Annotated in this window: 51 protein-coding genes (2 of these 51 running past the window's edge); 39 read left to right on the forward strand and 12 right to left on the reverse strand. The window is 60.8% G+C overall.

The features are described from left to right. From IHQ43_RS07800 to IHQ43_RS07825, 6 genes are all read right to left on the reverse strand, one after another. Positions 1 to 203, reverse strand: the 5' end (the start) of a protein-coding gene (locus IHQ43_RS07800) for a sensor histidine kinase (protein WP_192563956.1). It extends 1,138 nt beyond the left edge of the window; 203 of the gene's 1,341 nt are visible here — the first part of the coding sequence; its start codon is at positions 201 to 203; its stop codon lies beyond the left edge, outside the window. Positions 204 to 393: 190 nt separating this feature from the next. Beyond that, positions 394 to 843, reverse strand: coding sequence for a Spy/CpxP family protein refolding chaperone (locus tag IHQ43_RS07805; RefSeq protein WP_007958371.1), 450 nt, complete (start codon positions 841 to 843; stop codon positions 394 to 396). 136 nt (positions 844 to 979) lie between these two features. Further along, positions 980 to 1,657, reverse strand: coding sequence for a response regulator transcription factor (locus tag IHQ43_RS07810; protein WP_192563957.1), 678 nt, complete (start codon positions 1,655 to 1,657; stop codon positions 980 to 982). 7 nt (positions 1,658 to 1,664) lie between these two features. After that, a complete protein-coding gene (locus tag IHQ43_RS07815; protein WP_192563958.1) occupies positions 1,665 to 2,075 on the reverse strand; it encodes an SH3 domain-containing protein in 411 nt (136 codons plus the stop codon). 120 nt (positions 2,076 to 2,195) lie between these two features. Then, complete coding sequence (locus IHQ43_RS07820) at positions 2,196 to 2,495, reverse strand: YciI family protein (protein WP_011333002.1); 300 nt, start codon at positions 2,493 to 2,495, stop codon at positions 2,196 to 2,198. A 1-nt stretch (position 2,496) separates the two neighbouring features. After that, the gene (locus IHQ43_RS07825; RefSeq protein WP_192563959.1) at positions 2,497 to 3,093 is read right to left on the reverse strand and encodes a septation protein A; all 597 of its coding nucleotides are present in this window, start codon (positions 3,091 to 3,093) and stop codon (positions 2,497 to 2,499) included. Between the two features lie 87 nt (positions 3,094 to 3,180). Between IHQ43_RS07825 and IHQ43_RS07830 the strand changes: the two genes are divergently transcribed. The 9 genes from IHQ43_RS07830 (at position 3,181) to arfB (ending at position 11,609) form a co-directional block, all read left to right on the forward strand. After that, a complete protein-coding gene (locus IHQ43_RS07830; RefSeq protein WP_085747145.1) occupies positions 3,181 to 4,044 on the forward strand; it encodes a PHP domain-containing protein in 864 nt (287 codons plus the stop codon). Positions 4,045 to 4,057: 13 nt separating this feature from the next. After that, positions 4,058 to 4,687, forward strand: coding sequence for an L-threonylcarbamoyladenylate synthase (locus tag IHQ43_RS07835; RefSeq protein WP_096822250.1), 630 nt, complete (start codon positions 4,058 to 4,060; stop codon positions 4,685 to 4,687). Between the two features lie 120 nt (positions 4,688 to 4,807). Further along, positions 4,808 to 5,506: a segregation and condensation protein A gene (locus IHQ43_RS07840; RefSeq protein WP_170844946.1), complete on the forward strand. Its 699-nt coding sequence runs from the start codon at positions 4,808 to 4,810 to the stop codon at positions 5,504 to 5,506. A gap of 11 nt (positions 5,507 to 5,517) precedes the next feature. Next, the gene (scpB, locus tag IHQ43_RS07845; RefSeq protein ID WP_192563960.1) at positions 5,518 to 6,537 is read left to right on the forward strand and encodes an SMC-Scp complex subunit ScpB; all 1,020 of its coding nucleotides are present in this window, start codon (positions 5,518 to 5,520) and stop codon (positions 6,535 to 6,537) included. A gap of 2 nt (positions 6,538 to 6,539) precedes the next feature. After that, complete coding sequence (locus IHQ43_RS07850; protein WP_192563961.1) at positions 6,540 to 6,731, forward strand: DUF1289 domain-containing protein; 192 nt, start codon at positions 6,540 to 6,542, stop codon at positions 6,729 to 6,731. A gap of 154 nt (positions 6,732 to 6,885) precedes the next feature. Then, a complete protein-coding gene (rluB, locus tag IHQ43_RS07855; RefSeq protein WP_192563962.1) occupies positions 6,886 to 8,103 on the forward strand; it encodes a 23S rRNA pseudouridine(2605) synthase RluB in 1,218 nt (405 codons plus the stop codon). 851 nt (positions 8,104 to 8,954) lie between these two features. Then, entirely contained in the window at positions 8,955 to 10,370 is a 1,416-nt protein-coding gene (locus tag IHQ43_RS07860; RefSeq protein WP_192563963.1) for an amino acid permease, read from the forward strand. A 108-nt stretch (positions 10,371 to 10,478) separates the two neighbouring features. After that, positions 10,479 to 11,174 carry a pentapeptide repeat-containing protein gene (locus IHQ43_RS07865; protein WP_192563964.1) on the forward strand — a complete coding sequence of 232 codons (696 nt, stop codon included), beginning with the start codon at positions 10,479 to 10,481 and terminating at the stop codon, positions 11,172 to 11,174. A gap of 21 nt (positions 11,175 to 11,195) precedes the next feature. Next, positions 11,196 to 11,609 carry an alternative ribosome rescue aminoacyl-tRNA hydrolase ArfB gene (arfB, locus tag IHQ43_RS07870; protein ID WP_011333010.1) on the forward strand — a complete coding sequence of 138 codons (414 nt, stop codon included), beginning with the start codon at positions 11,196 to 11,198 and terminating at the stop codon, positions 11,607 to 11,609. On the opposite strand, the gene IHQ43_RS07875 is transcribed toward arfB, so the two are convergent. The 6 genes from IHQ43_RS07875 to phhA form a co-directional block, all read right to left on the reverse strand. After that, the gene (locus IHQ43_RS07875; RefSeq protein WP_172829517.1) at positions 11,606 to 12,793 is read right to left on the reverse strand and encodes an MFS transporter; all 1,188 of its coding nucleotides are present in this window, start codon (positions 12,791 to 12,793) and stop codon (positions 11,606 to 11,608) included. The genes arfB and IHQ43_RS07875 overlap by 4 nt on opposite strands. Positions 12,794 to 12,888: 95 nt before the next feature. Then, positions 12,889 to 13,068 carry a hypothetical protein gene (locus IHQ43_RS07880; RefSeq protein ID WP_007958348.1) on the reverse strand — a complete coding sequence of 60 codons (180 nt, stop codon included), beginning with the start codon at positions 13,066 to 13,068 and terminating at the stop codon, positions 12,889 to 12,891. Positions 13,069 to 13,141: 73 nt separating this feature from the next. Then, on the reverse strand, positions 13,142 to 13,273 hold the full coding sequence (locus IHQ43_RS29685; protein ID WP_007958347.1) for a hypothetical protein: 132 nt from the start codon (positions 13,271 to 13,273) through the stop codon (positions 13,142 to 13,144). 302 nt (positions 13,274 to 13,575) lie between these two features. Then, positions 13,576 to 14,769, reverse strand: coding sequence for an amino acid aminotransferase (locus IHQ43_RS07885; protein WP_192563965.1), 1,194 nt, complete (start codon positions 14,767 to 14,769; stop codon positions 13,576 to 13,578). Further along, entirely contained in the window at positions 14,769 to 15,125 is a 357-nt protein-coding gene (locus IHQ43_RS07890) for a 4a-hydroxytetrahydrobiopterin dehydratase (protein ID WP_003222798.1), read from the reverse strand. The genes IHQ43_RS07885 and IHQ43_RS07890 overlap by 1 nt, the downstream gene beginning before the upstream one ends. 117 nt (positions 15,126 to 15,242) lie before the next feature. After that, positions 15,243 to 16,034, reverse strand: a complete 792-nt coding sequence (phhA, locus tag IHQ43_RS07895; protein WP_039765515.1) for a phenylalanine 4-monooxygenase — start codon at positions 16,032 to 16,034, stop codon at positions 15,243 to 15,245. Positions 16,035 to 16,424: 390 nt separating this feature from the next. On the opposite strand from phhA, the gene IHQ43_RS07900 reads away from it, so the two are divergent. The 30 genes from IHQ43_RS07900 to fliD all read left to right on the forward strand — a co-directional run. Next, complete coding sequence (locus IHQ43_RS07900) at positions 16,425 to 17,984, forward strand: sigma-54-dependent transcriptional regulator (RefSeq protein ID WP_192563966.1); 1,560 nt, start codon at positions 16,425 to 16,427, stop codon at positions 17,982 to 17,984. Positions 17,985 to 18,295: 311 nt separating this feature from the next. Continuing rightward, complete coding sequence (locus IHQ43_RS07905; protein WP_011333016.1) at positions 18,296 to 19,036, forward strand: flagellar basal body rod protein FlgF; 741 nt, start codon at positions 18,296 to 18,298, stop codon at positions 19,034 to 19,036. A gap of 45 nt (positions 19,037 to 19,081) precedes the next feature. Further along, positions 19,082 to 19,867, forward strand: coding sequence for a flagellar basal-body rod protein FlgG (flgG, locus tag IHQ43_RS07910; RefSeq protein ID WP_192563967.1), 786 nt, complete (start codon positions 19,082 to 19,084; stop codon positions 19,865 to 19,867). 53 nt (positions 19,868 to 19,920) lie between these two features. Then, positions 19,921 to 20,616, forward strand: a complete 696-nt coding sequence (flgH, locus tag IHQ43_RS07915) for a flagellar basal body L-ring protein FlgH (RefSeq protein WP_192563968.1) — start codon at positions 19,921 to 19,923, stop codon at positions 20,614 to 20,616. 27 nt (positions 20,617 to 20,643) lie between these two features. Next, the gene (locus IHQ43_RS07920; RefSeq protein WP_045121865.1) at positions 20,644 to 21,732 is read left to right on the forward strand and encodes a flagellar basal body P-ring protein FlgI; all 1,089 of its coding nucleotides are present in this window, start codon (positions 20,644 to 20,646) and stop codon (positions 21,730 to 21,732) included. Positions 21,733 to 21,743: 11 nt separating this feature from the next. Beyond that, the gene (flgJ, locus tag IHQ43_RS07925) at positions 21,744 to 23,036 is read left to right on the forward strand and encodes a flagellar assembly peptidoglycan hydrolase FlgJ (RefSeq protein ID WP_192563969.1); all 1,293 of its coding nucleotides are present in this window, start codon (positions 21,744 to 21,746) and stop codon (positions 23,034 to 23,036) included. Between the two features lie 21 nt (positions 23,037 to 23,057). After that, entirely contained in the window at positions 23,058 to 25,103 is a 2,046-nt protein-coding gene (flgK, locus tag IHQ43_RS07930) for a flagellar hook-associated protein FlgK (protein WP_192563970.1), read from the forward strand. Between the two features lie 13 nt (positions 25,104 to 25,116). Further along, complete coding sequence (locus IHQ43_RS07935) at positions 25,117 to 26,685, forward strand: flagellar hook-associated protein 3 (RefSeq protein ID WP_192563971.1); 1,569 nt, start codon at positions 25,117 to 25,119, stop codon at positions 26,683 to 26,685. A 110-nt stretch (positions 26,686 to 26,795) separates the two neighbouring features. Further along, on the forward strand, positions 26,796 to 30,398 hold the full coding sequence (locus IHQ43_RS07940; protein WP_192563972.1) for a glycosyltransferase: 3,603 nt from the start codon (positions 26,796 to 26,798) through the stop codon (positions 30,396 to 30,398). Positions 30,399 to 30,629: 231 nt separating this feature from the next. Then, entirely contained in the window at positions 30,630 to 34,301 is a 3,672-nt protein-coding gene (locus IHQ43_RS07945) for a beta strand repeat-containing protein (RefSeq protein ID WP_192563973.1), read from the forward strand. A 360-nt stretch (positions 34,302 to 34,661) separates the two neighbouring features. Then, entirely contained in the window at positions 34,662 to 37,685 is a 3,024-nt protein-coding gene (locus tag IHQ43_RS29690; protein WP_192563974.1) for a beta strand repeat-containing protein, read from the forward strand. A gap of 277 nt (positions 37,686 to 37,962) precedes the next feature. Next, positions 37,963 to 38,736: a glucose-1-phosphate cytidylyltransferase gene (gene rfbF / locus IHQ43_RS07955; RefSeq protein ID WP_179692279.1), complete on the forward strand. Its 774-nt coding sequence runs from the start codon at positions 37,963 to 37,965 to the stop codon at positions 38,734 to 38,736. Next, positions 38,718 to 39,800 (forward strand): CDP-glucose 4,6-dehydratase, encoded by a 1,083-nt coding sequence (rfbG, locus tag IHQ43_RS07960; RefSeq protein ID WP_192563975.1) that lies wholly within the window; start codon positions 38,718 to 38,720, stop codon positions 39,798 to 39,800. The genes rfbF and rfbG overlap by 19 nt, the downstream gene beginning before the upstream one ends. Next, entirely contained in the window at positions 39,797 to 40,357 is a 561-nt protein-coding gene (gene rfbC / locus IHQ43_RS07965) for a dTDP-4-dehydrorhamnose 3,5-epimerase (RefSeq protein WP_192563976.1), read from the forward strand. The genes rfbG and rfbC overlap by 4 nt, the downstream gene beginning before the upstream one ends. Further along, complete coding sequence (locus IHQ43_RS07970) at positions 40,354 to 41,580, forward strand: class I SAM-dependent methyltransferase (protein ID WP_192563977.1); 1,227 nt, start codon at positions 40,354 to 40,356, stop codon at positions 41,578 to 41,580. The genes rfbC and IHQ43_RS07970 overlap by 4 nt, the downstream gene beginning before the upstream one ends. Further along, a complete protein-coding gene (locus IHQ43_RS07975) occupies positions 41,577 to 42,434 on the forward strand; it encodes an NAD-dependent epimerase/dehydratase family protein (protein ID WP_192563978.1) in 858 nt (285 codons plus the stop codon). The genes IHQ43_RS07970 and IHQ43_RS07975 overlap by 4 nt, the downstream gene beginning before the upstream one ends. Before the next feature lie 64 nt (positions 42,435 to 42,498). Beyond that, entirely contained in the window at positions 42,499 to 43,233 is a 735-nt protein-coding gene (locus tag IHQ43_RS07980) for a cephalosporin hydroxylase family protein (protein ID WP_192563979.1), read from the forward strand. A gap of 55 nt (positions 43,234 to 43,288) precedes the next feature. Next, positions 43,289 to 46,204 (forward strand): TIGR00180 family glycosyltransferase, encoded by a 2,916-nt coding sequence (locus IHQ43_RS07985; RefSeq protein ID WP_192563980.1) that lies wholly within the window; start codon positions 43,289 to 43,291, stop codon positions 46,202 to 46,204. A gap of 30 nt (positions 46,205 to 46,234) precedes the next feature. Then, on the forward strand, positions 46,235 to 47,236 hold the full coding sequence (gene pseB / locus IHQ43_RS07990) for a UDP-N-acetylglucosamine 4,6-dehydratase (inverting) (protein WP_129973390.1): 1,002 nt from the start codon (positions 46,235 to 46,237) through the stop codon (positions 47,234 to 47,236). After that, positions 47,233 to 48,390 (forward strand): UDP-4-amino-4,6-dideoxy-N-acetyl-beta-L-altrosamine transaminase, encoded by a 1,158-nt coding sequence (pseC, locus tag IHQ43_RS07995; RefSeq protein ID WP_192563981.1) that lies wholly within the window; start codon positions 47,233 to 47,235, stop codon positions 48,388 to 48,390. Before pseB ends, pseC begins: the two co-directional genes overlap by 4 nt. Before the next feature lie 31 nt (positions 48,391 to 48,421). Continuing rightward, positions 48,422 to 49,042, forward strand: coding sequence for a pseudaminic acid biosynthesis-associated methylase (locus tag IHQ43_RS08000; RefSeq protein ID WP_192563982.1), 621 nt, complete (start codon positions 48,422 to 48,424; stop codon positions 49,040 to 49,042). Beyond that, on the forward strand, positions 49,039 to 49,734 hold the full coding sequence (gene pseF / locus IHQ43_RS08005) for a pseudaminic acid cytidylyltransferase (RefSeq protein ID WP_192563983.1): 696 nt from the start codon (positions 49,039 to 49,041) through the stop codon (positions 49,732 to 49,734). Before IHQ43_RS08000 ends, pseF begins: the two co-directional genes overlap by 4 nt. Next, entirely contained in the window at positions 49,731 to 51,233 is a 1,503-nt protein-coding gene (gene pseG / locus IHQ43_RS08010; RefSeq protein WP_192563984.1) for a UDP-2,4-diacetamido-2,4,6-trideoxy-beta-L-altropyranose hydrolase, read from the forward strand. The genes pseF and pseG overlap by 4 nt, the downstream gene beginning before the upstream one ends. Next, positions 51,230 to 52,282: a pseudaminic acid synthase gene (gene pseI, locus IHQ43_RS08015; protein WP_192563985.1), complete on the forward strand. Its 1,053-nt coding sequence runs from the start codon at positions 51,230 to 51,232 to the stop codon at positions 52,280 to 52,282. The genes pseG and pseI overlap by 4 nt, the downstream gene beginning before the upstream one ends. A 226-nt stretch (positions 52,283 to 52,508) precedes the next feature. Further along, entirely contained in the window at positions 52,509 to 53,435 is a 927-nt protein-coding gene (locus IHQ43_RS08020; RefSeq protein ID WP_085611535.1) for a ketoacyl-ACP synthase III, read from the forward strand. Between the two features lie 86 nt (positions 53,436 to 53,521). Then, complete coding sequence (locus IHQ43_RS08025) at positions 53,522 to 54,814, forward strand: motility associated factor glycosyltransferase family protein (RefSeq protein ID WP_192563986.1); 1,293 nt, start codon at positions 53,522 to 53,524, stop codon at positions 54,812 to 54,814. After that, positions 54,811 to 55,077, forward strand: coding sequence for a hypothetical protein (locus IHQ43_RS08030; RefSeq protein WP_192563987.1), 267 nt, complete (start codon positions 54,811 to 54,813; stop codon positions 55,075 to 55,077). Before IHQ43_RS08025 ends, IHQ43_RS08030 begins: the two co-directional genes overlap by 4 nt. Positions 55,078 to 55,320: 243 nt before the next feature. Beyond that, positions 55,321 to 56,172 carry a flagellin domain-containing protein gene (locus tag IHQ43_RS08035; RefSeq protein WP_192563988.1) on the forward strand — a complete coding sequence of 284 codons (852 nt, stop codon included), beginning with the start codon at positions 55,321 to 55,323 and terminating at the stop codon, positions 56,170 to 56,172. Positions 56,173 to 56,245: 73 nt separating this feature from the next. Then, positions 56,246 to 56,602: a flagellar protein FlaG gene (locus tag IHQ43_RS08040; protein ID WP_192563989.1), complete on the forward strand. Its 357-nt coding sequence runs from the start codon at positions 56,246 to 56,248 to the stop codon at positions 56,600 to 56,602. Between the two features lie 82 nt (positions 56,603 to 56,684). Next, positions 56,685 to 57,671: the 5' portion of a flagellar filament capping protein FliD gene (gene fliD, locus IHQ43_RS08045; protein ID WP_192563990.1), read on the forward strand. The gene runs 474 nt beyond the window's last position; 987 of the gene's 1,461 nt are visible here — the first part of the coding sequence; the start codon lies at positions 56,685 to 56,687; its stop codon lies beyond the right edge, outside the window.

A 57,671-nucleotide genomic window follows, 5' to 3' on the forward strand; every position in this document is an offset into this window, starting at 1 on the left:
TGTTCGAGGATGTCCTGGGCGGCGTCTTCGCCCTGGGCTTCGTAGGTCTGCGTCCATTCGGCGGCCAGAGTGTTGAGGCCCGGGTGGCGGCTGAGGATCCACGCGTCCTGGTTGAGCATGTGCCCCAGCAGAATGGAAAGCCCTGCAACCAGAGCGATGGCCAGCCAGAAGCTGGCGAGGATACGCCAGAACAATGAACGCACAATGATTCCTCAGAACAAACGCAAAACCCTGTGGGAGCGAGCTTGCTCGCGATAGCGTAGTGTCAGACAGCTAAGTCTTGTCTGATACACCGCTATCGCGAGCAAGTCGAATCGTCGCACCGTCGCTCCCACATTTGATCGGGTGAAAGCAGGCCCGACGGGGTAAGCCGTCGGGCCTGGGGTCAGAACATTATTGCGCCTTTTGCGGCTGTTGCGCTTTCCAGGCTTTGAACTCGGCCCATTCGGCGCGACGCTCGGCCTGTTTCTTCTGGATCTCGTCGAATTTCTTCTGTTGATCCGGTTTCAAAACGGCGCGGACATCGGATTCGGCTTTCTTGTGGTTGGCCGCCATCTCGTCCTTCATGGCTTTCTGGTCGGCTGGCGAGAGTTTCTCCAGGTATTTTTCGACCGTCTGCTTACGCTCGTGCATCTGCTCGCCCATGATCTTGCGGATCTGCTCGCGCTGTTCGCGGGACAGGTCCAGCTGGCTGTACGGGCCTTTGCCGTGCATGCCGTGCATCTGACCGCCATGGCGCGGGCCGTCCAGCGGGCCACCCATCGGGCCGCCATCCTGTGGCATGGCCATGGCGACGGTCGGCAGGGCAGCGGCAAACATCAGAGCGATAAGAGTCTTGCGCATGGTGAATCTCCTTTGTCTCGTTCCCGGTACGTTCCGGATGAGTACAGATTACGGAGATCAAGGTCAGCGGCGGTCAGCGCTGTGTAAAGCTTGGGTAAACACGTTTTCGCGCCGACCTGACAAAACTGACAGACGATCAGAGGCTGTAGTAGTAGCCACGACTGCGCAGGGCGACGATGCGCGGGCGGCCGTCGGGGTGCGGGCCGATCTTTTTGCGCAGGTTGCTGACGTGCATGTCGAGGCTGCGGTCGTACAGGGTCAGCTTGCGGCCGAGGGCGATCTGCGCCAGTTCCTGTTTGTCCAGCGGCTCGCCCGGTTGCTTGAGCAAGGCTTCGAGCAGGCGGCTTTCGGAGACGGTGAGGGTGAATTCCTTTTCGTCGATGCTGACCACGCCGCGCACCGGGCTGAAGCTCAGGTCGCCCAGTTCGAGCTGGGTCGACACGGCGGCCGGGTGACTGCGGCGCAGCACGGCGCGCAGGCGGGCGGTCAGTTCGCGCGGATCGCAGGGTTTGGCCAGGTAGTCGTCGGCGCCCAGTTCCAGGCCGAGGATCCGGTCCAGCGGTTCGCCCCGGGCCGAGAGCATCAGTACCGGCAGGTCGGCGTGATCGCTGCGCAGTTGCTTGAGCAGTTCCAGACCGCTGCCGTCGGGCAGCATCACGTCCAGCACCACGGCCGCCGGCGCGGTTTCGGCCAGCGCCTTGCGGGCGCTCTGACCATCGTGGCAGGCCCGGACCTGAAAGCCTTCCTGGCTCAGCCAGCTACTCAGGAGCTCACACAGCTCCACGTCATCATCAATCAGTAACAGCTCGCTCATGACTCACTCAATTTAGCCATTGCCGACGTTTTCGGCTTGCTCCACTGGCAAAGATACCGCAGAGCAGCGCCAATAGCGCTACCCCGGCCCCGGTGACGAACCATTGCTGCTGTTCGGTCAGCAGGCGCGGCAGCGGGCTGGCCTGGGCTTCCTTGAGTTGCAGCTTTAGACGCTGGTTCTCCTGGCGCAACCGGGCAAGCTGGGCGCTTTCGCGGGTGTTGTCGGCATTTTGCAGTTGTTTGTTCAGTTCTTCCCGTTGCTGCTCGCTGGCCTTCAGGCGCTGCTGTAACTCGGTGATCTGACTGCCGGCGCTCAACGACAGCGGCGTGGAGTTGCCGCCTTCGGTGCTTTCTTCACCATGGGCGGGCGCCATGATCGACAACGTGACCAACATCAGACACAACGGACCCTTGCGCATCGCGACTCCTGTTTCCAAATGGATATTGGGCAGGTTGTCGGCCGGCAAACGAGAATAATGAGCGATTGAGAACGCGATGAACCGACAAGGTTCATCGCGTGGCGGTATTGGCGGGGAAGGTTACGGCAGGACTTGCTTGAACGGCTTGACGATTACGTTGGCGTAGACACCGGCGGCGATGTACGGGTCGGCATCGGCCCAGGCTTGCGCCGCGCTCAGGGAATCGAATTCGGCAACGATCAGGCTGCCGCTGAAACCTGCTGCGCCCGGATCATTGCTGTCGACCGCCGGGTGCGGGCCGGCCAGCACGATACGGCCTTCGCCCTTGAGCACTTGCAGGCGTTCAAGGTGTGCCGGGCGCGCAGCGAGGCGGGCTTCCAGGGAGTTGGCGACGTCGGTGGCAATGATGGCGTAGAGCATGTCAGTCCTCGGTTTTTGGCGTTGTGGTATCGGCGTCGTGCAGGTGACGGGACAGGTAGATGCCCTGAGCGACCAGGAACAGCACGGTCAAGCCCAGGCTGCCGAACACCTTGAAGTCCACCCAGTAGTCCTGGAAGGTGAACGCGACGAACAGGTTGGCGGCGCCGCAGAACAGGAAAAAGGCGATCCAGGCGATGTTCAGGCGCGTCCAGACAGCGTCCGGCAGGGTCAGCGCGTGGCCCATGATGCGTTTGATCAGCAGGCGGTCACCGATGAAATGGCTGCCGATGAAGGCCAGTGCGAACAGCCAGTTGACCACCGGGGCTTTCCATTTCAGGAAGGTTTCGCTGTGAAAGGCCAGGGTCAGGCTGCCGAACACGAGGCAGGCGACCAGCGTCAGCCACTGGCTCTTCTCCAGCTTGCGCTGCTTGATGAAGATCGCGCCGTACACCACCAGGGAGCTGATGATCAGCATGGCAGTGGCACTGTAAATGCCGCCTACCGTCAGTTCATGGCCGGCAACGTCGACGGTGCGTGGATCGAGTTTGTAGACGATGAAGAACAGCAGAAGCGGGATGAAATCGATGAATTGTTTCACAGTGAGAGCCAGAAGCTGGATGTGGCGGCATAATAACAAACATATGGGCGCGCGATAGCGCCAGCTGATTTGAGGTTACACATCCCCGTGAATGTTGATTTGCACTGCCACAGCACGGCCTCCGATGGCGCCCTGGCGCCTGCGGCACTGGTTGCGCGTGCGTTCGAGAACGGCGTGCGAGTCCTGGCCCTGACCGATCACGACACCCTCGAAGGCCTCGCCGAAGCGCGCACGGCCGCCGAGGCGCTGGGCATGCAACTGGTCAACGGCGTCGAGTTGTCCTGCACTTGGGGCGGGGCGACCATTCACGTTCTCGGCTACGGTTTCGACGTCAACGCCGCACCGTTGGTCGAGGCAATTGCGCAGTTGCACGACGGCCGCTGGCTGAGGTCAGAAGAAATAAGCCGCAAGCTCGCGCTCAAGGGCATGCCGAATGCGCTCGACGGCGCGCGGCAGATCCAACAGGAACTGGGCGACAGCGGCAACGCGCCGGCCCGCCCGCATTTTGCCGACTGGATGGTGCGTGAAGGTTTTGTAAAGGATCGCGCCGAGGCGTTTCGCAAATGGCTCGGCGCCGGCAAGCTGGGGGACGTCAAGCAACACTGGCCGACCCTCGAAGACACCGTCGGCACGCTGCGCGCCGCCGGCGCCTGGGTCAGCCTGGCGCATCCGTGGCACTACGATTTCACCCGCAGCAAGCGCCGAAAGCTGATTGCCGACTATATTCAAGCGGGCGGGCACGCGATTGAAGTGGTCAACGGTCACCAGCCTGCGGAACAGGTGGGCAGCCTGGCAATCCTTGCCCGTGAGTTCGGTCTGCTGGTCAGCGCCGGCAGTGATTTCCATGGCCCTGGTGGCTGGTCCGAGATCGGCCAGTACCGGCCGGTGCCGGAGGACCTTCCACCCCTGTGGTGTCGGTTCAAACATGACACAGTTATTGCCGCCGTCTGAACAGGTAGAGAATGTGAGTCAATTTTTCCAGATTCATCCGGAAAACCCGCAAGCGCGCCTGATCAAACAGGCCGTCGAGATCATCCGCAAGGGCGGGGTGGTGGTCTATCCCACGGACTCTTCCTACGCAATCGGTTGCCAGATCGGCGACAAGAACGGCATCGAGCGCGTTCGACGCCTGCGTCAGCTCGACGAGAAGCACAATTTCGCGCTGATCTGCAGCGACCTGTCGCAACTGGGCAATTACGCCAAGATCGACACCGGGACCTTTCGAATCCTGAAGGCCCACTTGCCGGGGCCGTACACCTTCATTCTCAACGCCACCCGCGAAGTGCCGCGCCTGCTGCTGCATCCGAAGAAACGCACCATCGGTCTGCGGGTGCCGAGCCATCCGATCGCGTTGGCGCTGCTGGCCGAACTGGGCGAGCCGCTGATGAGCGTGACCCTGATCATGCCGGGCGATGAAGACCCGCTGAGCGATCCGTACGAAATGCGCCAGTTGCTCGAGCATCAGGTCGATCTGATCATCGACGGCGGTTTTGGCGGCATCAAGGCCTCCACCGTGATCGACCTCACGGGCGATGATCCGGAAGTGGTCCGCGTCGGTTGCGGCGATCCGGCTCCATTCATGGTCGAGGCCTGAATGTCCGCAGTGGAAACCGTTGATCCCCAGGCCGGTGCCCAGCAGGAACTGCCGTTTGCCATGGTCTATGGCCAGGCAGTCACGGAAATGCCGCTGGACCTGTACATCCCGCCCGATGCGCTGGAAGTCTTCCTCGAAGCCTTCGAAGGCCCGCTCGACCTGCTGCTGTACCTGATCCGCAAACAGAACATCAATATCCTCGACATCCCGGTGGCGGAAATCACCCGCCAGTACATGGGTTATGTCGAGCTGATGCAGTCGGTGCGCCTGGAACTGGCCGCCGAGTACCTGGTGATGGCCGCGATGCTGGCCGAGATCAAGTCGCGGATGCTGCTGCCCCGGGCCGAAACCGTCGAGGACGAAGAAGACGACCCGCGCGCCGAACTGATCCGCCGCCTGCAGGAATACGAACGCTTCAAGGCCGCCGCCGAAGGCATCGACGGCCTTAGCCGGGTCGGTCGCGACGTGATCGTGCCCAAGCTCGACGCCCCGGAAGCCCGTGCGCGCAAGCTGTTGCCGGACGTGGCACTGGAAGAAATCCTGATGTCCATGGCCGAAGTGCTGCGCCGGGGCGACATGTTCGAAAGCCATCAGGTCAGCCGCGAGGCGCTGTCCACCCGCGAGCGCATGAGCGATGTGCTGGAGCGGCTCAAGGGCGGCGGGTTTGTGCCGTTCGTCGAGCTGTTCACCGCCGAGGAGGGCAAGCTCGGGGTGGTGGTGACCTTCATGGCGATCCTTGAACTGGTCAAGGAATCCCTGATCGAGCTGGTGCAGAATGAGCCGTTCGCCGCGATCCACGTGCGAGCCCGAGCCGAATAACGAGTCCCGATATGAACCTGACTGAACCCCGCGAGCTGGCGTCCCTGCTTGAAGCCTTTCTGTTGGCCTCGGGAAAGCCGCAATCCCTTGAGCGCCTGTATGAACTGTTCGAGGAAGGCGAACGCCCGGAACCGCCGGTCTTCAAAAAAGCCCTGACCCTGCTCGGCAAATCCTGCGAGGGCCGGGCGTTCGAGCTCAAGGAAGTCGCCTCCGGCTATCGCCTGCAAATCCGCGAGAAGTTCGCGCCTTGGGTCGGCCGTTTGTGGGAAGAACGTCCGCAGCGTTACTCCCGGGCACTGCTGGAAACCATGGCGCTGATCGCCTATCGCCAGCCGATCACCCGGGGCGAAATCGAGGACGTGCGGGGCGTGGCGGTCAACACCAACATCGTCAAGACGTTGATCGAGCGCGAGTGGATCCGCATCGTCGGTTACCGCGATGTGCCGGGCAAACCGGCGATGTTCGCCACCACAAAGGCGTTTCTCGACCACTTCAACCTGAAGAACCTCGACGACCTGCCGCCGCTGGCCGAGCTGCGCGAGATCGAGGCGGACCCGGTGCTCGACTTCGACGACGCCCCCGTGCCGCCGGGCTTGCAGGAGCTGGCCGACGCCAGCGCCGAGCCGGAAGAGCCGAAAGAGGAAACCAGTTTTCACACGCTGCTGCTGGAGCTGGACAGCATGGAGGAGGGGATCAAGACCGACTTCGACGACTTGCTGCGTGACGGGGTGGGCGGTGAATCGATGCCGAGCGGGGTTGAGTACGATCCGGTCGAGCCGTCGGTTGAGGGTGAGTCCGAATCTGAATTCGAGCCTGAATTTGAGTCCGAGTCAGAATTCGAGCCTGAGCCAGAGCAGGAAGACGATGTGCTCGGCGTGGCCGAGGCCCGGGAAAAGCTGCTGGCCGCCGTCGCCCGGCTCGAACAGCCCGCACCGGAACCCGCCGCCGAGGAAGAACTGAGCGAAGAAGAGGCCGAAGCCCGCGCACTGGCCGAAGCCATCGAAGCCGAACGCCGCGAGTTCGAGGATTGAGCATGACCTCGACCAAGGACCCGTGCATCAGCGTCTGTAAGTTCAGCGACGACATCTGTCTGGGCTGCGGCCGTAGCAAGCGCGAGATCCGGGCCTGGAAGAAACTCGACAAGGACGACAAGCGCACCGTACTGGCCGAAGCCGCGCTGCGTCTGATCAAGCTCGGGGCCACCGGTCGGCGGAAAAAGAAATAACCTTGCCCTGATCGACTAGTCTCTGATGCGCGCGGGGCCACATCCGCGTATGATTCGCGACCCTTCGGCGATCCCTTCGCCCGAAAACCCAGATTTCAACGTTTCAGCGGCTCAATTCAGCGCCGCTGAACAGACCACACCGGGAGGTGCCCAGATGAGTGACATCAATCAGAAAGACGACCAGGAAATCGGCCCAGCAGGCGAAAAGCTGCAGAAAGTCCTCGCCCGTATCGGCGTCGGCTCGCGCCGTGACGTTGAATCCTGGATCGCTGCCGGCCGGATCAAGGTCAATGGCAAAGACGCCACCCTGGGTCTGCGTGTCGACATGCACGACGCAATCACCATTGATGGCAAGGTCATCAAGCGCGAAGAAGCCGCCGAGTCGGTGCGCCGCGTGATCATGTACAACAAGCCCGATGGCGAAATCTGCACCCGTGACGACCCGGAAGGCCGTCCGACCGTGTTCGACAAGCTGCCGCGTCCGAAAGAAGGTCGCTGGATCAACATCGGTCGTCTCGACATCAACACCACCGGTCTGCTGATGTTCACCACCGATGGTGAACTGGCCAACCGTCTGATGCACCCGTCCTACGAAATGGACCGTGAATACGCGGTTCGTGTACGTGGCGAAGTCGACGACGAGATGATCGAGCGTCTGAAGGCCGGCGTTGTGCTGGAAGACGGCCCGGCGCGTTTCACCGACATTCAACAGGCACCGGGCGGCGAAGGCTTCAACCACTGGTATCACTGCGTGGTGATGGAAGGCCGTAACCGTGAAGTACGTCGCCTGTGGGAATCCCAGGGCCTGGTGGTCAGCCGCCTGAAGCGCGTGCGTTTCGGTCCGGTGTTCCTCAACTCCGATCTGCCGATGGGCCGCTGGCGCGAAATGAGCCAGTACGAAGTCGACGTGCTGAGTGCCGAAGTCGGTCTGACCCCGGTGGCCATGCCGCAACTGAACGCCAAGAGCAAAGACAAGCTCGACCGCATGCAGCGCAAGTCGTCGCGTCCGATGGCCCGTACCGAGCGCGTGCGCACCCTGCGTCCGGCCAACGGTGCACCGATTGGCGCCGGTCCGCGTCCGGTCCGCGAGCCGCAGATCGAAGGCGAGCGTCCGGGTCGCAAGCCGGCAGCGCGTCCGGATGGCGAGCGCGGTCCACGCACTCCGCGTCCGGCCAATGGCCGTACCGAGCGTGGCGAAGGTCGCGGTACGCCGGTGGCGGATCGTCCAGTCGACACCAAGCGTCCGGCCAAGCCGTCGCCGAAGCGTCCGGGCATCAAGCTGGCTGACGATGACAAGCCGTCGGGCAAGCGCCGTGGCGCACCGTCCGGTTCCGGCCAGCGTCCGGGTTTCGGTCGCAAGAAGCCGGAATAAGGCCGTTGTAAGCTTCGAGCGGCGAGCTTCAAGCTGAAAACAGAAACGCCAACCTCAGGGTTGGCGTTTTTTTTTTTGGAGTTTTTATTTCTTTTTTTCGGGTGTGTTTTTCTTGTTTTAAAACAAAAAACTTGGCGCCTTTCAAATAGTTAGCCAGCTAAACGTCAATCGCCGGACGCGGCTTCGATGGGTCTGGAGTGGAAACTTTACGTTACGCGCTGTCAGTGAATATTTACGAAAAAGCCGTAGCCGTCCCATGAATCGGGTGCCTTTGTCGGGCTGTAAGGAAAATCTGCCGGAGCCAGCCCCGCCGGGCCTTGCGCAGCGCTCTGGCGCGCTTGTTTCAGCGTCGTTTGGAGGGTGATATGCGCTGCATGCCTGTCGTGCAGGTGCATAACAAGAAGGAGGCGCAATGAACGCCGATATCCAATTTCACTTCTCCACGTGGGGCGGATTTTCCATCGTCCACGCCGATGGCCTGCAAAGGCCTGACTCAATTTTTGCAGCCGCCCGGGCCTCCCGGGGTGGACACATGCAATCCCGGCAACCGACACGCTGATCCGGCGAGGTCTGGCAGCAGGGGGTTAGCGGTGTACAATGCGCCGCGTTTTAACTGTGACCCTCTGCGTAATCGCGCAAACCTCAAGGTTTATCCGCCTTGTTCACTCCGCCGCGTCACAAGCGTGTCGGGTTCGATTTCGTCACAGATAAAAACAAACAGGTGACGCATGACCGTTGTAAAAAAGCTGAATTCCTGGTGCCTGCGCTGGGGTTTGATCAAGGTTGGCTGAAATCGCAACCTTGCAGCAACGTCTACTGAACATCATCAAACCTTGCGTGAGACCTTTTTCATGAGTGGACAAAACTCGCAATCAGGCGAGCTGAAACGCGGCCTGAAAAATCGCCATATTCAACTGATCGCCCTCGGTGGCGCGATCGGTACCGGATTGTTCCTCGGCTCGGCCGGGGTGCTGAAATCCGCCGGCCCGTCGATGATCCTCGGCTATGCCATCTGCGGCTTCATCGCCTTCATGATCATGCGCCAGCTCGGCGAAATGATCGTCGAAGAGCCGGTGGCCGGTTCCTTCAGCCACTTCGCGCACAAATACTGGGGCGGCTTCGCCGGTTTCCTGTCGGGCTGGAACTGCTGGATTCTGTACATCCTGGTGGGCATGTCGGAGCTGACTGCCGTCGGCAAATACATCCACTACTGGGCGCCGGAGATCCCGAGCTGGGTCACTGCCGCCGCGTTCTTCGTGCTGATCAATGCGATCAACCTGGCCAACGTCAAAGTCTTCGGTGAAGCCGAATTCTGGTTCGCGATCATCAAGGTCGTGGCGATTGTCGGCATGATCGCCCTGGGCAGCTATCTGCTGGTCAGCGGCCATGGCGGCCCGCAGGCTTCGGTCAGCAACCTGTGGTCCCACGGCGGCTTCTTCCCCAACGGCGTCAGCGGTCTGGTGATGGCCATGGCGATCATCATGTTCTCCTTCGGTGGTCTGGAAATGCTCGGTTTTACCGCAGCCGAAGCCGACAAGCCGAAAACCGTGATCCCGAAAGCCATCAACCAGGTGATCTACCGGATCCTGATTTTCTACATCGGCGCACTGGTGATCCTGCTGTCGCTGACCCCGTGGGACAGCCTGCTGGAAACCCTCAACGCTTCCGGTGATTCCTACAGCGGCAGCCCGTTCGTGCAGGTGTTCTCGATGCTCGGCAGCAACACCGCCGCGCACATCCTCAACTTCGTGGTCCTGACCGCGGCATTGTCGGTGTACAACAGCGGCACCTACTGCAACAGCCGCATGCTGCTGGGCATGGCCGAGCAGGGCGATGCGCCGAAAGCGCTGGCGAAGATCGACAAGCGCGGCGTGCCGGTGCGTTCGATCCTGGCGTCGGCGGCGGTAACTCTGGTTGCGGTGTTGCTCAACTACCTGATCCCGCAACACGCGCTGGAACTGCTGATGTCGCTGGTGGTTGCAACGCTGGTGATCAACTGGGCGATGATCAGCTTCTCGCACTTCAAGTTCCGCCAGCACATGAACAAGACCAACCAGAAGCCGCTGTTCAAGGCGCTGTGGTACCCGTACGGCAACTACATCTGCCTGGCGTTCGTCCTGTTCATCCTCGGCGTGATGTTGCTGATCCCGGGCATTCAGATCTCGGTGTACGCGATTCCGGTGTGGGTGGTGTTCATGTGGGCCTGCTACGTGATCAAGAACAAGCGCAGCGATCAACGCGCGGTGCTTGGGGCCGCGGCCAAGTAGGCAACGGATGACAACAAAAAAGCCGGCTTCTGCCGGCTTTTTTGTGCCCGGTCCTACGCGAAGTGACGATAGACTGCCGGCGCCAATTGAATCGCGAAGGAGTCGGACATGGATCAGGTGCAAACGCACTACGAGGTCGAGGGAGACGCGCTGACGCGTGACGATGTGCTGGCGCTGATCGAGTCTCAGCGCCTGCCGCTGCGGTTTGTCGGGGTGGATTTCACCGATGTCGATCTGTCGCGCCTGACACTGGATCGCGCCGAGTTCCAGCGTTGTACCTTGCTGCGCACGCAATTTCTCGGTGCCCGCCTTGAGGCGACTCAATGGAAGGGCTGTCGAGGTGCCCACGCGGTGTTCGAAGCGGCCCAGTTGCTGGAGGCTTCATTCAGCAGCTGCGATTTGAATAACACCCGCTGGCAGCGGGCGAAACTGGCACAGGTCGCTTTCACGGGCTGCAAGTTGACCGGTGCCAACTTCAGTCACACGTCCAGTCTGGGCCTGTCGTTCAGTGAGACCCGGCTCAATAGCGCGTTTCTGGCCGGCATGTCGTTCGCCCGCACGACGTTGAACGGTCTGGATTTCTCCGATGCGGACTTGAGTGATGCCGACTTTCGCAAGGCCGAGTTCGTCGAGTGCAGCCTGGCTCACGCACGCATCAACGGCGCGAGGTTCACGGATGCCGATTTGCGTGGCGCCGACCTGAGCGGTTTTCGGCTCAACGATGCCAAACTGTTCAAAGGTGCGGTGATTTCCCGGGCCCAGGCGTCGATGCTGTTGTCCGAACTGGGGTTGTCTGTCGCTTAGCGACTTGAAGGTAGAGTTTCCATGCTGGTGATTTCCAACAATGTGCATCTGCCGGATGCCGAGATCGAACTGACGTACATCCGCGCCCAGGGTGCCGGTGGGCAGAACGTCAACAAGGTCTCCAGTGCCGTGCACCTGCGCTTCGACATTCCGGCCTCGTCCTTGCCCGAGTTCTACAAGGAGCGGCTCCTGGCGCTGCGCGACAGTCGCATCACCGGCGACGGTGTGCTGATCATCAAGGCCCAGCAATACCGTACGCAGGAACAGAATCGCGCCGATGCGCTGGAGCGTCTGACCGAGTTGATCCTCAGCGCCACCAAAGTCGAGAAGAAACGCCGGCCGACGAAGCCGACGCTGGGTTCAAAGAAACGTCGGCTCGAGTCGAAGACCAAACGCGGCAGCATCAAGGCCGGGCGCGGCAAGGTGGATTTCTAGTCTTCGCGGTACTTCGCCGTGTGGCGGTAGAGATAGACGCTCAATGCCAGACCGCTCAATGCGGCGAGGGCGGCGAACAGGAAGATCGAGGCAAAACCGAAGCCCGCTGCAATGGCTCCGGCCAGAGGCCCGGTGATGCCCAGTGACAAGTCGATGAACAGCGAATAGGCCCCGACTGCCGCTCCACGGCTGGAGGCTGGCACCAGGTTTACGGCTTCCACGCCCAGCGCCGGGAATACCAGCGAGAAACCGAAACCGCTCAATGCCGCGCCGGCCAATGCCCAGTGCGCGTCTGGCGCGAGCCACAACAACAGCAGACCCAGTGTTTCCACCGACAGACAGGCAATCGCCACGCGAAAGCCGCCGAGGCGGTTGATCAGGTTGCCGAACAGCAGTCGCGCACCGATGAAGCTGGCGCCGAACAGGCTCAGGCACAGCACCGCGTTATCCCAGTGCTGCGTGGCGTAATACAGGGTAATGAAGGTGGCGATGGTGCCGAAACCGATCGAGCCCAGCGCCAGTCCGCAGCCGTGGGGGAAGACGCGACCGAGAACATGCATGAACGGCAGACGCTCGCCGGCCACGATCGGCGCGGCGGTTTTCGGCCAGGCCAGCAGCAGCCCCAGCGTGGCCAGCAGCAGAATGCTCACACCCATGCTCCACAGACCGAAACGGCTGACCAGCCACACCCCCAGCGGCGCGCCGACCGCCAGTGCGCCGTAACTGGCGATACCGTTCCACGAGATGACCTTGGCGGTGTTGGCGGCGCCGACACGGCCGATGCCCCAGCCGATCGAGCCTGAGCCGACCAGGCTTTCCGCGCTGCCCAGTACCAGACGGCCGACGAACAGACTGATCAGGCTCAGCAGCGGCAGGTTGGGTGTCCACGCCGAAATCAGCATGAACACACCGCTCAAACCGCACCCGGCCAGGCCAATCATCACCGCACGTTTGCTGCCCTGGTTGTCGATAATCTTGCCGGCATACGGACGGCTGAGCAGGGTGGCAAGGTATTGCACGCTGATCACCAGCCCGGCGATGACCGCGCCGAAGCCCAGGTCGCTGTGCACGTAGCCGGGCAGCACCGCCAGCGGAATGCCGATGTTCAGGTAGCCGATGAAGGTGAACAGGACGATGGAAACGACTTGCAGCGTGACCGCCAGGGGGCGCTGGGGTTCTGGCATAGAGGACGACATGGGTAACAATCCACGGGAAGAGCAGAATAGATAGGCTGCTCATGATACCGATGCGGACGCGTCTGGGGCGGGGAAAAGTAAAACTATTTGGCCGGGGCGACCAATTGCGTGGTGACCAGGGCGGCCAGGGCGTTTTCTTCGCTGCCGAAACGGGCGAGGAGGGCGGCCTGTTTCTCGGGCGAGAGACGGCTCCAGATCTCGATCATTTTCTCGGTGGCACCGATCAGGATCTCGGCCTGTTGTTCATCGAATTCTTTGGACATGGCAGCTCAGGTTTCAGGCAGTGTGGAAAGCGCATGTTAGCGCTTTCCACACGGTCTGTACGGCGGGTGTTACTTACTCTTCGCTGTCGGCCGGACGGCTCTCGGCGGCTTCTTTCGGCTCGGGCTGTTGGGCACCGGCTTGTTGCGTGGTCGTCTGCTCAGTTTCGTGCAGGCTTGGGAAGGGGAGATTCGGAATCTCGTGCATGGTTGCGCTCCTCGCTAAGTCTGTTGATAGATCTGGTAGATCCGCGCTTTCAGAAAGCTTGCGAAGGATACAGCAGGAAAAGTGACAAATAGATTTTTAAATCCATTTGTTTCGACGGGCGGGATTGTCTAGACAAGTGCGGCAAGGTGACGCAGCCCTGATCGACCCCACGTTCCGTGCCTGATCGTTCCCACGCTCCGCGTGGGAATGCCTCAATGGACGCTCCGCGTCCGCTTCGGCAGTGACGCAGAGCGTCCCGTGCTGCATTCCCACGCAGAGCGTGGGAACGATCACGGAGAGGGTTATTTGCAGACGTTGGCGATCGCTTCGGCCAGCAAGTCGAGGCGCGTCGCATCAATTCCCGCGACGTTGGCCCGGCCCGAGCTGACCATGTACACGCTGTGATGCTCGCGCAGGTTCTTCACCTGTTCCGGCGACAGGCCGGTGTAGGAGAACATCCCGCGTTGCACGCCAATGTGCGCAAATCGCTCGCGCAGGCCGTGCGGCTCCAGTGCTTCCACCAGACCGCTGCGCAGCTGGGCGATGCGCAGACGCATGGCTTCCACTTCGTCGGCCCAGCGACGTTTCAGCTCCGGGTCGGCGAGGATCGTGGCGACCACAGCCGCGCCGTGATCCGGCGGCGTCGACCACAGGTTACGGGCGATGTGCGCCAGCTGGCTGCGAATGTCGATGAGCTTGTCAGCGGTTTTCGCGCTGACGATCAACGCACCGGTACGGTCGCGATACAGGCCGAAGTTCTTCGAGCAGGAACTGGTGATCAGCAGCTCGGGTAACTCGGCGGCGAACAGCCGGGTCGACCACGCATCCTGCTCCAGACCGTCGCCAAAGCCCTGGTAGGCAAAGTCGATCAACGGCAGCAGATCGCGACGACGTACCACGTCCAGCACCCGCTGCCAGTCGTCGTGACTCAGGTCGAAACCGGTCGGGTTGTGGCAGCATGCGTGCAGCAGCACCACATCGCCTTTTGGTACTTCATTGAGCACGGCGAGCATCGCGTCGACGTCGAGGCGGTTGTCGCTGCCGACGTACGGGTAATGGCTGATCTTGACCCCGGCCGCCGCGAAAATCGTTTCGTGGATCGGCCAGGTCGGGTTGCTCAGCCATACGCCTTTGCCCGGCAGGCATTGCGCGATGAAGTCCGCCGCCAGACGCAAGGCGCCAGTGCCACCCGGAGTCTGGGTGGCGCCGGCGCGTTGCCCGGCGATCAGTGCCGAATCGGCACCGAGCACCAGCTCGTTGATGACCTTGCCGAACAGCGGATTGCCGTGGCCTCCGATGTAAGTCTTGGTGTCCTGGCTCTCGACCAGACGCGCCTCGGCGATTTTCACCGCTTCGGGAATCGGCGTCAGGCCCTGGGCGTCCTTGTAGACACCCACGCCGAGATCGAACTTGCGCGGATTGGAGTCCTGCGCGTAGGCCTCCATCAGGCCGAGGATCGGGTCGCCGGGCACCCGGCCGATGGCGTCGAAGTGCATTACTTGCGTCCTTCTGCGGTCTTGGCCACTTCGTCAGTGCGCGCGGCCATGATGAAGTCGTTGCGGTGCAGACCCTTGATCGAGTGGCTCCACCAGGTCACGGTGACTTTGCCCCATTCGGTCAGCAGGCCCGGGTGGTGACCTTCAGCCTCGGAGATCTCGCCGACGGCGTTGGTGAAGGCCAGCGCGTGTTTGAAGTTCTTGAACAGGAAGACCTTTTCCAGCTGCATGATGCTGTCGCGTACTTCGATGTTCCAGTCAGGGATCTGCTTGATCAGGATCGGCAGTTCTTCATCGCTGACTTGTGGGGCATCGGCACGGCACGCTTCGCAATGGGCTTGGTTCAAAGTGGACATGGTTTGATTCCTGAGATCGGATGTCTTTTTTATAAGAGCTGTTACGGTCGTCAATGTCGCCACGCTAAACCAAAGTGGCGACGACTGACAGACTCACTTGTAAGCAAAAGTCGCGGGTCACGCAGCTTTTGGTTTTGGCGGAAATTTTGGTGCGTGCAGACCCAACTGCATGCCTTGCTTGACCATGGCCATGATGTCTTCGTGGGCCAGGTCGAACAGGCGCTTGAGGTTCGGCAGGACAAAATACAGCGGTTGCAGAATGTCGATGCGGTACGGCGTGCGCATGGCTTCCAGCGGATCGAAGGCTTGATGCTCGGGCTCGTCCGACAGGCTGTAAACGGTTTCCTTCGGCGAGGACAGGATGCCGCCGCCGTAGATGCGTTTGCCCTGCGGCGTGTCGACCAGGCCGAACTCGATGGTCATCCAGTACAGGCGCGCCAGATAAACGCGTTCTTCCTTGGTCGCTTGCAGGCCGAGCTTGCCGTAGGTGTGGGTAAATTCGGCGAACCACGGATTGGTCAACAGCGGGCAGTGGCCAAAGATCTCGTGGAAAATGTCCGGCTCTTGCAAGTAGTCCAGCTCTTCACGGGTGCGAATGAACGTGGCCACCGGAAACTGCTTGCTGGCGAGCAATTCGAAAAAGGTCTGGAAGGGGATCAGCGCGGGAACGCGGGCAACCTGCCAGCCGGTGGTCTCGCCGAGCACCTTGTTGATCTCGCCCAGTTGCGGGATGCGGTCGTGGGGCAGACCGAGTTTTTCGATACCGTCCAGGTATTCCTGGCACGCGCGACCCTCGATCACTTTCATCTGGCGGGTAATCAGCGTGTTCCACACCGCGTGTTCTTCGGCGGGGTAGTCGATAAAACCTTGCGCATCGGGCTCGCGGGCCACGTATTGCGTCTGCTTCATGCTGCTCTCCTGCGAGGGGAATTTCGTTCTTGTTATGTCCTGCGATGGACTGAGAAATACCCCGGAACGTTCGTTGTTGCAGCAGGTTGATGACCGGTCGAGTAGGAAAAGTCTCTTTGATTCGTAAAATTTTCGTTACGCTTCGTGCGATAAGTCGTGTTTGCGGTGACTGTCGGGTTTGAAAAGGCCCGTGGCTGTCACATAATCTTGACGACTATTTGCGCGCCTGGGCAGAAAACGAGACCAAGGTGCGTCGCAAAATCCTGTGGGAGCGAGCTTGCTCGCGATTGCGTCGGGACATTCAGCATTGATGTACCAGACAAATCGCTTTCGCGAGCAAGCTCGCTCCCACAGGGATTGTGTTCAACCCTATCTTCGTCGGGCCTTTATATGCGTATCAAAGTCCACTGCCAGAACCGCATCGGCATCCTTCGCGACATCCTCAATCTGCTGGTGGAGTACGGGATCAACGTCGCCCGTGGCGAGGTTGGCGGTGAGCATGGCAACGCGATCTACCTGCATTGCCCTAACCTGATCAACATTCAGTTCCAGGCGCTGCGGCCCAAGTTCGAGGCGATTGCCGGGGTGTTCGGCGTCAAGCGGGTAGGGCTGATGCCCAGCGAGCGGCGGCACATGGAGTTGAATGCGCTGCTGGGGGCGCTGGAGTTTCCGGTGTTGTCGATCGACATGGGCGGCTCCATTGTTGCGGCCAACCGTGCGGCGGCGCAGTTGCTTGGGGTGCGGGTGGACGAGGTGCCAGGGATTCCGCTGTCACGCTACGCCGAAGATTTCGACCTGCCGGAGCTGGTGCGCGCGAACAAGTCGCGAATCAACGGGATGCGGGTCAAGGTCAAGGGCGACATTTTTCTGGCCGACATCGCGCCGCTGCAATCGGAGCACGACGACAGCGAAGCCATGGCCGGTGCCGTGCTGACCTTGCACCGTGCGGACCGCGTCGGCGAGCGCATCTACAACGTGCGCAAACAGGAGCTGCGAGGCTTCGACAGTATCTTCCAGAGCTCGAAAGTGATGGCGGCGGTGGTGCGCGAAGCACGACGCATGGCGCCGCTGGATGCACCGCTTCTGATTGAAGGTGAAACCGGCACTGGCAAGGAATTGCTGGCGCGGGCCTGTCACCTGGCGAGCCCGCGCGGCCAGTCACCCTTGATGGCGCTCAACTGCGCTGGGCTGCCGGAGTCGATGGCCGAGACCGAGCTGTTCGGCTACGGCCCCGGTGCCTTTGAAGGCGCGCGGGCCGAAGGCAAGCTCGGGCTGCTGGAACTGACGGCGGGCGGCACGCTGTTCCTCGATGGCGTCGGCGAAATGAGCCCGCGCTTGCAGGTGAAATTGCTGCGCTTCCTGCAGGACGGCTGCTTCCGTCGCGTAGGCAGTGATGAAGAGGTTTACCTGGACGTACGGGTGATCTGCGCAACCCAGGTGGACTTGTCGGAGCTGTGCGCTCGCGGCGAGTTTCGTCAGGATCTGTATCACCGCTTGAACGTGCTTTCACTGCACATTCCGCCACTGCGCGAATGCCTCGACGGTTTGACGCCGCTGGTGGAGCACTTTCTCGATCAGGCCAGTCGGCAGATCGGCTGCCCGTTGCCGAAACTGGCGCCGGCGGCAATGGACCGGCTCAGTCGCTATCATTGGCCGGGCAACGTGCGGCAGCTGGAGAACGTATTGTTTCAGGCGGTTTCGCTGTGCGACGGCGGCACGGTCAAGGCCGAGCACATTCGTCTGCCGGATTACGGTGTGCGTCAGCCGCTTGGCGATTTCTCCCTCGAAGGCGGGCTCGACGAGATTGTCGGGCGCTTCGAGAAAGCGGTGCTGGAGCGCTTGTATTCCGAGCATCCGAGCAGCCGGCAGCTGGGCAAGCGGCTCGGGGTTTCGCACACCACGATTGCCAACAAGCTGCGTGAGTACGAAGTCGGCAAGAGTGAGTCTTAACCGGTAATTGCATCGCTTCTGGTGGCCTCATCGCGAGCAAGCTCGCTCCCACAGTGGACATGCGATCTCTTGTGGGAGCGAGCTTGCTCGCGAAAGCGGTAGTCCGGGCAACCTCCGCGTCGGTGTTTGCCGCCAAGCGGCATGACACCGCCGGTTTTTCGTCTTCGATACATTTCCCTCCTCTCCGCAAAATCCCTCAAGTCCTTTGTTTACCGGGCCTTCGGCCGCCAGAAAAAAGTTGGTCTGCAAATTGCTTATGGCTCAGCAGTACAGCGGTGGGCGGCAAACGTCCGGCATGCAGAGGAAAGAGTGTGGACAAGTACCTTTATGTGGCAATGACCGGCGCCAGCCAGAACGCACTGGCGCAAAAGGCTCATGCCAACAACCTGGCGAACATCTCCACCAACGGTTTTCAGCGCGACCTGGAGCAGGCGCGTTCGATGCCGGTATTCGGTGACAGCTTTCCGGCGCGTGCGTTTGCCATGAGCGAACGGCCCGCCACCGACTTCACGCCGGGCTCGCTGGTGCAGACCGGCCGTGACCTCGACGTCGCCGTCAGCGGCAACGGCTTCATCGCCGTGCAGAACCCCAATGGCGGTGAAAGCTACGTGCGCACCGGCAGCCTCAATATCGATGCCCTCGGCGTCTTGCGTGCCGGCAACGGCATGCCGGTCATGGGCAATGGCGGGCCGATCGCCGTGCCGCCGGAGCAGCAGGTGGAAGTCGGTGAAGACGGCACCATCAGCATCCGTGCGATGGGCGAAGGCCCGCGCGTCATGGCCGAAGTCGACCGCATCAAGCTGGTCAACCCGGACATCAAGAACATGAACAAGGGCCTGGACGGTTCGATTTACACCAAGGACGGCCAGCCTGCGCCGGCCGATGCCAACGTCAAACTGGTGTCGGGTTTCCTGGAGTCGAGCAACGTCAATGCCGTGGAAGAAATGACGTCGGTGCTGGCCCTGGCCAAGCAGTTCGAGTTGCACGTCAAGATGATGAACACCGCCAAAGACGACGACCAGGCCATGGCTCGGGTCTTGCAGATCAGCTAATTATCAGAACGTCGCGCCGTAAAACAGGCGCACGAGGAGAATCGAATGCTTCCGGCTCTATGGGTTGCCAAAACCGGTCTGTCCGCCCAGGACACCAACCTGACCACCATTTCCAACAACCTGGCGAACGTGTCGACCACGGGTTTCAAACGTGACCGCGCCGAGTTCCAGGACCTGCTGTACCAGATCAAGCGTCAGCCAGGCGCCCAGTCGACCCAGGACAGCGAGCTGCCGTCGGGTCTGCAAGTGGGTACCGGTGTGCGCATCGTCGGCACCCAGAAGAACTTCACCGCCGGCAGCTTGCAAACCACCGAGCAGCCGCTGGACATGGCCATCGACGGTCGCGGTTTCTTCCAGATCCTGCAACCGGACGGCACCACGTCCTACACCCGTGACGGTACTTTCCACCTCGACTCCAACGGCCAGATCGTCAACGCCAGCGGTTTCGCCCTGGAGCCGGCGATTGTCATCCCGAACAACGCCCAGACCTTCACTGTAGGTCGTGACGGCACCGTGTCGATCACCATTGCCGGCAACCCTGCCGCCCAGGTGATCGGCAACCTGCAAACCGCCGACTTCATCAACCCGGCCGGTCTGCAAGCGGTGGGCAACAACCTGTTCCTGGAAACCGCCGCTTCCGGTGCACCGCAAGTCGGTACTCCGGGCCTGAACGGTTTCGGTACCACCCTGCAGAACACCCTGGAAACCTCCAACGTCAGTACTGTGGAAGAGATGGTCAACATGATCACCACCCAGCGCGCGTACGAGATGAACTCCAAGGTGATCTCCACCGCCGACCAGATGCTCTCGTTCGTAACGCAGAATCTGTAATCAAGTCTATGAGGCGGCCATGAGGTCGCCTGCAACACCGTGAGGTAAGGGTCATGAAGCGCTTTGTATCTGTTGTGGCATTGAGTGGGGTCGTCTCGCTCGCGGGCTGCGTCGCTCCGACGCCCAAGCCCAATGATCCTTACTACGCCCCGGTGTTGCCGCGCACTCCGTTGCCGTCGGCTGCCAACAACGGCTCGATCTATCAGGCCGGTTTCGAGCAGAACCTGTACAGCGACCGCAAGGCGTTCCGGGTCGGTGACATCATCACCATCACCCTGAACGAGAAGACCCAGGCCAGCAAGAACGCCAACTCGCAGGTGGCCAAGAACAGCAAGACCGGCATCGGCCTGACGTCGCTGTTCGGCGGCAGCGCCACCACCAACAACCCGTTGGGCGGCAACGATCTGAGCCTGGACGTCGGCTACAGCGGCGACCGCGCGACCAAGGGTGACAGCAAGGCTGCCCAGGGCAACACCCTGACCGGTTCGATCACTGTGACCGTGGCCGACGTGCTGCCCAACGGCATCATCGCCGTGCGCGGCGAGAAGTGGATGACCCTCAACACCGGTGACGAACTGGTGCGGATCGCCGGTCTCGTGCGGGCCGATGACATCGCCACCGACAACACCGTGTCCTCGACCCGGGTCGCCGATGCGCGCATCACCTACTCGGGCACTGGTTCGTTCGCCGATGCGAGTCAGCCAGGCTGGTTCGACCGTTTCTTCCTCAGCCCGCTGTTCCCTTTCTAGGTGGCTACGTTGAATCTGAAAAGCTTTATGGTGGCCGCGCTGTTGCTGTCGGCGGCCTTCAATGCACAAGCCGAACGGTTGAAGGACATCGCCAGCATTTCCGGCGTGCGTTCCAACCAGTTGATCGGCTATGGCCTGGTGGTCGGTCTTAACGGCACCGGCGACCAGACCACGCAGACCCCGTTCACCCTGCAGACCTTCAACAACATGCTCTCGCAGTTCGGCATCAAAGTGCCGCCGGGATCGGGCAACGTGCAGTTGAAAAACGTCGCGGCGGTGTCGGTGAGTGCCGATCTGCCGGCGTTCGCCAAGCCGGGTCAGCAGGTCGACATCACTGTCTCGTCCATCGGTAACTCCAAGAGCCTGCGCGGCGGCACCCTGTTGCTGACCCCGCTCAAGGGTATCGACGGCAACGTCTACGCCATCGCCCAGGGCAACCTGGTGGTTGGCGGTTTCGATGCCGAAGGTCGTGACGGTTCGAAGATCACCGTCAACGTTCCGTCGGCCGGTCGCATCCCTGGCGGTGCGTCGGTCGAGCGTTCGGTGCCGAGCGGTTTCAACCAGGGCAACAGCCTGACGCTGAACCTCAACCGTTCCGACTTCACCACGGCCAAGCGCATCGTCGACAAGATCAACGACATGCTCGGCCCTGGCGTTGCCCAGGCCATCGACGGCGGTTCGATCCGCGTGACCGCGCCGCTCGATCCGAGCCAGCGCGTCGACTATCTGTCGATCCTGGAAAACCTCGAGGTCGATCCGGGTCAGGCCGTGGCGAAAGTCATTATCAACTCGCGCACCGGCACCATCGTCATCGGCCAGAACGTGAAGGTCTCGCCGGCCGCCGTGACCCACGGCAGCCTGACCGTGACCATCACCGAAGACCCGATCGTCAGTCAGCCGGGCCCGCTGTCCAACGGCCAGACCGCCGTGGTGCCGCGCTCGCGGGTCAATGCCGAACAGGAAGCCAAGCCGATGTTCAAGTTCGGCCCGGGCACCACCCTCGACGAGATCGTCCGGGCGGTGAACCAGGTCGGCGCTGCGCCGGGTGACCTGATGGCCATCCTCGAAGCACTGAAGCAGGCCGGCGCGTTGCAAGCCGACCTGATCGTGATCTGAGGACGGCGACCATGGATATGCGCAAAAGCGGTCTGGTCAGCAGCAGTGATTCGGGTTCGTACTCCGACCTCAATCGCTTGAACCAGCTCAAGGTCGGCGACAAGAACAGCGATGCGAACATGCGCAAGGTTGCGCAGGAATTCGAATCGTTGTTCCTCGGTGAAATGCTCAAGTCGATGCGTTCGGCCACCGAAGCGCTGGGCCAGGACAACCCGCTCAACACGCCGGCAGCCAAGCAGTATCAGGAAATGTACGACCAGCAACTGGCGGTTTCCATGTCTCGCGAGGGCGGGGGTATCGGCCTGGCCGACGTGCTGATGCGCCAGATGTCGAAGAACAAACCGATGGCGCCGGGCGAGGCTGCGGCCGCATCCGCCGCCAAGCAGGAAGAAGCCAAAGCCAGGGCCGCAGCCGTGGTCACGCCGGTTGCCGCCGGCACCGTGGCCACCAATGGCCCGTTGTCGCGACTCAATGGCGAGCGTCCGTTGTGGGCATCGCGTTCGGTGCATGCGCCGAGCACCGAGCTGACCCATCGCAATGACATGGAAATGATCAACCAGCGTCGTCTGGCGCTGCCGCCGAAACTGGCGGATCGCTTGCTCGCAGGTCTGGTGCCATCGGCCACGCCGGCGGCGGCCACTCAGCTCCCGCAACGCGCCACGACCGCCGCTGCTACCGGTTCCGGTCCGCTGTACAACGGCGACTGGCTGGACCGCGCCGAGGCGGACAAGGCCTCCGGCGGGCAGATGCAGATTTACGGTCGCGCCATGGCGCAGATCCCGCTGGCGCCCGCCAAGCGCGCGTTCAGCAACGCCGACCAGTTCGTCAACACCATGCTGCCGATGGCCCAGGAAGCCGCCGCACGCATTGGCGTCGATCCGCGTTATCTGGTGGCTCAGGCTGCACTGGAAACCGGTTGGGGCAAATCGGTCATGCGCGCCCAGGACGGCAGCAGCAGTCACAACCTGTTCGGCATCAAGGCCAGCAGCAACTGGAAGGGCGATTCGGCCCGGGCGATCACCAGCGAATTCCGCAACGGGCAGATGGTCAAGGAGACGGCCGAGTTCCGTTCCTATGCCTCGTACAAGGACAGCTTCCACGATCTGGTGACTTTGCTGCAGAGCAATAATCGCTATCAAGATGTGCTGAAGTCGGCCGATAACCCAGAACAGTTTGTACGCGAGTTGCAAAAGGCCGGTTACGCGACCGACCCGAACTACGCGACGAAGATTTCGCAGATTGCCAAACAGATGACGGTTAATCAGAACTACGCTGCGGCCGGCGTTTCAACAACGCCCTTATAAACACAAGGTAAGGTTTGAATCATGAGTTTGCTCAATATCGGGATGTCGGGGTTGAACGCGAGTTCATCCTCTCTGGCTGTGACAGGTAACAACATTGCCAACGTCGACACCGCCGGTTATTCACGCCAGCAAACCGTGCAGGGCACCAAGTCCTCGATTCAGTACGGCAACGTGTTCATCGGCACCGGTACGACCCTGGCCGACGTGCGCCGGGTGTACAACTCTTACCTCGAATCGCAGCTACGTACCGCCACGTCGCTCAACAGCGAAGCCGCCGCCTTCGGTGCGCAGGCGACTGCACTGGACGGCTCGTTGTCGGACACCAACACCGGCCTGACCGGCGTGCTGCAGAAATTCTTCACTTCGATGCAAGGCGTATCGGCCTCGGCCACCGACGACACCTCCCGTCAGTCGGTGCTGACCGGCGCGCAGGCCCTGACCAGTCGCTTCAACGCGCTGGCCAAGCAGATGAACGATCAGAACGCCACGCTCAACGGCAACCTGTCCGACATGGCGTCCCAGGTGAACAAGCTGGCAACCTCGATTGCCACCCTGAACCAGAAAATCGGCGAGATCTCCACCAGCGGCGGCCAGCCGAACGATCTGCTCGATACCCGCAACGAAGCCGTGCGTCAGCTCTCCGAGTTGACCGGTACGCAAGTCGTTGAACGTGGTACCAGCTTCGACATCTACATCGGCAACGGCCAGCCGTTGGTCATCGGCAATACCACCAATACCCTGAGCACCGTGCCGGTCAAGGGTGACCCGTCGCGCATGGGCATCCAGATGGATCGTGGTTCGAGCACCATCGACATCACTTCGGCGATGACCGGTGGTGAAATCGGCGGCCTGCTGACTTATCGCAAGGAAGTTCTCGATCCTGCACTCAACGAGCTGGGCCGTGTGGCACTGGTCGTTGCCGACCAGATCAACCGCCAGCAAGCCCAGGGCATCGACAAGAACGGTGACTTTGGCGCGGCCATTTTCAACGACATCAACAGTGCCGCCCTGATCAGTCAGCGCAGTATTGCCCAGTCCGGCAACAGCGCAGGTTCGGGCAACCTTGACGTCACCATCAAGGACACCGGCAAGCTGACCACCAGCGACTACCAGGTCACCTTCACCAGCGCGACCAACTACACGGTCAAGCGCTCCGACGGCACCGACATGGGTTCGTTCAGCACCACGACCACGCCGCCACCGGTGATCGACGGCTTTACCCTGGCCCTCAACGGCGGTGCCTTGAGCGCTGGCGACACGTTCAAGGTCACTCCGACCCGCAACGCGGCGGCCAGCATTCAGACCGTGCTCACCGATCCGAAGAAAATCGCGGCAGCCGGACCGTTGACCGGCGTGGCCAGTGCCAACAACTCGGGTACCTACACCCAGCCGACGCTGACCGACGTTGTCGACATCTACAACCCGGCCTCCAAGGCGGAGCTGCAGAACGCGCTCAAGTATTCGACCCCGGTCAAACTGGTCTTCGGCGCCACCACCAGCGGCAGCCAGACCTACAACATGGTCGACGCCAAGGGCTTCACGATCGGTTCCGGCGTCATCGTTCCCGGTCAGGCGAACACCCTGAACCTCAAGATCGGCATGGTCGACTCCACCGGTGCTCCAGTGTTGGACACCACCGTCACGCCGAGCGTGCAAAAGACCTTCACCGTGCAGACCACCGTGGGCGCGACGCCGGGCTCCGGCGAAACCTTCACCATCAACCTGACCGGCGCGGCCTCTTCGGACAACCGCAACGCCCAGGCACTGGTCGGCCTGCAAACCAAGCAGACCGTGGACACCGGCACGGCGAGCAAGGGCATCAGCCTGACCGACGCTTACAACAAACTGGTCACCAACGTCGGTACCCAGGCCGCCCAGAGCAAGTCCGACAGCGCAGCCACCACGGTGATCCTGGATCAGGCCCAGGGTGCGCGGGACTCGCTGTCACAGGTCAACCTGGATGAAGAGACCGGCAACCTGGTCAAGTATCAGCAGTACTACACAGCGTCTTCGCAGATCATCAAGGCTGCGCAGGAAACTTTCGCCACGCTGATCAACAGCCTTTAAGGAGCCGTAATTCATGCGCATTTCCACCGCCCAGTATTACGCGACACAAGCTGCCCAATATCAGCGCAACTACAGCAAGACGGTCGCGACCGCCAACGAAGCCAGCAGCCTGCAGCGCATCAACACCGCCGCCGACGATCCGATCGGTGCCGGTCGTTTGCTGAGGCTGGGCCAGCAGGCCGCCGTGCTTGAGCAATATCAGGGCAACATCGACTCCACCAAGAGCGCGCTGACCGTGCAGGAGTCGACACTGAACTCCATCACCACCGCTTTGCAGCGCGCGAAGGAAATCGGCCTGGCCGCCAACAACGGCATCGCCACCGACGCGGACCGCAAGGCTTACGCGGCGGAGCTGGGCCAGATCCAGCAACAAGTGCTGGGTCTGATGAACTCCAAGGATGCCAACGGCAATTACCTGTTCTCCGGTTCGAAGACCGATACCGCGCCGTACTCCCAGAACGCCGATGGCACTTACACCTACAATGGTGACCAGACCCAGATCAATCTGGGCATCGGCGATGGCCTTTCTGTCGCTACCAATACCACCGGTTGGGATGCATTCCAGCAGACCATCAACACCAGCCGCACCCAGACCACGATGACCGCTCCGGCTGTCGATGACGGACGTGTGGTGCTATCCAGCGGGACCATCGGTTCCAGTGCGACCTATGACGCCAAGTTCGCAAGCGGTCAGCCTTATACGATCAGCTTCCTGAGCAGCACCCAGTTGCAAATCACCGATGCCCTGGGCAACGACGTGACGGCTGAAGCCAGCAAGAACGGTGTGATCAGCAACAGCAACGGTGAGAACCAGGCTGTCAGCTTCCGTGGCGTCGATCTGAAGCTGAACATCAACCTCAAGTCCGGTGACAACGCGGACGCAGTCATTGCCGGTCACAGCTTCCAGCTGTCGGCTACGCCTGACTCGTTCACCACCGCGCGCAGCCCGGGCAACCCGTCTACCGCGGTCATCACCGGTTCGAACGTGACCAACCAGGCGGCCTACAACTCCGCCTTTCCGTCCGGCGGCGGTGCGGTCCTGAAGTTCACCAGCGCCACCGCGTTCGACCTGTACGCGGCGCCAGTCACTGCCGACAGCAAGCCGATCTCGTCGGGCACCGTGGCTGGCGGCAACGCGACAGCGGCCGGTGTGACTTTCGCTCTCGGTGGCACGCCTGCGGCCGGTGATCAGTTCTCGATCCAGTCCAATAACCACCAGACCCAGAACGTGCTCGACACCCTGGGCCAGATGGTCACGGCGCTGAACGGGAAGATCGATGGTGATTCGGTGGCCAAGCAGAAATTCCAGGGGGCCATGGAATCGGCACTGGGCAACCTCGACAGTGCTTCGAATCAGATCGGGGCCGCCGTGACTTCGATCGGTGCTCGCGGACAGTCGCTGGATGACCAGACGACCACCAACCAGAGCCTGGTCCAGGCGAACACCATGACCCAGGGCACGATCCGCGATTCGGATCCGGCCGAAGTGATGACCCGCCTGACCTTGCAGCAGACCATGCTGCAGGCCTCGCAATTGGCATTCAGCAAGATCAGTCAGTTGGGTCTGTTCAACAAGATCTGACGCTGGACGGGCGCGCAAGCGCCCGTTTGCCCAGTTCCTCAGTTAACGTTTTTTAGCGGTTTTCATGGGCTCGCTTTGCCGAGCGGGCTCGTACCGCCTGTGAGCCCGCCGTGAAGTCACTTCCCCTCGTCAGCCTTGTCATTCCAGCCTTCAATCCACGCTTTTTCGAGCGGGCATTGCGCAGCGCCGTCAGTCAGGGTTATGGCAATCTCGAAATCATCGTGTGCGACGACAGTCGTGGCCCTGAAATCGAGGCCATGGTCGCGGCGATGATCGAGCAGAGCGGGGTGGCCGTGCATTACGTGCGTAACCCGCGCACCCTGGGCATGGTCGGCAATCTGCAAGCCTGCCTGGATCAGGCACAGGGCGAATTCATCAAGTTTCTGTGTGATGACGATCAGTTGTTCACCAGCTGTATCGAGCACCAGGCCGATGTGCTGGCCCGGCATGACGATGTCAACCTGGTGCTGGCCCAGCGTCTGTTCTGGGACGCCGACGACATGGTGTTGCCTTCGCGCCTGGAAAATACGCCACTGTCGCCAACCAGCGGTTTGTTCAAGGGTGTAGACCTGCTGGCGCTCTTCGAGACGTTTCCGTCAAACATCCTTGGTGGTTTCAGCAGTGCCTTGTTCCGGCGCGCCGATATGGTCGAATTACTGCCGGCCTTGACCCAGCCGGGCCACTGCTTTGTGGCGAGCCTCGATTTTGCACTGTTCGTGTGTTTGCTGCGTCGCGGCAATGCGGTGGTCTCCAACCACGTCTTGAGTGTCGAGCGCCTTTATCCCGATCGTCTGAGCGGCCAGCAAGCCATGAAGGATGCTCTGGGGGTCGAGCAGCAATGGCTGCTGCAAATGCTCAAGTCGCGCAGTGGCGAGTCGGCACCTGCAAAGGGGTGGGTGCGGTATGTGCCGATGTCCAAGGCAGACGAATCGCCGCGGGTCTGGCAAGAACTGCCTCTGAGCCGAACGCTCGGTACCAAACAGAGTGCACAGATATGGCAGGTCGGCAATAAAAGCCAGAGTTTTTCCGAGCTCTATTCGCAATGGCTGGAGTGTCGCGCGCTCAGCGACGTCCAACGCAGATTGCTGCCGGACATTTTGGCGGGCTGGCCATCCACGCCGCGAATCGTCCCCATCGTGGTTGATGAGCAAGGCAGTCCGGCGGCGCTGGAGCGTACGCTGGAAAGCCTCGCCGCCCAGGACTACCCGCCCGAACTGACACTGGTGCTTTCCAGCGATTGCGCGGAGCCGGCACTGGATGGACGAGTGTTTCATTTGCCGTTGCAGGACGATTACCTGCAACAGATCAATCAGCTACTGCCTCAGCTCGAAGGTGCCGACTGGTTCTATCTGCTGCGTGCCGGCGATCGTCTGGTGGTCCCTGCGTTGCTGATGTTGGCCGAGCGCATCGCCTTCGACACGGCCTTGCGCGTTGTGTACAGCGATGAGGGCGGTTTGCGTGCGGGTGAGCCGGTCGGACCGGCGTTCAAGCCTGACTTCAACCTGGATCTGATGCGCACCTTTCCTTATGTCGGCCGCGCCCTTGCGTTCCAGCGCGACACCTTTCTGGCTCTCGGCGGTTTCGACTCGACGTTCACTGAGCTGGCGCCGCACGACATGCTGTGGCGAATGGTGGAGGATCAGGGCACTCAGGTGGTCGGGCATCTGGCCGAGGTTGCCATCGAGTCGGTATTCGACCTGACTCAGTGGCTGTCGCTGCCTGAGGTGACGCAAAACAACTCGCGATTGCTGTCGGCGCACCTCGAGCGCCTGGGGATCTCCCACGACCTGCGCCGCGGCAGCGTCGAGCTGCTCAATCGTGTCGATTATCGGCATGCGAATCGGCCGCTGGTCTCGATCATCATTTCGACTCGCGACCACATTGCGGCGTTGCAACGCTGTGTCGAGAGCTTGCTGGAAAAAACCGCGTACAGCGAATACGAGCTGTTGCTGGTCGACAATGGCAGCCAGACCGCCGAGGCCCGTGCCTGGCTGGACGGTATGGCGCAATTGGGCAGCGAGCGGGTGCGGGTATTGACGTACGCGCAGCAGGGTAACCTCGCCGCAATGCGCAACTTTGCCGTGGGCCAGGCGAGGGGCGAATATGTGCTGCTGCTCAACCCTTACACGATCATCACTCAGGGTGACTGGCTCGACGAGTTGCTCAATCACGCCCAGCGCCCGGAAGTCGGCATCGTCGGCGCCAAGCTCTTCAACCCCGATGGCTATGTTCTGCACGCGGGGCTGGTGCTCGGTTTGCAGGGAGCGGCCGGCCTGCCGTTTTATGGTCAGGCCATGCAGTCCCCCGGGTACATGTTCCGCTTGCAGGCCGTTCAGGATCTGAGTGCCGTGGGTGCCGACTGCCTGATGGTGCGCAAATCGGTATTCGATGCGGTTGATGGCATGGATGAGCAGAGCCTTCCGCATATGCTGCATGAAGTGGACCTGGCACTGCGCGTAGCCCGGCAAGGTTATCTTGTGGTGTGGACGCCTTACGCAGTGCTGGCGCTGGGTGCGCAGCCGGTGGAGGCGGTCAACGATGAAGAAGGGGTCTCGCACAGTCAGCAGGAAGAAACGTTCTTCAAGCGTTGGCTGCCGGTCATTGCCCGTGACCCGGCCTACAATCCCAATCTGTCGTTGCATAAGCACACGGGCTCAAGCTTCACGCTCGAGCCGGGCCTGCGTACAGGCTGGAGTCCTTTCAGCCACAGCAGCTTGCCGAAGATTCTCGGGTTGCCGATCAACGCATCCGCCATCGGTCACTATCGCGTCACTCAACCGCTGATCGAACTCGAAGCGGCAGGCCGGGTTCAGAGTCATATCCGCTACAGCGTGAACCTGCCGCCGATTGTTGAAATCGAGCGTATGGCGCCGGATGTGATCATTCTGCAAGGGCGTTATACCGAAGCACCGGTCAATGAAATGCCGGTGCTGGGCAACTACTTCAAGGCGCGGCGCATTTACGAGCTGGATGACTACGTCATCGATGTTCCGCATCGCAATGCGCATATCCGCAACATGCCGGACAAGTATGAAATGGAGCGCGTCGTGCGCCGTGCGATCGGCATGTGCGACCGTGTCGTGGTCTCGACTCAGCCGCTGGCCAACGCATTGTCGGACATGCATCACGACATCCGCGTCGTGCCGAACATGTTGGCGAAAGAGTTCTGGAGCAATCTGCGCAGCCAGCGCCGGACTTCGAAAAAGCCGCGTGTCGGCTGGGGTGGCGGCACCAGTCACCATGGTGACCTGGCGGTGATCGCCGATGTCGTGCGCGAACTGGCGAATGAAGTCGACTGGGTCTTTTTCGGCATGTGCCCGGATGATTTGCTTCCCTACATGCACGAGTTCCATGGTGTGATTCCCCTCGACGCGTACCCGGCGAAACTGGCCAGCCTCAATCTGGACCTGGCGCTGGCGCCGCTGGAATTCCACATCTTCAACGACTGCAAGAGCAACCTGCGTCTGCTGGAGTACGGCGCCTGTGGTTATCCGGTGATCTGCACCGATACCGAGGCCTACCGCGGCTACCTGCCGTGCACGCGGATCAAGACCAACACCACGGACGAATGGCTGCAGGCAATCCGCATGCACCTGGCCGACCCGGACGCGAGCTATCGCATGGGCGACGAGTTGCGTGAGATCGTGCTGCGCGATTACGTGCTGCGTGGCGATAACCTGCGTTACTGGGAAAATGGCTGGCTGGCGGATTGACCGGTTCGTAAATGCAGTAGCGAAAAACAGGCGACTTTCACAGTCGCCTGTTTTTTTTTGCCTGCCTGTTCGTCTTTATTTCATTCCCGATACATTTCTTTTCGGCGGGCTCAAGGATTGGGTATTTCCTGTCGATATCAACACATTCGCTGTTCCAGAAAATTGCGCCGCGATGACGTGTGATCGCCACGCTGGCCTGTACCGGTTCACAAACAAGGCAAGGAAGATGTAATGGCTGTAATAAACGGGACAAACGGCGCGGATACGCTGATCGGTACAAGTGGGGATGATGAGATCAATGGCCTGGGTGGCAATGACATCCTGATCGGTGGGGCCGGTGCAGACAAGTTGAATGGTGGTGAGGGTTTCGACACGGTCGATTACTCGGCTTCCACTGCGGGTGTCAACGTCGATATTCGACCGGGTACCGGTTTGGCCGGTGTTGGTGGTGATGCGCAGGGCGATACCCTGACCGGGATCGAGAAAGTCATCGGGTCGGCGTTCAACGATACCTTCACCACCGACGCCTACCTTTTTGCCACTTACGACGGCGGTGCCGGTGACGACATCTACTACGTCAACGGCGGTGGCGTCACTGTTATCGAGCAGGCGGGTGGCGGTAATGATGAAGTGCGGGTCAGCTACAAGGACCACATGCTTGCAGCCAACGTCGAGCGTCTGACCTATACCGGCACGGGTTCGTTTACCGGCTGGGGCAATGCCAGCGACAACATCATCACCGGCGGCAACGGCAACGACCTGTTCTATGGCGGCGGCGGTGCCGACCAGTTCTTCGGCGGTGCAGGTCGCGACACCGTGTCGTACCTCGACAGTACGGTCGCCATGAACATCAATCTGAAAACCGGCGTTATTTCGGGGATCGGAGCAGGTGATACGTTCAACAGCATCGAAGCAATCGCCGGTTCCAAATTCAACGACACGTTCGTGGTCGATAGCCGGATCTCGGGCGTCGATGGCGGTGAAGGTTTCGATACCGTCGATTACTCGACGTCGGCTGCCGGCGTGAACGTCGACATCCGTCCGGGCATCGGGCTGGCGGGCGTTGGCGGTGATTCGCAGGGCGTGACCCTGACCGGGATCGAGAAAGTCATCGGCTCGGCCTTCAACGATACGTTCACCACCGACGCTTATCTCTTCGCCACCTACGACGGCGGTGCGGGCGACGACATCTACTACGTCAACGGCGGTGGCGTCACTGTTATCGAGCAGGCGGGTGGCGGTAATGATGAAGTGCGGGTCAGCTACAAGGATCACACGCTGGCGGCCAACGTCGAGCGTCTGACCTACACCGGCACCGGTTCGTTTACCGGGTGGGGCAATGCCAGCGACAACATCATCACCGGTGGCAACGGCAACGACATGTTCTATGGCGGTGGTGGTGCCGACCAGTTCTTCGGTGGTGCAGGTCGCGACACCGTGTCGTACCTGGACAGCACGGTGGCGGTGAACATCAACCTGAAAACCGGGGTCAACTCGGGGATCGGCGCGGGCGATACCTACAACGGTATCGAAGTCATCGCCGGCTCCAAATACAACGATACCTTCGTGGTCGACAGCCGGATCTCGGGCGTCGATGGCGGTGAAGGTTTCGATACTGTTGATTATTCGACGTCGGCTGCCGGCGTGAACGTAGACATCCGTCCAGGCACAGGTTTGCCTGGTGTCGGTGGCGATTCGCAGGGTGTGACCCTGACCAACGTCGAGAAAGTCATCGGTTCTGCCTTCAACGATACCTTCACCACCGACGCCTACCTCTTCGCCACTTACGACGGTGGTGCCGGTGACGACATCTACTACGTCAACGGTGGCGGCGTTACCGTCATCGAGCAGGCGGGTGGCGGCAATGATGAAGTGCGGGTCAGCTACAAGGATCACACGCTGGCGGCCAACGTCGAGCGTCTGACCTACACCGGCACCGGTTCGTTTACCGGGTGGGGCAATGCCAGCGACAACATCATCACCGGTGGCAACGGCAACGACATGTTCTATGGCGGTGGTGGTGCCGACCAGTTCTTCGGTGGTGCGGGTCGCGACACCGTGTCGTACCTGGACAGCACGGTCGCCATGAACATCAATCTGAAAACCGGCGTTATTTCGGGGATCGGTGCAGGCGATACGTTCAACAGTATCGAAGTCATCGCCGGCTCCAAATACAACGATACCTTCGTGGTCGACAGCCGGATCTCGGGCGTCGATGGCGGTGAAGGTTTCGATACCGTCGATTACTCGACGTCGGCTGCCGGCGTGAACATCGACATCCGTCCGGGCGTCAGCTTGCCTGGTGTCGGTGGCGATTCGCAGGGCGTGACCCTGACCAACGTCGAGAAAGTCATCGGTTCGGCCTTCAACGATACCTTCACCACCGACGCCTACCTTTTTGCCACTTACGACGGCGGTGCAGGGGACGATATCTACTACGTCAACGGTGGCGGCGTCACCGTCATCGAGCAGGCGGGTGGCGGCAATGATGAAGTGCGGGTCAGCTACAAGGACCATGTGCTTGCGGCCAACGTCGAGCGCCTGACCTACACCGGCACCGGTTCGTTTACCGGCTGGGGCAATGCCAGCGACAACATCATCACTGGCGGCAACGGCAACGACGTGTTGTATGGCGGTGGTGGTGCCGACCAGTTCATTGGTGGCGCCGGGATGGACACCGTGTCGTACCTCGACAGCACCGTGGGTGTCAGCGTCAACCTGACAACCGGGATCAATACCGGGATCGCGCTGGGTGATACCTACAACAGCATCGAAGCGATGCGTGGTTCAAACTTCAACGACGTCTTTGTTGGCAGTGCTGCCGCACTGGCGCTCGATGGCGGTACGGGCTTCGATCTGGTCAGCTACGAGTCGTCCGCCAGTGGCGTCACCATCGACCTGAAAACCAACGTCAACGCCGGTGATGCCGCTGGCGATACCTTTACCGGGATAGAGATCTTCCAGGGCAGCAATTTTGCCGACACCTTGTCCGGTACTGCGATCAACGACAACTTCGTCGGTGGCGGTGGCGCCGATGTGATTGACGGTCGTGAAGGGATCGACACCGTCTGGTACCTCAACAGTGCCGCAGCGGTGAGCATCAATTTGCAAACCGGCGTCAATCAGGGCGGCGATGCGCAGGGCGATGTGCTGATCAACGTCGAGAGCATTATCGGCACCCACTTCAACGACACTCTGACCGGCAATGCGCTGGCCAACGGGCTTGAAGGCGGTCTCGGCAATGACACCATTTATGGCGGCGATGGCAATGACGTCATCTACGGCAGCTTCTATACCCAGCTCGGGCCATTCGCGGTCGACGTGGCTGCCGCTGGCCCGCAAGCCGACATGTTGTACGGCGGCAATGGCAACGACATGATCGTCAGTGCTCCGGACGACCGTGGCACCATCGCTTATGGTGAGGCCGGCCATGACACGATTTATGTCGTCAGTGGCACCGCAGATGGCGGAGAGGGCAACGACGATCTGCTCGGTACGGGAGCGAACTTTGTCCTGCTCGGTGGTGCGGGCAACGATGCGTTGACCTTTGGCGCCTTGGGTACTGCCTACGGGCAGATGAAGGCTACCGGCTTCGCCAATGGTGGAGAGGGGGATGACACCTATTTCGTCAACACCGGCATGTTGGTGACAATTCGGGATGACGGGCTCAGCACCAATGACACCTTGATCCTGAATAACATCCGTTCGGCCAGTACGTTGCAACTGGCGCGGGTTGGCGACGACCTGTACCTCAATGATGGCTACTTCCCGCCGTCCGACCCGACCAAGCAAGGTGTCAAACTGCTGGACTGGTTCGCCGGTGGCAACACCATTGAACACTTCAAGGCAGCCAACGGTGATGTTCTGCCGCTCAATGGTGATGGGTTTGCCATGTTTGGCTGATTCATTTGCCTTGCGTACATCGAAGGCATGTTGAGCTGAAACGAAGGGAGGCCGATCCAGGTGGATCGGCCTCCTTTTTTTTGTATCTTTCACGGAATTCCGGGAATGACATTCTTGATCTTCCTGAAGAAGAGCTTGCGGGCCAGGTAACTGTAGGCCATTCGCTTGATGACCATTATTCGATTGTTATTCCTCCCTGCGATTATTTCATTTTCGATTCATTTTTCCTTGTGAAGAGCTCAAGTGCAGAGCGTCTTCTGTCGATATCAACACATTCGTTGTTCCAGAAAATTGCGCCTCGGTGACGTGTGATCGCCACGCGGGCCTGTACCGGTTCATAAGCAAGGCAAAGAAGAAGTAATGGCAGTTATAAACGGGACAAACGGCGCGGATACGCTGATCGGTACCAGTGGTGATGACGAAATCAATGGCCTGGGTGGCAATGATCTGATTATGGGCGGGGCGGGTGCCGACAAGATCGACGGCGGTGCAGGGATTGACACCGTGGACTATTCGGCGTCGACCGCAGGGATCAACGTCGACATCCGCAAGGTCACTCCGGGCCGGGCCGGCATCGGTGGCGATTCGGAAGGCGACACCCTGTTCAACATCGAGAAGGTTATCGGTACCGCATTCAACGATACCTTCAGCATCGACACCCTCGCAGCGACCTTCGAAGGCGGCGCCGGCGATGATGTTTACATCATCAATGGCAACGGCGGCACGGTGATCGAACAGGTCGGTGGCGGCGACGACGAAGTGCGCACCAACGTCGGTACGCAATCGTTGGGTGCCAACGTCGAGCGCCTGACCTATACCGGAACCGGCGCGTTCATCGGCTACGGCAACGCCAGCGACAACATCATCACTGGTGGTATCGGCAACGACAACCTGTTCGGTGGTGGCGGTGCGGACCAGTTCTTCGGCGGCGCGGGCATCGACACGGTCGGCTACACCGACAGCACCGTCGGGGTCACCGTGAACTTCAAGACCGGCGTCCACTCGGGCATCGCGACAGGTGACACCTTCACCGACATCGAGGGCGTCCTGGGCTCGAAGTTCAACGACACCTTTGTCGCCGACGGTCGCGCCATGGCCTTCAACGGCGATGTTGGGATCGACACAGTCGACTATTCGACTTCTGCTGAAGCGATCAACGTCGACATCCGCAAGGTCACTCCGGGCCGGGCCGGCATCGGTGGTGACTCGGAAGGTGACACCCTGTTCAACATCGAGAAGGTTATCGGTACCGCATTCAACGATACCTTCAACATCGACACTCTCGCAGCAACCTTCGAAGGCGGCGCGGGCGATGATGTTTACGTCATCAACGGTATCGGTGGCACGGTGATCGAACAGGTCGGCGGCGGCGACGACGAAGTGCGCACCAACTACGGAACGCAGTCTCTGAACGCCAACGTCGAGCGCCTGACCTACACCGGCACCAGCGCATTCACCGGCTACGGCAACGCCAGCGACAACATCATCACTGGTGGTATCGGCAACGACAACCTGTTCGGTGGCGGCGGTGCGGACCAGTTCTTCGGCGGCGCGGGCATCGACACGGTCGGCTACACCGACAGCACCGTCGGGGTCACCGTGAACTTCAAGACCGGCGTCCACTCGGGCATCGCGACAGGTGACACCTTCACCGACATCGAGGGCGTCCTGGGCTCGAAGTTCAACGACACCTTTGTCGCCGACGGTCGCGCCATGGCCTTCAACGGCGATGTTGGGATCGACACAGTCGACTATTCGACTTCTGCTGAAGCGATCAACGTCGACATCCGCAAGAGCACTCCGGGTCGCGCCGGCATCGGTGGCGATTCGGAAGGCGACACCCTGTTCAATATCGAGAAGGTTATCGGTACCGCATTCAACGATACCTTCAGCATCGACACCCTCGCAGCGACCTTCGAAGGCGGCGCCGGCGATGATGTTTACATCATCAATGGTATCGGTGGCACGGTGATCGAACAGGTCGGCGGCGGCGACGACGAAGTGCGCACCAACTTCGGTACGCAATCTCTGAATGCCAACGTCGAGCGCCTGACCTACACCGGAACCGGCGCGTTCATCGGCTACGGCAACGCCAGCGATAACATCATCACCGGGGGTGTCGGCAATGACACCCTGTTTGGCGGTGGCGGTGCGGACCAGTTCATCGGTGGTGCGGTCATGGACACGGTGTCCTATGACGAGAGCTCCGTGGGCGTCAGCATCAACCTGAAAACCGGTGTCAGCACGGGGATCGCAACGGGTGACACTTACAGCGGCATCGAGGCGATCATGGGCTCGAAATTCAACGATATTTTCGTTGGCAGCTCTGTGGCGTTCGCAATCAACGGCGGTCTCGGCCTGGACATGGTCAGCTATGAGTCATCGGACAGCGCGGTCACCATCGACCTGAAAACCAACGCCAACGCCGGTGATGCAGCAGGCGATACTTTCGCCGGGATCGAGATTATCCAGGGCAGTCGATTTGCAGACACGTTCCTGGGCTCGACCGCCAATGACAACTTCGTTGGCGGAGCAGGTGCCGACGTGTTCGACGGCCGTGAAGGCACTGACACGGTCTGGTATGCCAACAGCGCCACTGCCGTGAATGTCAACTTGCAGACCGGCGTCGGTCAGGGTGGCGATGCCGAAGGTGATGTATTCACCAATGTCGAGAGTCTGATCGGGACAAGCTCCAATGACACATTGATCGGCAACGCAGCCGCCAATAGTCTGGAGGGTGGCCTGGGTAACGACGTCATTTATGGCGGGGATGGCAACGACATCATCTACGGCAGCCTGTACACCCCACTCGGACCGTTCGCCGTCAATGTTGCTGCGGGAGGGCCGCAGGCTGATCTTTTGTATGGCGGCAATGGCGACGACTTCATCGTTGCAGCGCCCGATGACCGTGGCACTCAAGCCTTTGGTGAGGCCGGCAATGACAACATTACCGTGGTGTACGGCATGGCTGACGGTGGCGAAGGCAACGATCTACTGACCGGTACAGGGACTGGTTACTCGCTGTTCGGTGGGGCTGGCGCTGACCAACTGAATCTGCAGGGCGTCGGCTCGGCGTTTGGCGGCGAAGGTGATGACACCTATACCATTACCAACTCGAGATTGGTGACCATTCAGGATGATGGCGTCAGTCAAGGCGACAGGTTGGTCCTGGCTAACATCAACGCTGCGCAACTGTTGTTCGACCGTGTCGGAAATGACCTTTACGTACACAAGAACAGTGTTTTCGAGGGTCAGACTCCCGATGATGGTGTGCGTCTGAAGGACTGGTTCGCCGGTTACGCCACTGTTGATTTTATCGTGACGGCTGACGGCAAGTACGTCGGCCTGCCACTCAGCACTGATGCGTTCGCCATGTTCGGTTGATCGGTGAGTCAGGCGCCCTCGATCCAATCGGAGCGAGGGCGTCCGTTTGAAACGTGGGGGCTGACCTGGTCTACATAAGCCGGGTCAGCCCCCTTTTTTTGCGCCCGCCGATTGGTTCTGCGAGCTGGCGCGTTTCCTGCAAGTCCCCCATAAATCGCCATAAAACGAGCGCTCACGGTCATCCCACCGGCGCCCGCAGCGGCAAAAGATTGAGCCAGATGGCTCGCGGTGTTCAAGAAAGCTGCGCGCAGCCCGGTGACGAACAAGAGGGGAGACGATGAAGGCAGTAATTTTGGCGGGTGGCCTCGGCACGCGCATCAGTGAAGAGTCGCACCTCAAGCCCAAGCCAATGATCGAGATCGGCGGCAAGCCAATTCTCTGGCACATCATGAAGCAGTATTCCGCCCACGGAATCCACGACTTCGTGATCTGCCTGGGCTACAAGGGTTACGCGATCAAGGACTTCTTCGCCAACTACTTCCTGCACACCTCCGACGTCACCTTCAACATGCGCGAGAATCGCATGGACGTGCATCAGAACTACAGCGAGCCGTGGAGCGTCACGCTCATCGACACCGGCGAAGAAACCATGACCGGTGGCCGTCTGTTGCGTGCCGGCCGTTACCTCAAGGATGAAGAGGCGTTCTGCTTCACCTATGGCGACGGCGTTTCCGATCTGAACATTCGTCATCTGGTCGATTACCACAAGGCCCACGGCCGTCTGGCGACCGTGACAGCGGTGCAGCCGCCGGGTCGTTACGGGGCGCTGGAGCGTCAGGGTGATCAGGTGCTCGGCTTCACCGAAAAACCCCGTGGTGATGGCGGCTGGATCAATGGCGGCTTTTTCGTGCTGTCGCCCAAAGTGTTGCCGTACATCGCGGGCGATGAAACCACTTGGGAAGCCGAGCCCTTGGCCCGCCTGGCCCGGGAGGAACAACTCAAGGCGTTCGAACACGACGGTTTCTGGCAGCCGATGGACACCCTGCGTGACAAGAACCATCTCGAAGCGTTGTGGCAGAGCGGGGAGGCCCCATGGAAGCAATGGGCCTGAGTCCTGAGTTCTGGCGCGGCAAGCGGGTTCTGGTCACCGGGCACACCGGTTTCAAGGGCAGCTGGCTGACCCTGTGGCTGCAGAGCCTGGGTGCGCAGGTCAGCGGTTTTTCCCTCGACCCGTCGACCGAGCCGAGCCTGTTCGAGCTGGCGCGCGTGAGCGAAGGCATCAACGATCAGCGTGGCGACCTGCGTGACCTCGGCGCCTTGCTTGAGATCATCGCCGACACCGAGCCGGAGATCGTCCTGCACCTGGCAGCTCAGCCGCTGGTGCGCGAAGGCTATCGCGATCCGCTCGGCACATATTCGAGCAACGTCATGGGCACTCTCAACCTGCTCGAAGCGATTCGTCAGGTCGGTTGTGTGCGGGCCTGCGTGCTGGTGACCACCGACAAGGTCTACGCCAACAAGGAATGGCTGTGGCCGTACCGCGAGGACGAAGCCCTCGGTGGTCACGACCCTTACAGCAGCAGCAAAGCCTGTTGCGAGTTGCTGGCGCAGTCTTACGCAGCATCGTTCTTCCCGGCTGACAAATACGCCGAGCACGGTCTGGCCCTGGCCACCGCGCGCGCCGGCAACGTGTTGGGTGGCGGCGATTTCGCCCCTGAACGGCTGATTCCCGACGTGCTCAAGGCCTGGACGGCAGATGAGCCGGTGACCCTGCGTTACCCGCAAGCCGTTCGCCCGTGGCAGCACGCACTGGAGCCGCTGGCCGGCTATCTGCAACTGGCCGCCGGCCTCTATGAAGATGGCCCGGAATACGCCGGCGCATGGAACTTCGGCCCGGGTGAAGCGGACATGTGCAGCGTCGGTGAAGTGGTCGAACTGCTCTCCAATCGCTGGCCTCAGGCCCGTGGTCTGCGCCTCGAAAAGAGTGATCTGCACGAAGCCGGTCTGCTGCGCCTGGACAGCAGCCGCGCCCGTCAGGTGCTGGGCTGGCAGCCGCGCTGGTCGTTGCAGCAGTGCCTGACCCAGACCCTCGACTGGCACCTGGCGTGGCAGAACGGCGACGACATGCGCACCGTGACCCTCGGCCAACTGAATCTGTACCGGGGCGCGCTGTGAGTGAGTTTTACTTGAAACCGCTGCCGCTGGCCGGGTTGTTCAGCGTCCAGCACAAACGCTTCGAAGATCAGCGCGGACACTTCGCCCGGCTGTTCTGCGAAGGCAGCCTGAAGGCGTTCGGCAGTGAATTTCACATCCGTCAGATCAATCATTCCTGCACCCGCGAGAAGGGCAGTGTGCGCGGTCTGCATTACCAGAACGCCAATGCGCCGGAAGCCAAGTTGATCACCTGCCTGCGCGGTGAAGTGTGGGACGTGGCGGTGGACCTGCGCCCGGATTCCGAAACCTTCCTGCACTGGCACGCCGAGCACCTGAAGGCCGGCGACGGTCGCAGCCTGTTGATTCCGGCCGGCTTCGCCCACGGTTTCCAGACCCTCACCGAGGACGCCGAACTGCTTTACCTGCACAGCGCCGATTACGCGCCGGAGCACGAGGGCGGCCTGTCGGTGAACGATCCACGGCTGGCGATTGCCTGGCCGTTGCCTGTCAATAATTTGTCAGCGCGTGATTCCAGCCATCCCGCGCTCGATCAACACTTTGCTGGAGTGCGTCTATGAACTGCCGTGGGTGCGCCGCACCGCTGAGCCTGCCGCTGATCGACCTCGGCACCTCGCCACCGTCCAACGCCTACGTGCATGCCGATCGACTCGAGCAGGCCGAACAATGGGTGCCGCTGAAGGTCGCCGTTTGCGAGCAATGCTGGTTGGTGCAGACCGAGGATTACACCAGCGCTGACAGACTGTTCGACGCCGAGTACGCCTACTTCAGTTCGTTCTCCAGCACCTGGCTGGCCCACGCCGAGCGCTATGTGGCCGAGATGGTCGAACGCTTCGGCCTGACTGCCGACAGCCGCGTGGTGGAAGTCGCCGCCAACGACGGTTACCTGCTGCAGTACGTGGCTGGTCGCGGCATCCAGTGCCTGGGCGTCGAGCCGACCCGCAGCACCGCGCAGGCGGCCCGGGAAAAAGGCCTGGAGATTCGTGAACTGTTCTTCGGTCGCGCCACCGCCGCACAGCTGAAAAGCGAAGGCTGGGCCGCCGACCTGATGGCCGCCAACAACGTGCTCGCTCACGTGCCGGACATCAACGATTTCCTCGGTGGTTTTGCCACGCTGCTCAAGCCGACCGGCGTCGCCACGTTCGAATTCCCGCAACTGCTGACGCTGATGGCCGGCGCGCAGTTCGACACGCTGTATCACGAGCACTATTCCTACCTGTCGTTGACCGCCGTGCAGACCCTGTGCGAGCGCAACGGCCTGGAAGTGTTTGACGTCAGCCAGTTGACCACCCATGGCGGATCGCTGCGGGTGTTCGTCCAGCGCAAGGACGGCGAACGCCGCGCCGTGCAGCCGGCCGTGCAACAGCAGTTGCAGGCCGAGCTCGACGCCGGGGTGAAAACCACCGGGTACTACGCGACGCTGGCGCCGGCTGCCGAACGCATCAAGCATGACCTGCTGCGTTTTCTGTTGCAGGCCAAGGCCGACGGCAAGCGTGTTGTGGGTTATGGCGCTGCTGCCAAAGGCAACACCTTGCTCAACTACGCCGGGGTCAAGCCGGATCTGCTGGCCTGGGTCGCCGATGCCAACCCGCACAAGCAGGGCAAGTTTTTGCCGGGCAGCCGCATTCCGATCGTCGCGCCAGCGCAGATCGATATCGAGAAACCGGATTACGTGCTGGTACTGCCGTGGAACCTGCTTCACGAAGTCAGCCAGCAACTGGCTCAGGTGCGGCAGTGGGACGGTCGCTTCGTGATTGCCGTGCCTGAGTTGAGCGTGCTGTGAAGGTTCTGGTCACCGGAGCCACGGGCTTCGTCGGTCGTCATCTGGTCGCTGCGTTGCTGGCCCGTGGTTGCATGGTGCGGGCGGTTGCCCGTGACGCGCAGAAAGCCGCGGACATGCCGTGGATCAAGGACGTCGAGTTCGTGAGCGCGGACATTCACGCGGCGGATCTGGATGTCGGTGCGTTGACCGAGGGCGTCGATGCACTTGCTCACCTGGCTTGGCCGGGGTTGCCGAACTATCGGGCGCTGTTCCATTTCGAGCACAACCTGATGGCTGACTACCGCTTCATCAAAGGCGCGGTAGAGGCGGGTGTGAAGCAGGTACTGGTGACCGGCACCTGTTTCGAATACGGCATGCAGAGCGGCCCGCTCAGCGAAAGCACGGAGCCGCAGCCGAGCAATCCCTACGGGCTGGCCAAGCACACCTTGCACCTGTTCCTGCAGAACCTGGCGCAAGAGCACCCGTTCACTTTGCAGTGGGCGCGCCTGTTCTATTTGCACGGCGAAGGTCAGAACCCCAACAGCCTGCTGGCGGCGCTGGACCGGGCAATCGATGCCGGCGATGCGACATTCAACATGTCGGCGGGTGAGCAGTTGCGAGATTTTCTGCCGATCCGGACCGCGGCGAATCATCTCGCCGCGATCCTGCATCAACGCGACTTCAACGGCGCGATCAATTGCGCCAGCGGCCTAGCGATTTCGGTCAGGACGCTGGTCGAGCAACACCTGCGTGAACGCGGCGCTTCGATCGATTTGAACCTGGGGCATTACCCCTATCCGACACACGAACCCATGGCGTTCTGGGCGGTGGTCGACCGTTTGCAACAGTTGCTTGAGGCACAGCAAACCAACTGATGTGCCTCGACGCGAATGCCTTTGGCAGCGTGACTATCAAATGACTTTTCAGTGAGACCGGACAATGAGCGATAACGTAATCAAAGCCTTCGAGGCGGAGTGCCAGGCCGAAGTGATTGCCCAGGGCCAGGACAAGAACTTGAAGGCGCTGGCCCAGGAGTTCTACAACCAGTCGGCCAAGCACAAGTACACCTACCATTTCTCGTGGATGGGGCGTCCGATCATTCAGCTGCCGCAAGACATGATGGCGATGCAGGAATTGATCTGGCGGATCAAGCCGGACCTGGTCATCGAGTGTGGCATCGCCCACGGCGGCTCGATCATTTACTACGCCTCGCTGCTGGAACTGCAGGGCCACGGCGAAGTGCTGGGCATCGATCGTGATATCCGTGCGCACAACCGTGAGGCCATCGAAAGCCATCCGATGATCAAGCGCATCAGCATGATCGAAGGTTCCAGCCTTGATCCTGCGGTGGTCGAGCAGGTGCGTCAGGCTGCTGCCGGCAAGAAAGTGATCGTGGTACTCGATTCCAACCATACCCACGAGCATGTCCTCGAAGAATTGCGTCTGTACGCACCACTCGTTTCGCTGGACAGCTACTGCGTGGTCATGGACACCGTGGTTGAAGACATGCCGGCCGATGCGTTCCCGGATCGTCCATGGGGGCCGGGTGACAACCCGAAAACCGCCGTCTGGGCCTATCTCAAAGAGAACACTGATTTCGAGATCGATCAGCACATGCAAGACAAGTTGCTGATCACCGTTGCGTCGGATGGTTATCTGCGCCGGGTTCGTTAATCGGTTCCATCATCAAAGAGTTTTTCGGGCGGTTTCGCCGGTCGTGGGAGAAGTTATGCAAGGCAATTACGGTATTGAAAACAAGCTGCCATTGAGCGAGTTGCTGACGGTGGTTCTGATCACCCACAACCGCCCGGCTTTTTTGCGTCGAGCGCTGCAGTACTACAGCAGCCTGCCTTGCAAGGTCATGGTGCTGGACTCTTCTCCCGAGCGCCCGGAAGGTGATTTTTCATCGGTCGACTATCAGCATCTGCCGCAGTTCGCCTACTGGGGCATGCAGGCCAAGCTGACCTACGGAGTCGAGCAACTGACCACGCCTTACATGGTGTTCGCGGCCGATGACGACTTTATCCTGCATGAGTCGCTGGCCGAGTCGGTGAGCTTCCTGGAAGCCAACCGCGACTACGGTCTGTGCCACGGCTATTGCCTGATGTACCTGGCGCTGGCCGGGAGTGTCAGCTACTACCGCCGCGACAAGAAAATCTGCGAAGACTACGCGTCGGAGCGTGCCGAGGATCGGGTCCTCGACTTCATGCATCAGTACGTGCCGCCGTTCTATGGCGTGTGCCGGACTTCGATCATCAAGGACTGGTACGCGGCCTTGCCACCGGGTACCAGTTTCGAGTGGCAGGAAATCGGCCACACCTATTACCTGCTGGCGAACGCCAAGGCGCGCATTCTGCCAATCCCGTATGTGGTGCGCGAAATCAACGTCGGTTTCTCCGACCACAACACCGAGGTCTATCACGCGCTGTCGTATGTCGACGCCAAGTCGGTGGCCGAGCGTGAAGCGTTCGCCGAGTTTCTCGCGTCCCTGCCGACCGGCATCAAAGATCTCGACCAGGCGCAGCGCAAGGCGTTCGCCCTGGAAAGCTTCGCGGCCATGACCGATAGCCTGGTGACCGGTCGGGCACTGACGGCCGAGCTGATTTTCCAGTCCATCTGGAACAACGTATCCAAAGAACCGGAACGCAAATTCGGGCCTCTGCAATACGTCGAGATGCCGTTCTACAACCAGCGCTTTTTCGACTTGCTGGCCGGGTTCGAGTTTCTCTTGCATGCGATGCCGGCCGGCCGTGTGCAACTGGAACAGCTCGAAGGCGTCTGGACCCGCCAGGATTACCTGATGCAGGCGCGCAATAACGACACCCCGGAAAGTGTGCTCGATCGCTTGTGGCAGGCCCATGACAGCAACGTGTTCAACCGTCCTGTGATCAAGCGTCTGGTCGAGCAACTGCACGTGGTCGGCGATGACACGCCAGCGCAGGAACTGGCCGCGTGGGATGCTCGTCTTGAGTCGGTGTCGAAGGCTGATCATTACCCGGTCTTCAACAAAATGCGCTCCGGCCGTTTGCTCGAATGGCTGGCGTGCCGCGAGCCGGACGCCGAGCAGCGCGCGACGATTGCTGCTCATCTGGCGGCGAACAACGGCGGGCCACAGTTCGGCATTTTCCTGCTGGATCTGGACGACAACGTCGAGAAGCTGCAAGTGACCCTCGACAGCCTGGTCGAAGGTCACAGCAAAGCCTTCAAGATCGTGGTCTTCACCACCGGCGAGCCGCAGGCTGCGACGACGGCGCAGAACACGCTGCACTTTGTCCGCGTTACCCCGGGCAATCTCGTCGACAAACTCAACCAGAGTGCTGCCCAGTCTCCCTGCGACTGGCTGCTGCTGGCACAGGTGGGCGATGAGTTCACGGCGAGTGGCTTGTTGCGCGCTGGCCTGGAGTTGATGTCGGCCACTGGCCTTCGCGCCGTCGCCACCGATGAAATCCAGCGCACTGAAGAGGGCGCGCTGATCGATGTGTTCCGCCCGGGCTTCAATCTTGACCTGTTGCAAAGCAATCCATCGTTGATGGCACGCCATTGGCTGATTCGTCGCGACGTTTTCCTGGAGGCGGGTGGTTATCAGGCCGACTTCAGCAAGGCGATGGAGTTCGACCTGCTGTTGCGTCTGATCGAGCAGGGTGGCCTCGACGGTCTGGCGCATCTCGACGAACCGCTGCTGATCACCCAGGTCCCGGTGCAGGAGGAAGTGGCCCACGAGCGTCAGGCGTTGCTGCGCCATCTGACCAATCGCGGTTACAAGGCCAACGTCACCCCGGCGCTGCCAGGTACCTGGCAAGTTGATTATCGACATACCGAACAGCCGATGGTGTCGATCATCCTGCCTGCTGGCGATGATCTGGTGGCGCTGCGTCGCTGCCTCGAAGGTGTGTTGCTGCGCACCCGTTACAGCCGTTACGAAGTGTTGATCACGGCCAACCCGAATCAGTCGGCGCAGGTCAACGACTGGCTGGGCACGCTGCGCAGCAGCAAAGTGAATGTGTTGCGTGCCGATCAGCCACTGAGCGAAGTCGCGTTGTATAACGCCGCCAGCGAGCAGGCGCAGGGTGAGTATCTGGTGCTGCTGGCCACTGACAGCGAAATCGTCAATCCGAACTGGATCGATTCGTTGCTCAATCACGCCCAGCGTCCTGAGGTCGGTGTTGTCGGCGCGAAACTGGTCGACCGCGACGGCAAGGTCTCCCAGGCCGGCTTGATCCTCGGTCTGAACGGGGGCGTGGGCTCGGCCTTCATTGGCGAAAAACACTCTGCTGCGGGTTACATGCAACGTCTGGGAGTCGAGCAGAACTACTCGGCGGTGTCGAAGGTTTGCCTGATGGTGCGCAAAGAGTTGTTCGGCGCGCTGGGCGGTCTGGACGAAGTCACCTTCGCCGCCGGTTTCAGCGATGTCGATCTGTGCCTCAAGATCGGCCAGGCCGGTTTCCTCACCGTGTGGACGCCGTCGGTACAGGTGCTGCACACCGGCGAGCTGCCGCAAGCGCCCGAAGCGCTGCAGGCTTTGCGGGAGAAATGGAGCGGCGCCTTCGCGCAGGATCCGGCCTACAACGCCAATCTGGCCCTGACCGGCAAAGGTTTTGCGTTGGCTGAAAAGGCTTCGGTTGACTGGTCGCAGTTGCTCGCTTAAGTCCGTCGGACAAGGTTCAGGAATCAGCACATGTTCAACGGTAAATCGATTTTCATCTCCGGTGGCACCGGCTCGTTCGGGCGCAAATTCATCGCGCGCCTGCTCGAGCAATATCAGCCCAAGCGCGTGGTGGTGTTCTCCCGGGATGAGCTCAAGCAATACGAAATGCAGCAGACGTTCAACGCGCCGTGCATGCGTTACTTCCTCGGTGACGTGCGCGACGCCGATCGTCTGCGCCAGGCCATGCGCGGCATCGATTACGTGGTGCATGCCGCGGCGTTGAAGCAGGTGCCGGCGGCGGAATACAACCCGACCGAATGCATCCGCACCAACGTCAACGGCGCGGAAAACATCATCGCCGCCGCCATCGACAACGGCGTGAAGAAAGTCGTCGCGCTGTCCACCGACAAGGCCGCAAGCCCGATCAACCTCTACGGCGCCACCAAGTTGCTGTCGGACAAGTTGTTCGTCGCCGCCAACAACATCGCCGGCGAACAGCAGACTCGTTTCGCCGTGGTGCGCTACGGCAACGTCGCCGGTTCGCGCGGCTCGGTGGTGCCGTTTTTCAGCAAGCTGATCGCCGATGGCGCGACAGAACTGCCGATCACTGACGAGCGCATGACCCGCTTCTGGATCACCCTCGATCACGGCGTGCAATTCGTGCTCGACAGCTTCGCGCGGATGCACGGTGGTGAAGTGTTCGTGCCGAAGATCCCGTCGATTCGCGTGGTCGATCTCGCGCGGGGAATGGCCGAGCATCTGCCGCACAAGAACGTCGGCATCCGTCCGGGCGAGAAACTGCACGAACTGATGGTGCCGCTCGATGATGCGCGGATGACCCTGGAGTTTGCCGATCACTACACCATCCAGCCGTCGATTCGCTTTACCAGCGTCGACGTGGATTTCTCCGAGGACAAACTCGGTGAGCGTGGCGTGCCGGTCGGTGAAGATTTCGAGTACCGTTCCGACACCAACCCGCACTTCCTTTCGGTGGGGCAGATCGCCGACCTGCACGCGAAGCTGTCGGTATGATTCCCTACGGTCGGCAAAGCCTCGACCAGACGGACATCGACGCGGTCGTCGAGGTGTTGCAGTCCGACTGGTTGACCCAGGGGCCGACCATCGAACGCTTCGAGCAGGCGATGGCCGAGCGTTGCCAGGCGGATTTCGCCGTGGCGGTGTGCAACGCCACGGCGGCGCTGCACATTGCCTGCCTGGCGGCGGGGCTGGGAACGGGCGACCGTTTGTGGACCACGCCGAACACCTTTCTCGCGTCAGCCAACTGCGGGCGCTATTGCGGCGCCGACGTTGATTTCGTGGACATCGATCCGCTGACCTGGAACCTCGATGCCGAAGTTCTGGCGAACAAACTCGACGCGGCCGAACGCGACGGCACGTTGCCCAAAGTGCTGGTGGCGGTGGCGTTCTCCGGGCAGAGCTGCGATATGCGGCGGATTGCCGAACTGGCCGAGCGCTACAACTTCACCGTGATCGAAGACGCTTCCCACGCGGTCGGCGCAAGCTATGCCGGGCGCCCGGTGGGCTGCGGTGAGTTTGCCGCGATGACTGTGTTCAGTTTCCACCCGGTGAAAATCATCACCAGCGGCGAAGGCGGCATGGTGCTGACCAATCGGCGGGAACTGGCCGAGCGTCTGCAACGCTTGCGCAGCCACGGTATGACCCGCGACCCGCAGCAGATGACTGAACCCAGCCACGGCCCGTGGTACTACCAGCAGGTCGAGCTGGGTTTCAATTACCGGATCACCGATCTGCAAGCCGCACTGGGCCTTTCGCAACTGAGCAAACTGGACGAATTCATTGCCCGTCGCCGGGAGCTGGCCGCGCGTTACGAGCGTTTGCTGGCGTACTTGCCGGTCACCGTGCCGAGCCTCCAGCCGGACGCCGAATCGGCCTGGCATCTTTACGTGGTGCGTTTGCAGACCGAACGTATCAGCCTCAGCCACCGGCAGGTGTTCGAAGGCTTGCGTGCCGCCGGTATCGGCGTGAACCTGCACTACATTCCGGTGCATCTGCAGCCGTACTATCGTGACCTGGGTTTCGCCGAGGGTGACTTCCCCGAGGCCGAGCGTTATTACGCCGAAGCGATCAGCCTGCCGCTGTTCCCGTTGCTGAGCGATCAGCAGCAGGACTACGTGGTCGAGCAATTGCGTCGGTTGACTGAATGATTGCCGCTGCGGCGGTGGATGGAAAACGGCAATGCGTGATCTGAGCGAGCAGGAACAATTCTGGCAGGGCGAATTCGGCAACCAGTACGTTGACCGTAACGTCGGCCAGCCACTGGTGGCGGCCAATCTGGCGTTGTTCGCCAAGGCGCTGACCCGGACCGGGCGGATCGACAGTTTGCTGGAGCTGGGCACCAACGCCGGCAACAACCTGCAGGCGTTGCGTCAGTTACTGCCCAAGTGCGAGCTGTTCGGCGTCGAAATCAATGCCAGTGCCTGCGCCCAGGCGCGTGCGCTGGAGATTGCGCACATCTGGCACGGTTCGCTGTTCGACTTTCCCCGTGAGCGCCAATACCACCTGACCCTGAGCAAAGGCGTACTGATCCATCTGGCGCCGGAGTTGCTGCCGACGGCCTATGCGCAGTTGTATGAGTTGAGTTCGCGCTACATTCTGATCGCCGAGTACTACAACCCTTCGCCGGTGGAAGTGTCCTATCGCGGCAACAGCGGCAAGCTGTTCAAGCGCGACTTCGCCGGGGAAATGCTTGACCGTTATCCTGATCTGCAACTGCTGGATTACGGCTTCGGTTATCACCGTGATCCGCAATTCCCGGTGGACGACATCACCTGGTTCCTGCTGGAAAAACGCCCTTGAGCAACGTCGCAATCATCCCGGCCCGCGGGGGCAGCAAACGCATCCCGCGCAAGAATCTAAAACCGTTCGACGGTGTGCCGATGATTGTCCGCTCGATTCGCACGGCCCTCGATTCAGGGTTGTTCGAGCAGGTCGTGGTCAGCACCGACGACCAGGAAATCGCGGATGTAGCGCGGGCCAATGGTGCTCACGTGCCGTTCATGCGTCCGGCGGAGCTGGCCGATGATTTCACCGGCACCGCGGCGGTGATCATGCATGCCTTGCAGCAACTGCCGGCCTTCGATTACGCCTGCTGTGTGTACGCCACCGCGCCGTTGTTGCAGACGCGGTTCCTGCGTCAGGGCTTTGAGTTGCTGGCGCAGCATCCGGACAAATCCTTTGCTTTTTCGGTCACCGATTTCGGCTTTCCGGTGCAGCGCGCCCTGACCCTCGACGGGCAGGGCGCGCTGACGGCGTTGTACCCCGAATTTCGCAATACCCGTTCGCAGGATCTGCCGGCTGCCTTTCAGGATGCCGGTCAGTTCTATTGGGGCCGCCGCGAGGCGTGGCTGGGTGGCGAGGTGCTGTATTCGCCGGCCAGTCTGCCGGTGATCCTGCCCCGGTATCTGGTGCAGGACATCGATACTGCCGAGGACTGGAAGCGCGCCGAATACCTTTACGCCGCCCTCAAGGCTGGCGGAGAACTGCAATGAGAGTGCTGATCCGCGCCGACGCCTCGCCGACCATCGGCAGCGGCCACATCGCCCGGTGCCTGACGCTGGCGCGAGTACTGCGCACGCAAGGCAGCCATGTCGCGTTCGCCTGTCGTCGTTTGCCGGGGCATCGGCTCGATGCGTTGCAGGCCGAAGGCTTCGAGACCTTCGCGTTGCCGGATCGCTATGCCGGTGAAGACCCGGAGCAGGCCATCGAGGCGATGCTGCCGTGGCAGGCGGATATCGATGCACTGGCGGAGCAGCTGGAAGGGCAGCCTGAGTTTGACTGGGTGATCGCCGACCATTACGGCCTCGACCATCACTGGCAGACCGCGGCCCGTCGCTTCGCACCACGGATTGCCGCCGTCGACGATCTGGCGACCCGTCGCTACAGCGTGGATCTGCTACTCAATCAAAACCTCTCCGGGCTCAGCGAAAACTATAAGCCGCTGCTGCCGGCCGGTTGCCGAACGCTGCTCGGCCCGCGCTTCGCCATGCTGCGCGATGAGTTCAGTGGCCCGGCCATCGAGATCAAACCGGTGGCGCGCCGGGTGCTGGTGAATTTCGGTGGCTTCGATGCGGCGCGCCAGACTCATCACGCGATGCTGGCGCTGGCGGATTTTTCGGCGCTTGAAGTGGATTTCGTCGCCGGTGCCGACAACCCGGCCTGGGCAGAGATGCAAGCGCTGGCCGAAACGCGGCCGCACTGGCGGCTGCACAGTTTCGTCGTCGATTTTCATCGACGCATGACCGAGGCCGACCTGTTTATCGGCGCCGGTGGCGGCACCAGTTGGGAGCGCGCGGCCCTGGGCCTGCCGACAATCTGCATTGCGGTGTCGAACAATCAGCAGACCAACGGCGAAGTGATGGCGGCGGCCGGCGCGCATGTATTCATGGGTGCGCGGGAGCAGGTCAGCGTCGAGCAACTGCGCGATGCCATCGGCTTTGTCGTGGGCAACTTTTATCTGCGCCAGAGCCTGGCCGAGCGTTCGCGGCAACTGGTCGACGGACGCGGTGCGTTGCGGGTGGCGGCGGCGCTGGCGGGCGCGGTGCTCACGTTGCGTCTGGCGACGCCGGACGATGCGCAGTTGTTGTTCGACGGACGCAATGCCGAGGCGGTGCGCCGCTGGTCACTGGACAGCGGCGTGATCGATTGGGCACAGCATGTGAACTGGCTGGGCGCCAGCCTGCGCAATCCTCAGCGCTTGCTGCTGGTGGCCGAGGCGGATGACGGCCCGGTCGGCGTCCTGCGCTACGATCTGCGCGGCTTTGAGGCGGAGGTTTCGCTGTATCTGTTCGAGGCGCGAATGGGGCTTGGCTGGGGCAGGGCGCTGCTGGCGCAGGGTGAAGCCTTTGTGGCCGGGCACTGGCCGCAAATGACCGCCATCACCGCTCAAGTGTTGCCGGCCAATCGGCCCTCGATGAATGTTTTCCGTGACGCCGGGTTCACCCAGAGTGCCTGCGCGTTCACCAAGGTTTTGAAGGAATCCCGTCAATGAGCAGTTTCAAGATCGGCAACCGCCAGATCGGTGCCGATGCGCCGCCGTTCATCATCGCTGAAATGAGCGGCAACCATAACCAGTCGCTGGACGTGGCGCTGCAGATTGTCGAAGCGGCGGCAAAGGCCGGTGCCCATGCCTTGAAGCTGCAAACCTACACCGCCGAAACCATGACCCTGGATCTGGCGCAAGGCGAATTCTTCATCAAGGATCCGAACAGTCTGTGGACGGGTACCTCGCTGTACGACCTGTATGAAAAGGCCCACACGCCCTGGGAATGGCATGCGCCGATCTTCGCCCGCGCCAAGGAGTTGGGCATGCTCGCGTTTTCGACGCCGTTCGACGACAGCGCCGTGGACTTCCTTGAAGGCCTCGATGTGCCGGCCTACAAGATCGCCAGTTTCGAAAACACCGATCTGCCGCTGATCCGCCGTGTCGCAGCGACCGGCAAACCGCTGATCATTTCCACCGGCATGGCCAGCATCGCCGAACTCGACGAAACCGTGCGCGCTGCCCGCGAGGCCGGGTGCAGGGATCTGGTGCTGCTCAAGTGCACCAGCACCTATCCTGCGACTCCGATCAACAGCAACGTGCGCACGATTCCGCATTTGCGTGAGTTGTTTGGCTGTGAGGTCGGGTTGTCAGACCATTCGATGGGCGTCGGTGTGTCGGTGGCGGCGGTGGCACTCGGCGCGACGGTGGTGGAAAAACACTTCACCCTCGACCGCTCAGCCGGTGGGGTGGACGCCAGTTTCTCGCTGGAACCGGCGGAACTGGCCAGCCTGGTGGTCGAGACCGAACGCGCCTGGCAGGCCATGGGCCAGGTGCATTACGGCGTGACCGAGGCTGAGCAGAAGTCGCTGGTTTACCGCCGGTCGCTCTACGTCACGGCCGATATGGCGGCCGGTGAGCCCTTCACGGCGGCCAATCTGCGCGCCATTCGTCCCGGTCTCGGTCTGCCGCCCAAGCACACCGATGCCGTCCTCGGGCGCCGTGCGCGCCAGTCGATCAAACGCGGTACGCCGCTGGACTGGTCATTGGTCGAATGACCCGATCTGTCACCGATTCGGCAAAATAGCGTGACCTGCGAGTCATAACGCGCATCTTCACTGTATTGTAATGACCGGGGAGATGGCGCCTGGCCCGTTTTCGGTTCCAGTGATAGCCCTTTGCGCTCCCCGTGGCTGCCCGTTGTGGCGGCCGTTTTCTGTTTGTCGGCGCCCCTCGAATCCTTGCGAGCGGTGGTATTGGGCTGTTTATTATTGGGAAGCCGTAATGATTGGCATAAAAAGCATTGCGAGCTACGTTCCTGTAGCCGGCGTGGACAATTACGCACAAGGTGCAAAATTCGAGAAGGATGAAGAATTCATCCTCGGCAAGATCGGTTCGGCCTTCCTCCCACGCAAAGACGCGGAACAGGAAACCTCCGATCTGTGCGTTGAAGCGGCCAATGCGCTGTTTGCCAACAACCCTGAACTGAAACGTGAATCCATCGATGCGCTGATCGTCGTCACCCAGAACGGTGATGAAGAAGGCCTGCCGCACACCGCGGCCATCGTCCAGGACAAGCTCGGCCTGCCGACCAATGTCGCGGCGTTCGACATTTCCCTGGGCTGCTCCGGTTACGTCTACGGCATCTACGCGATCAAGGGCTTCATGGAAGCTGCCGGTCTGAAGAACGGCCTGCTGATCACCGCTGATCCGTATTCGAAAATCGTCGACCCGGAAGATCGCAACACCACCATGCTGTTCGGCGACGCCGCTACCGCCACCTGGATGGGCGAAGACCCGGTCTGGGCACTGGGCAAGGCCAAGTTCGGTACCGACGGTTCCGGTGCGCCGCACCTGAAAGTCACCGATGGCGTGTTCTTCATGAACGGTCGTCAGGTGTTCAACTTCGCGCTGCTCAAAGTCCCGGCGCACTTGCACGAACTGCTCGACGATTCGGGTCTGAAGGCTGATGACATCGATGCGTTCTGCATCCACCAGGGCAGTGCGGCAATTGTCGATGCCGTGGCGCGACGCTTCGAAGGCGAGCCGGAGAAGTTCATCAAGGACATGGTCGAGACCGGTAACACCGTGTCGTCCAGTGTGCCGCTGCTGCTGGAAAAACACGTGATGGATTCCGACTGGAACCGCATCGCGATCAGTGGTTTCGGTGTCGGTCTGTCTTGGGGTTCGGCGATTATTTATCGTCCTTGAATCCGCTAAAAACGACGCATACAAAAATAGCGTTCAAGGGTTAACCTTGAACGCTATTTTTTTGCCTGAAGGGAGCGCGAGGCGCCATGGGTGAGTTTTTCCAGGCCAATGCTGAAGTCATCGAACGACGCTGGCCGGCGCTGCTCGCACGTTTGCTGAACGAAGACAGTTCAGCGATCGAGGCCGAGCTGACGCAGGGGCTGGGCTCGACGCTGAGCATTGGCGGCATTCAGCTCACCAGCCGGCATGACCGTGTTCGCGAAGCGCAGATTCAGGCCGCCAGCCTGCCGACGGACAAGCCGCAACTGCATGTCTACGGTACCGGCCTCGGGGATTTGCCCACGGTGTTGCTGGAGCGCACCGGGCTCGAGCGTTTGTATGTGCACATCCTCAACGGCGAACTGTTCGCTCTGGTGCTGCAACTGCTCGATCAGCGGGAGTGGCTGCAGGATCCGCGGGTTGAATTGCTCTTCGCCGGCGACCTGTCCGACATCTGTACGCCGTTCTTCGCATTGCCTGCCGAGATGCTGCTGGCCGATGACTTCAACGCAAAGATCCGTGATCGGCTGGTCAGCGAAGTGCACCTGAGCTTCAACAATCGTGAATTCGATCCGCAGTCACCGTTCATTCAACAGCGTCTGCAGGATTGCTTGCCCGTGTTGCTCACCGACGAGGATGTGGCGACGTTGTTCGGCACCTGTGCCGGTCGGGAGATTTATGTGATCGGCACCGGGCCGACGCTTGAACAGCATTTCGAACGTCTGGCGGCGATCCGCGAGCGGGCCGAGCGCCCGTTGTTCATTTGTGTCGATACCGCGTACCGACCGCTGCGCGAGCACGGGATCGTCCCCGACTATGTGGTGAGCATCGATCAGCGCATCAGCTTTCGGCATTTGCCTTTCGAGGAATCCGACGGCATCCCGCTGGTGTACCTGCCCATGAGCGATCCTGAGGTGCTGAGGGCCTGGAAGGGCAAGCGTTATGGCGGTTACTCGGCCAGCCCGGTCTATGCGGCATTGCGCGAGCAGCATCCGCGGGCGCTGTTGCATATGGGCGGCAGCGTGATTCATCCGGCCGTGGACCTGGCGGTGAAGATGGGCGCTGCACGCATCACGCTGTTCGGCGCCGATTTTGCCTTCCCGATGAACAAGACCCATGCCGGCTGGAATGACGGTGACCTGGGGCCGTCGGTGAATCAGGCGCGGCACTGGGTGCGTGACGGGTATGGTCAGCGCGTCAGTACCCAGCTCAATTTTCGCGGTTACTTGTGTGTGCTGGAGCGATACATCGCCAGTCAGCCGCACGTGGCGTTTTTTAACAGCAGCCGGGCGGGTGCGCAGATTGCCGGGACGGAATTCAATCAGGAGTTCGCGCAATGAGTGCGCCGCAATCATGGGTAGATGAATGCCATCAGTGCGCCGGGCTGTTCCGCTTGGGGCGTGATGTCGAGGCCGCGTTGACCATGGTCGATGTGTTTGAGGGCGCGCAGCAGTCATTGTTGTCGGCCGATGCGCAGACTCAACAGATCTGGGCGCAGTTACTCACGCAAATGCTTGAGTGCCAGGAGCGTCAGGACTGGTTGGGACTTGCCGATTTCATGGAGTACGAGTTGATGCAATTGCTGGAACAACCGTCCAGCTGAAGGGGAGCGAGGGCGCTGGCCCGCAGGTTTGCGCCATGGACGGTTTTATGACGTCATTTTTTCGAAGGGAAAGTGCTGCTAAGTCTTTGTTTTCTAGGGGGTGGCAGGTTGATGGCAAATTTTTTCAAAAAAGCCCTCAAGCAACCTGCAAACCCGACGATAACTATTACGAAGGTTCTCTAGGCCATACCCGGCGGTTGCCAGGGCCGGAAGCCGCAGTACCCAACCAACGAGGAATTCGTCATGGCTTTAACAGTAAACACCAACACCACGTCGTTGAACGTTCAGAAAAACCTGAACCGCGCTTCCGACGCTCTGTCGACTTCGATGCAGCGCCTGTCTTCCGGCCTGAAAATCAACAGCGCTAAAGACGACGCCGCTGGCCTGCAGATCTCCACTCGTATGCAATCGCAAATCCGCGGTGGCAACCAGGCTATCCAGAACGCCAACGACGGTATCTCCGTTGCCCAGACCGCTGAAGGCGCTCTGCAAGCTACTACCGACATCCTGCAGCGTATGCGTGAACTGGCTGTTAAAGCACGTACCGGCACCAACGGCACTGCTGACCAGCGCGCGACCAACCTTGAATTCGCCGACATGTCCGACGAAATCAGCCGTATCGCTGCTTCCACCAACCTGAACGGCAAAAACCTGCTGGACGGTTCGGCTGGTACTGTGACTCTGCAAGTTGGTGCTAACACCGGTACTGCCAACCACATCGACCTGGTACTGAGCTCCAAGTTCGACGCCGTCAGCCTGTCCGTGGACAAAGCTACTCTGGCTCTGACCGGTACTACCCCTGCTGCTGCCGGTAGCAACATCGACAACGCTATCACTGCAATCGACGCCGCTATCGCTGCGATCGGTGATACCCGTGCCAGCCTGGGTGCTTCGCAAAACCGTCTGACCAGCACCATCTCCAACCTGCAGAACATCGTTGAGAACACCACCGCTGCACAGGGTCGTGTACAAGACACCGACTTCGCCGCAGAAACTGCTAACCTGACCAAGCAGCAAACTCTGCAGCAGGCTTCGACCTCCGTTCTGGCTCAAGCCAACCAACTGCCTTCCGCTGTACTGAAGCTGCTTCAGTAATTTCGGAATGAGTTTGGGCGGGGGAGTGCGCTGGTCGTGCTCTCTCGCCTTTTTACGTTAGGAGGTGATGAGCATGGACATGAGCGTAAAGCTTAACCAGTCTTATCCGGCTCCCAAGCCAGTAACGCCGGTCGCTGACAAACCGTCAGAGACGCCCAAGGTTGCCAAGGCTGAAGCGCCGGTCGCTGCCAAGGGTCAGGATACGGACGAGGCCAAGTTGAAACTGGCGGTGCAGGAGATCGAGAAGTTCGTTCAGTCGATCAAGCGCAATCTGGAGTTCTCCATCGACGAACACTCCGGGAAGGTCATCGTCAAGGTGATCGCAAGCGAGACGGGTGAGGTCGTTCGACAGATCCCCTCCGCAGAAGCCCTCAAACTGGCAGACAGCCTCGCCAATGCGAGTCACGTATTGTTCGACGCCAAAGTCTGAGAGCTGGCATGAATAGTGTCTGTCTTTCTTGATGACGCCGGGAAGGGTCAAAAGAACGGCAGCAATCTGAAGGGAGATGCACATGGCAAGTCCAATTTTACCGGGTACGGGCCTGGGTTCCGGCCTGGACATCGGTGCGATCGTTACCGCGCTGGTCAATGCCGACAAGGCGCCGAAGCAGACGCAAATCGATACCGCGACCAAAGCCAACACGCTGAAGATTTCCGGCATCGGTTCGTTGAAGAGCGCGCTGACCGCGTTCCAGACGGCGATGAAAAACCTGGGCAGCACGACCAACCCTGCGTTTGCCGGCTTCACCGCGACTTCGAGTAACACGAACGTTCTGAATGCCACTTCCGACAGTACCGCCGTGACGGGCAATTACAATGTTGTCGTGACCCAGTTGGCCACCGGTTCGAAAGTCGCCAGTGCCTCTTTTGCCGGCGGTGCCGCCAGTGCCATTCCGAGTGGTACCCTGAAAATCAGTCAGAATGGCACTGATTACAATGTCGACATTCCGGCCGGTTCTACCTTGCAGAACACCCGCGATGCCATCAACAAGGCTCAGGGTGTCAACGGTATTTCCGCCAACATCGTGACCGACGCCAGCGGTGCTTCGCGTCTGGTGATCAGTTCGAACAAGACCGGCGCAGGTTCCGACCTCACCGTCAGCGGTATCGCCGGCCTCGAAATCGATGGTACCAAGCCGATGGGTGCCAGTCCGGCGGCAGGCGATTCGGGCGCGGTCAACGGCGTTGCCAAAGATGCCCTGTTGACTATCGATGGCCTTCAGGTCAGCAGCAAGAGCAACACCGTAACCGGTGCAATCAGTGGTCTGACTCTGAATCTGACAACTGTCAGTGCTGGCACGCCGCCGAGCACTCCGACGGTTGTCAATGTAGACGCCAACACGAAGGGCTTGCAGACATCGATTCAGCAGTTTGTCGACGCCTACAACACGTTGAAGACCACCATCGATACGCTGTCCAAGGCGACGCCGGACGAAGATGGCAAACTGACCGTGCAAGCGGCTTTCACGGGTGACGCGATGCCGCGTGCACTGATTGCC

Source organism: Pseudomonas gozinkensis (genome assembly GCF_014863585.1).
Classification (GTDB): domain Bacteria; phylum Pseudomonadota; class Gammaproteobacteria; order Pseudomonadales; family Pseudomonadaceae; genus Aquipseudomonas; species Aquipseudomonas gozinkensis.

Coding starts and splice junctions, on each gene's coding strand:
- IHQ43_RS07805 (WP_007958371.1), bottom strand. CDS start 843: ATGCGCAAGACTCTTATCGCTCTGATGTTTGCCGCTGCCCTGCCGACC.
- IHQ43_RS07810 (WP_192563957.1), bottom strand. CDS start 1,657: ATGAGCGAGCTGTTACTGATTGATGATGACGTGGAGCTGTGTGAGCTC.
- IHQ43_RS07815 (WP_192563958.1), bottom strand. CDS start 2,075: ATGCGCAAGGGTCCGTTGTGTCTGATGTTGGTCACGTTGTCGATCATG.
- IHQ43_RS07820 (WP_011333002.1), bottom strand. CDS start 2,495: ATGCTCTACGCCATCATTGCCACCGACGTCGCCAACTCCCTGGAAGCC.
- scpB (WP_192563960.1), top strand. CDS start 5,518: ATGAACCTGACTGAACCCCGCGAGCTGGCGTCCCTGCTTGAAGCCTTT.
- IHQ43_RS07850 (WP_192563961.1), top strand. CDS start 6,540: ATGACCTCGACCAAGGACCCGTGCATCAGCGTCTGTAAGTTCAGCGAC.
- rluB (WP_192563962.1), top strand. CDS start 6,886: ATGAGTGACATCAATCAGAAAGACGACCAGGAAATCGGCCCAGCAGGC.
- IHQ43_RS07860 (WP_192563963.1), top strand. CDS start 8,955: ATGAGTGGACAAAACTCGCAATCAGGCGAGCTGAAACGCGGCCTGAAA.
- IHQ43_RS07865 (WP_192563964.1), top strand. CDS start 10,479: ATGGATCAGGTGCAAACGCACTACGAGGTCGAGGGAGACGCGCTGACG.
- arfB (WP_011333010.1), top strand. CDS start 11,196: ATGCTGGTGATTTCCAACAATGTGCATCTGCCGGATGCCGAGATCGAA.
- IHQ43_RS07875 (WP_172829517.1), bottom strand. CDS start 12,793: ATGCCAGAACCCCAGCGCCCCCTGGCGGTCACGCTGCAAGTCGTTTCC.
- IHQ43_RS07880 (WP_007958348.1), bottom strand. CDS start 13,068: ATGTCCAAAGAATTCGATGAACAACAGGCCGAGATCCTGATCGGTGCC.
- IHQ43_RS29685 (WP_007958347.1), bottom strand. CDS start 13,273: ATGCACGAGATTCCGAATCTCCCCTTCCCAAGCCTGCACGAAACTGAG.
- IHQ43_RS07885 (WP_192563965.1), bottom strand. CDS start 14,769: ATGCACTTCGACGCCATCGGCCGGGTGCCCGGCGACCCGATCCTCGGC.
- IHQ43_RS07890 (WP_003222798.1), bottom strand. CDS start 15,125: ATGTCCACTTTGAACCAAGCCCATTGCGAAGCGTGCCGTGCCGATGCC.
- phhA (WP_039765515.1), bottom strand. CDS start 16,034: ATGAAGCAGACGCAATACGTGGCCCGCGAGCCCGATGCGCAAGGTTTT.
- IHQ43_RS07900 (WP_192563966.1), top strand. CDS start 16,425: ATGCGTATCAAAGTCCACTGCCAGAACCGCATCGGCATCCTTCGCGAC.
- flgG (WP_192563967.1), top strand. CDS start 19,082: ATGCTTCCGGCTCTATGGGTTGCCAAAACCGGTCTGTCCGCCCAGGAC.
- flgH (WP_192563968.1), top strand. CDS start 19,921: ATGAAGCGCTTTGTATCTGTTGTGGCATTGAGTGGGGTCGTCTCGCTC.
- IHQ43_RS07920 (WP_045121865.1), top strand. CDS start 20,644: ATGGTGGCCGCGCTGTTGCTGTCGGCGGCCTTCAATGCACAAGCCGAA.
- flgJ (WP_192563969.1), top strand. CDS start 21,744: ATGGATATGCGCAAAAGCGGTCTGGTCAGCAGCAGTGATTCGGGTTCG.
- flgK (WP_192563970.1), top strand. CDS start 23,058: ATGAGTTTGCTCAATATCGGGATGTCGGGGTTGAACGCGAGTTCATCC.
- IHQ43_RS07935 (WP_192563971.1), top strand. CDS start 25,117: ATGCGCATTTCCACCGCCCAGTATTACGCGACACAAGCTGCCCAATAT.
- IHQ43_RS07945 (WP_192563973.1), top strand. CDS start 30,630: ATGGCTGTAATAAACGGGACAAACGGCGCGGATACGCTGATCGGTACA.
- IHQ43_RS29690 (WP_192563974.1), top strand. CDS start 34,662: ATGGCAGTTATAAACGGGACAAACGGCGCGGATACGCTGATCGGTACC.
- rfbF (WP_179692279.1), top strand. CDS start 37,963: ATGAAGGCAGTAATTTTGGCGGGTGGCCTCGGCACGCGCATCAGTGAA.
- rfbG (WP_192563975.1), top strand. CDS start 38,718: ATGGAAGCAATGGGCCTGAGTCCTGAGTTCTGGCGCGGCAAGCGGGTT.
- IHQ43_RS07970 (WP_192563977.1), top strand. CDS start 40,354: ATGAACTGCCGTGGGTGCGCCGCACCGCTGAGCCTGCCGCTGATCGAC.
- IHQ43_RS07980 (WP_192563979.1), top strand. CDS start 42,499: ATGAGCGATAACGTAATCAAAGCCTTCGAGGCGGAGTGCCAGGCCGAA.
- IHQ43_RS07985 (WP_192563980.1), top strand. CDS start 43,289: ATGCAAGGCAATTACGGTATTGAAAACAAGCTGCCATTGAGCGAGTTG.
- pseB (WP_129973390.1), top strand. CDS start 46,235: ATGTTCAACGGTAAATCGATTTTCATCTCCGGTGGCACCGGCTCGTTC.
- pseC (WP_192563981.1), top strand. CDS start 47,233: ATGATTCCCTACGGTCGGCAAAGCCTCGACCAGACGGACATCGACGCG.
- IHQ43_RS08000 (WP_192563982.1), top strand. CDS start 48,422: ATGCGTGATCTGAGCGAGCAGGAACAATTCTGGCAGGGCGAATTCGGC.
- pseG (WP_192563984.1), top strand. CDS start 49,731: ATGAGAGTGCTGATCCGCGCCGACGCCTCGCCGACCATCGGCAGCGGC.
- pseI (WP_192563985.1), top strand. CDS start 51,230: ATGAGCAGTTTCAAGATCGGCAACCGCCAGATCGGTGCCGATGCGCCG.
- IHQ43_RS08020 (WP_085611535.1), top strand. CDS start 52,509: ATGATTGGCATAAAAAGCATTGCGAGCTACGTTCCTGTAGCCGGCGTG.
- IHQ43_RS08025 (WP_192563986.1), top strand. CDS start 53,522: ATGGGTGAGTTTTTCCAGGCCAATGCTGAAGTCATCGAACGACGCTGG.
- IHQ43_RS08030 (WP_192563987.1), top strand. CDS start 54,811: ATGAGTGCGCCGCAATCATGGGTAGATGAATGCCATCAGTGCGCCGGG.
- IHQ43_RS08035 (WP_192563988.1), top strand. CDS start 55,321: ATGGCTTTAACAGTAAACACCAACACCACGTCGTTGAACGTTCAGAAA.
- IHQ43_RS08040 (WP_192563989.1), top strand. CDS start 56,246: ATGGACATGAGCGTAAAGCTTAACCAGTCTTATCCGGCTCCCAAGCCA.